The sequence below is a fragment of the Oscillospiraceae bacterium genome (assembly GCA_015065085.1).
In the GTDB taxonomy this organism is placed as follows: domain Bacteria; phylum Bacillota; class Clostridia; order Oscillospirales; family SIG627; genus SIG627.
The window spans coordinates 1-57,671 of record SVQW01000003.1 but is presented as its reverse complement, the minus strand read 5'-3'; the positions used below and the strand labels follow the sequence as shown (position 1 = coordinate 57,671).

Below are 57,671 nucleotides of genomic sequence, written 5' to 3'. Positions count from 1 at the left end.
CGGCTAAGATTCCGGTAATGAATAAGGAAACCTCAACAGCTTCCGTAATGGCATATGGTTTCAACCCCTATGTGTGCGAGAAGAGCCCCTTCCACGGCGGTATCTGTTCCATTGTTGAATCTGTATCCAAGCTTGTTGCGGCGGGTATTTCCTATAAGGATACCTGGCTTACACTCCAGGAATATTTTGAAAGAACCTCGGGCGATCCTCTGCGTTGGGGCAAGCCTATGGCGGCATTGCTGGGTGCTTTCAAGGCTCAGTGCGAGCTTGAAATAGCGGCTATCGGCGGTAAGGACAGTATGTCGGGCACATTTGAAAAGATTGATGTTCCGCCTACTATCGTTTCTTTCGCTATCGCTCCGTTTGATGCACGCCGTATAGTTACGGGTGAATTCAAAAAAGCAGGCAGCAAGATTTATATGCTGACTCCAAAGTATGACGAAAACGGTGTAGTGGTATTTGATGACCTTAAGAAACTGTTTGAGTACGTTCATGCATTGGCGGCAGATTCCAAGCTTCTCACCGCGCGTTCCATTGGCTTCGGCGGCGCATTTGATGAAGTATTCAAGGCGGCTGTTGGTAATAAAATCGGTGTTGATTTTGTCGCAGGTGACACCAAGGCACTATTTAAAAACTGCTACGGCGGATTTATCGTTGAAACTGACGATGATATCAACGGCGAGCTTATTGCTTACACCACGGATAAGAATTGCATAACTCTCGGCGGTGTAGCCATGAATCTCGACAAGCTTATTGAGGAATGGGAAAAGCCTCTTGAAAAAGTGTTCCCCATCCACAGTGTGGAACAGCTTGAAAGAAAGAACGAAAAGGTCGAGGCGTATAAATTTACCGAGAGAAGCTCTCTCAAGCCCAAAACCTCTTTTGTGAAGCCAAAAATTATAATCCCCGTATTCCCGGGTACCAACTGCGAATATGACACTAAAAAGGCATTTGACCGTGCGGGCGGAAACGGCGAAATATTTGTATTCAGAAATCTTACTCCCGCTTTTGTAGAGCAGTCCATCGACGAGCTTGCAAAGCAGATTTCCGACTCACAGATACTCATGATCCCCGGCGGATTCTCCGGCGGTGATGAACCGGACGGTTCAGGTAAGTTTATTACCTCTGTGCTTCGCAACCCCAAGATAGCTGAGGCGATAAACGACCTTCTGTATAACCGCGATGGTCTTGCACTGGGTATTTGTAACGGCTTCCAGGCTCTTATTAAGCTGGGACTTTTGCCTTACGGCGAAATCAAGGCTCAGATGTCGCCCGATGATCCTACTCTTACCTTCAACAGCATCGGACGCCACCAGTCCATGATGGTAAATACACGTATTGCTTCCGTTAAGTCTCCCTGGCTTGCGGGTGTCAATGTGGGCGATGTTTACACTGTGGCTATTTCTCACGGCGAGGGACGCTTCTGTGTAAATAAGGAAATGGCTGAAAAGCTTATTGCAAACGGTCAGATAGCAACACAGTATGTTGACGAGAAGGGCGAGCCTACACTCAATATCCGCTTTAACCCCAACGCATCCGATTATGCAATTGAGGGTATTACCAGCCCCGACGGACGTGTGCTTGGTAAAATGGGTCACAGCGAGCGCCGTGGCGATTATGTGGCACTTAATGTTCCCGGTGATAAGGACCAAAAGATATTTGAATCCGGCGTTAAGTATTTCGGATAATATGTAACAGATAAAAAAGTCTTTCGCATATGCGAAAGACTTTTTTGTTTGTTATTATTTATTAAGCTTCGATTTTTTCGCCGCTTGCAAGCTTAGAAAGATTGCTGATAACGGTACGCAGGTGGTCGCGGTGAACGTAAAATTCTCCTTTTCCGTTCAACGTGAAGAAGGCTTTCAGACTTCCCACCTCATAGAAATCAAAATTCATAACCTGATTGTTGTGCGTTGTGAGCTGTAATGTCATTGAGGGAGGAATGCTTTCGGGCATGGCTTCATATCCGTCGATTACAATGGAAAGGAGTGATTTGTAAAAATACCTGAAGTTCTGTGTGTCCACCTTGCTGCCGTTGAGTGTGACAGAAAGAGCTTCTTTTTCACCTGTCAGTGCAAATGTTGCGGAGCCGTTGGGGTAGGTGATATCAATACTTGCAATGTTATCAATGTTTATCATAAAAATATTGCGGTCGACAAACTTTATAAGGTCCCATTCGAGAAAAGGAAGCTTACTCTCGGATATTTCTCCGATAAGGTCAAACAGAGGCGAGTATACATAGTATGTGCCATTGTGTGTTTTTCCGCTGAAATATAGCACATAGTTGACGCCGTTGTAGCTGTAATTGATTTCATACTTCATGCCTGTTTTAAAGCCGTAGTATGCCAGCTTCTCTTCGTCAATGTCGTAATCCAGCACTTTGTCTGCGGTAAATTCAATAAAGCTTTGAAGTATGATGGTCATATTCTCCGCGGAGGGCGTGTAATTTGTGGGATAGGTCATTTTGTACTGACCGTAAATCACACTCTGACTTTCTTCTTCGGCGGTCATTTTTTCGATATCCACAAACTGCTCGCCATTCTTTTTAAGGGAAAAGGAGCTTATGGAGTAATAGTCATTCTGGCTGATGGCAGGCACCATAAGCGGGAAAATATAATCTTTTGCACTGCAAAATACAGACTGCTCCAACATTGTATCCACTACATACACTGCATCTCTGCCGTCCAGCATAACGTAATATCCGCCGCCGGTTGCCAGCTTGTCGCCAATGATAAGACGGTAATAATTACCGCTTTCGTCGGTTATTTCGACAACTGCGGAGAGGTTTTCTGCCGAAAGTCCGTAGGTCGAAAGCTCGTCGTGCTGCTCCAGCTTTTCCATTGCCAGGAGATATGTGGCGGTGTTGGTATAAAGCTGTTTTTGCAGCTCGGTGTTGTAAAGATGCTGTTCTGCACCGCGCAGATATATCTCGCCGTCAGCTGCACGGAAAAATTCAAATCCGCCTGAAGCATTTGTAACCTTGATGGTATTGAGCTGGGATTCGTCCATGGGATTGATGATGAAAGGGCGCCCCTGGTTGCTGAGCATTTCTCCGTGAGAACCCACACTTGGAGTATCGTCGGTTGCATCGTCCAAAGCAGGCTGAATTATGAAAAGGTAAATTGGTATAAGGATTGCAATTGCAATAAGGGTTACTATAATCGGAATGAACTTCTTCAACATTATCTGTGCCTCCGTCTCAGCCAAACAATAAGTCCGGATGCGGCAATGGCAAGAGGAATTGCACCGATGAGAAACCATGACCATCTTGTTACTGCCTCTTGATCTATCTTTTCAAGCATACTGTTGTCGAAAAGCTTGTAACCAATGTCGGTAGGAACTTTTTCCTGACCCATTACGGTCATGGCATTATAAAGAATATCCTCATTTCCAAAGCTGTTTGAGCCGATATAGTTTGAAAACGAATCGGTAGATGCCACAAGCAGATGCGAGTAGGTTTTTTCGTTGTTCACATAATCGTACTTTGAGGAAAGCACCATGGTGTTGAATGGACCTTTTGATTCTGTTTCATCATGGTTTGAAGCCACTGCTTCTGCGGTCGTGGAAAGCACCGGATCCACATAAATTGTATCGTAGGTGTACACATATGCACCATCCTCCGAAACACTTTTGTCGGTGAACAGTATGTCTATGGGGGCGGAGTTTGCCACAATTGTTCTGCCGGTAACGCCCTTTGTGAGCATGCTTCCGTACATTTCGCCGGTCGGTTGTGCAATTGAAATGTAGCCGTCCGGGGTTATGGCGGCACCCATATCCTTGATTTTGCTTCCTCGGTTTACCTTGATTCCGCGTGAGGCAAGAAGCTCCTCAAGTTCGGGAAGCTGAGCGGTATTGTCTGCCGAAAGAAATACCATAACGTGTTTAAAGCTGTTCATGTAGTCGTTGAGTATTTCTATTTCGGATACACCGCCCTCTTTCGCGGTGTTGAGACCGAAGAAGTCGGTGGTTGGGTTGTTGATTACGATTATTTCGGTGTCGGGATTTATTGCTTCAACCGAAATATCCTTTCGCTCGACCAGATAACCTGCATTGTTGAATACTTCCAGCATTGAGGCAGGTACTGTTTCGCCGTGATTTTGTGTGAAGGTAACAACCGGCTGACGGGGATTTGTTACCTGAAGAATGGCGGAAGTCAGCTTTTTTTCGCCATTGAAGCCCACATAATACTGCCCGTCGTTAACAAAGAAGCTGTCGCGCGAAAGCACCCTGTAACGCAGTGAACTTTCTACTATCACCGAGGTGGTTTTTATCTCTCCGCTTTCACGGTACTTGTTTATCTGCGCGGGATAACGCACCATGTCTACATATTCAAGCTTGACGTTGGTGAATTTCTGAGCATAACTTTCGGCACATTCCTTGATGTATTTTCCAAGGTCATTTTCAGCCACCTTGTCGATAGGCTCAAGAAATTTTATGGTGACATCTGTGTCAATGTCTCCGAGTGCTTTTTCAGTCGCTTCTGTGATGGTAAATATGCCCGAGGAGGTCATGTCATATTTGAGATTGTATTTGTCGTCAAGTGCGGTAAAAATAAGGTTTACAACAATAACCATCACTATGAACACGACAGAAAAAATCATAGCAACCGAGCCGTATTTGAATTTGCGGGAGTTAAAAACATTTTTGATTTTCATTCCGCATCACTCCCATCTTCTCTTTTCGTAAATTCTTATGGTTAAAAACAGAAAAACAACAATTATGGAAATATAATAGAATATTGCACTCAGGCTGAACAGACCGTAGGAAAAATCGTTGTAGCGGTCAAATACCGACAGCCATTTGACAAGTATTCTCAATGGCTCGAAATCGATTCCCGAGGAAACCAGACCCAGTGCCAGCATGCAGAAAATAGCAAAAATTGAAAGTATTGCGGAAATAAGCTGGTTTTCCGTAAGCGAAGAAACGAAAAGCCCGATGGCGATAAATGCACCGCCGATAAACAGTACTCCCACAGAGCCGGAAATTATAACAGCGGTGTTTATCTGGTCGCTGTACAGATACAAAACGCCGAATTCCAGACATGAAATCAGAAATGTTCCCGCAAAGAGAACATATGCTGCAAGAAATTTTGCAAAAATCACTTCAAAAAGGCTTACGGGAGCGGTAAGAAGTATTTGCTCGGTTTTAAGCTTTTTTTCCTCGCTTAACAGCTTCATTGTCAGGAGCGGAATGAGTATGATGTAGAAAAATATCATTATCATAAAATACATTCCCACCGTACTGTTTGCCATGGCAAGAGTGGTAAAGCAGAATACCGCGCCTGAAATGGCAAGATATACCGCCATGAATATATAACCGATGGGGGAGGTGAAATAGGAAATAAGCTCACGCTTGAAAATAGCACCCATTATTCGGCACCCTCCTTTTTCTGACGGTTGGTGTTGTCAACAAGATTTATGAATATATCTTCAAGACTTGCGCCTGCGCTTTCAAGTCCCACAAGCGGCCAGCCCTTTTCACACAGCATGTAGAAAAGCGGTTTGCGTATGTCGACAGAAGCTGAGGACTGGATAAGGTACGAAACGCTGTCGTCCGACGAGGCATTGCTGAGGATTTCAGCATAGGTGACCTCCGGCATGGAGCGCAGAGCACGAAGCACAGCTTCCGCGGGACCGCATATCTTAGCCAACACTTTGAAGCGGTTGGAGACTATCTGAGATATATTTTCCGCCTTTTCATTGGCAACTATAACACCTTTGTTTATAATAATTATTCTGTCGCACACTGCCTGTACCTCGGGGAGTATGTGTGAGGAAAGAATTATGGTGTGGCTTTTGCCCAATCCGCGTATGAGGTTTCTGATATCGATTATCTGTTTGGGGTCCAGACCTACCGTAGGCTCGTCGAATATGAGTACGGGCGGATTTCCCACAAGTGCCTGTGCAATACCAACACGCTGTTTATAGCCCTTGGAAAGATTTTTGATAACGCGGTTATACACATCCTTTATGCCAACAACATTGCAAATGTCATCAAGATGTTTTTTCTTGGGCAGCTTGCACTCCTTCAGGGAGTATACAAAGGACAGGTATTCACCTACCGTCATATCCAGATAAAGCGGGGGAGTTTCGGGCAAAAATCCTATTCTCTTTTTTGCTTCTATGGGGTTGTCAAGTATATCTATACCGTCTATTTTTGCGCTTCCGCTCGTGGCGGAAAGGTAACCGGTAAGAATATTCATTGTGGTTGTTTTGCCTGCACCGTTGGGACCGAGAAATCCCACGATTTCGCCTTTTTCAACGCTGAAAGTGACATTGTTGGCGGCGGCTTTTTTGCCGTACAGCTTGGTTACATTCTTAAGTTCTACCAATTCAGACAGCCTCCTTTCAATTTTCCAACTTACAGTATACTACTAAAATAGTAACGCAACTTTAACAATAAGTAAACAAAAAATTTTGTACTCTTGACAATCGGCGTGAGGTGTTGTAAAATATAGACAATCTGATATTTTTTAATATTCTGCTAAAAGGGGTACATCAAATGAAGCTTACATATCTTGGCACAGCGGCGTCGGAGGGAATGCCTGCTGTTTTTTGTAACTGTAAATATTGTGTTGAGGCAAGAAGGCTGGGCGGAAAAAATATTCGTACCCGTTCACAGACGCTGATTAATAATGATATGCTCATTGATTTTCCTGCCGATACATACCACCATTTTCTTACTAACGGTATTGAAGGAGATCTGATAAAATATCTTGTAATAACTCATGCACATGAGGATCATTTTTATAAGGATGACCTTCTCATAAGAGGCGGTGCCTATGCAAAGGAAATGAGAGTTCCCACTCTTAAGGTGTTTTGTTCCGGCTACACTGCAAAAATGTTTTCGTCTGCCCCCAAGAATGTGGAAATAAATGTTATAAAGGCATTTGACACTGTACAGGTCGACGGCTACCGAATAACCGCACTGCCTGCAAGACACATGCCGGAGGGCGAGGCATTGATATACATAATCGAAGGGGATAAAACACTGCTTTACGCCCATGATACGGGATATTTTTATGAAGAAGTATTTTCGTATATTGAAGAGAACAAAAAGGTGTTCGATATGGTGAGCCTGGATTGCACAAATGTGGATATTCCCGCCGGAAAGGGCTCTCACATGGACTTTGCCAACATTAAAGAGGTGCTTGAAAGACTTTCGGGAATGGGAGCGGTTAACGATAAGACGATTAAATATGTAAACCATTTTTCTCATAACGGAAACCCTATCCACCACATTATAGAAGAAAATGCAAAACAATACGGATGTCTTGTGGCATACGACGGATGTCAGGTGAATATATAAAAATACCGCGCTCAACCAATTGGTTGAGCGCGGAGGTTTTTTCGCCTTAATATCAGACAGTGATTATATTTCTGCGAAATACTTGATGGTTCTTACCATCTGGCTGGTGTAGGAGTTTTCGTTGTCGTACCAAGAAACAACCTGTACTTCGTAAAGGTCGTCAGCAATCTTTGCAACCATGGTCTGAGTTGCATCGAAGAGAGAACCGTACTTCATACCGATAACGTCGGAAGAAACGATGGGATCGGTGTTGTAGCCGAAGGATTCGGAAGCAGCAGCCTTCATTGCGGCATTGATACCGTCAACGGTAACATCAGTGCCCTTAACAACAGCGGTGAGAATGGTGGTGGAGCCGGTTACCACAGGAACTCTCTGTGCGGAGCCGATGAGCTTGCCGTTGAGTTCGGGAATAACAAGACCGATAGCCTTAGCAGCGCCGGTGGAGTTGGGAACGATGTTAGCAGCGCCTGCTCTTGCACGTCTCATATCGCCTTTTCTGTGGGGACCGTCGAGAATCATCTGGTCGCCGGTGTAAGCGTGGATGGTAGACATGATACCGGACTGGATGGGAGCATACTTGTTAAGAGCAGCAGCCATGGGAGCCAGGCAGTTGGTGGTGCAGGAAGCTGCAGAGATGATCTTGTCATCTGCAGTAAGGGTCTTTTCGTTTACGGAGAAAACGATGGTCTTGAGGTCGTTGCCTGCGGGAGCAGAGATAACAACCTTCTTAGCACCTGCATCGATGTGAGCCTGAGACTTGTCCTTGGAGCAGTAGAAACCTGTGCACTCCAGAACAACGTCTACGCCGATCTGACCCCAGGGAAGATCCTTAGCGTCCTTTTCAGCATAAATCTTGAGAACCTTACCGTCTACGGTGAGGGTGTTGGCTTCGTCGTCTGCTTCAACAGTGTGAAGATTTTCACCGATTTTGCCGCAGTAGCCGCCCTGAGCGGTGTCGTACTTGAGAAGACCTGCGAGCATGGAAGGCTTGGTAAGGTCATTGATTGCAACAACCTCATAGCCTTCAGCACCGAACATCTGACGGAATGCGAGACGTCCGATACGGCCGAAACCATTAATAGCAACTTTTACTGACATGATATAATACCTCCAAAAATGTTAAAATATTAATACACCCTATATTCTAGCAAAGTTTTCAAAAATATACAAGTACTTTTGTGAAAAATTTTAAAAAAATTCACTTATTTTGTGCACAAGCAAAAAAACGGACAGGAGCCGTAAAGCTTCTGCCCGTTCGTATTGTTATTTTACTGCATTTTGTGCAAAGCTGTTGTCTACCACTGCTTCAAAAGGGACTTTCCTGTCAAGCTCTCCGGCAGTTGATATTATCTCCTGCAAACGCATAAAGCTTGGCTCATTCATAACAGGTGTAGCACACCATGCATCAATGGAAATGTAACGCTCCACAACAGTAGTAAGTATGTCAAGCTCTGTGTCGGGGAAAGAGGGCTGAATTGCCTTTGCAACCTCCTCGGCGGGAGCTTCGCGTATCCATTGCTGTGCACGGTAAATGGCGTTAGTGAATTTTTGAATCACATCGGGATTCTCTTCGATAAAGCTCTTGTTGGCATAATAAGCTGTGTATGGAATATCACCGCCCGCTTCGCCGATGGATGCTACGATGTGTCCTCTGCCTTCTTTTTCAAGCGTAGAGGCTACGGGTTCAAACAAAGCTACATAATCGCCGGTTCCACCTGTAAATGCTCCTGCCAGCATGGCAAACTGTATGCTGTCATCAAATTTGAGGTCGTTGGTTGTGTCCAGACCATTCTCTTTGAGCACGTATTCAAAGGTCATAAAGGGTACTCCGCCGCGTCTGCCGGGAAGAACGTGCTTGCCCTTCAAGTCGGTGAACTTGAAATCCTCTTGCGGCTCGCGCCCCACAAGGAATGCGCCGTCGCGCTGAGTAAGCTGTGCAAACACCATGGGCTGATCCTCTCTGCCCTCGTTGTAAACGTATATTGCTGCCTCGGGCCCCGAAAAACCTATGTCCACCGACCCGGAAAGTACCGCTGCCATAACCTTGTCCGCACCCTCGCCGGTGGCAAATTCAATCTCCAGTCCCTCGTCCTCAAAAAATCCCTTGTTGATTGCAACATACTGCGGTGCATAGAATACCGAATGTGTTACCTCGTTTACACTTACTTTTACAAGCTCATCGTCGGTGTTACAGCTTACAAGTGCAAACAGTGTGAATAAAAGAATAAAAAAAGGTAAAATGACTTTTTTCATGTTTTGCTCCTCTCAGTGTTTTCCCGGACTTATGGCGCCGAGAATTATTTTTTCAAGCCATATAACGCATTTGTACATCACCAGCGCCATCAACGCCAGTATAAAAACACTTGCCATGACAAGATCCATCTTGAATACCTGACCGCCGTAAACGATAAGGTATCCAAGCCCGCCCTTTGAAACAAGAAATTCGCCCGCAATAACTCCCACAAGCGAAAGCCCTATGCTTATTTTGAGCGAATTGAATATGGTGGCAACATTTGACGGAAATACAATTTTTTGGAATACTATCCGTTTTGTTGCCCCGAAGGAAAGTGCCATGCGTATTTTCTGTTTATCGGTTGCCGCATATCCGTTGAGCACCTCCAGCACAGTTACAATGAGTGAAATGGCAAGCGCCATCACGATTATTGCTTTTTGACCTGCACCTACCCATATTATTATAACGGGTCCCAGTGCGATTTTCGGCAAACTGTTAAGCACTACCAGATACGGTTCGCTGACGCGATAAACAGTTTCGTTCCACCACAGAACGATTGCAATAAGAATACCCATGGCACTACCGAGCAGAAAACCCGTCAGCGTTTCGAAAAAGGTTATACCTATATGAATCAGAATGTTGTTTTCACTTACCGAGATAAGGGTTTTTACTATCCTCGACGGACTGCTCATTATAAAAGAATCCACCATGTTCAGACAAGAGGAAATCTCCCACAGAATTATAAAACCTATAAGTATGCCCAGTCTCAGCATGGTTATCCTGCTCTTTGTCCTGCGTTTATTTTTCAGATATACAGCCCTTTCGGGGGAAATACCATCCATCTTTTCACCCCCTCTGATTTATTTCATTCCAGAGGAGATTAAAAAATCCCGAAAAACGGCTGTCGTTGCGTCGTTTCATGGGAGTGAGAGGTATGTCCACCGTGTGTATTGCATGAACCGAGGCAGGGCGGGGAGTGAGTACTATTATTCTGTCTGAAAAGCTGATGGCTTCGGGAATATCGTGAGTTACCATAAGTGTGGTCATTTTTTCACGCCGCAGAATGTGCCACACATCTTCACTCACCTTGAGACGGGTCTGATAATCCAATGCGGAAAATGCTTCGTCCAACAGCAGTATACGCGGACGTGTGGCAAGCGTTCGTATGAGTGCCGCGCGCTGACGCATTCCGCCCGAAAGCTGAGACGGATATTTACGGCTGAACTCGCCCAGACCGTATTCCTCCATGAGACTGTCGGCATATTCAATGTTTTCACGTGTGCATATTCCGCGTATCTCAAGCCCCAAAAGCACATTTCTGCGTATTGTGCGCCAATCCAGCAGGTTGTCTGACTGCATCATGTAGCCGATATCCTCACGCACTCCGTCAACAGGCTTGCCGTCAGCAAGAAGAGTTCCGCTTGTTGCCTTTTCAAGTCCGGCAATTATTGAAAGAAGCGTGGATTTTCCGCATCCCGACGGACCGATTATGCTTACGGTCTCTCCCTCATTTATGGAAAAGCAAATATCCCTGAGAGCTTCCACCTCTCCGTTGTCCGCTTGATATTTGCAACACAGGTTTTCTGATTTCAAAATTTCTCCTATAAAAATCACCTCTTGATATAGTATATTTCATAAAGGCTGTTGTTGACACCTGTTGCAGAGGAGATTTATTACAGCGTTTTTTTTAAAATAGTTGACAATACAAATAATACGTGATATACTGTACTCAATACCGAGAAACGTTTCTCTGAAATGAAAGGGGAAGACTATGAAAAGAGTTAAAGACAAAGAAATACTTGTAGGTGCCGATTTTGCGGGATTTCCGCTCAAAGAAGCTGTTGTTGAGCATCTGGTGAATAAGGGATGGAAGGTTACCGATATTGGCGTAAAAGCGGATTCTGACCCTGATGACACTGACCTTATGTTCCACCGAGTGGGACTGCGTGCGGGCGCCATGATTTCCGAGGGCGAATTTGAGCGGGCGCTCCTTTTCTGCGGTACGGGTATGGGAATACATATAGCCGCATCGAAATGTCCTCACGTACATGCGGGTGTTGTTGAAAGCGTTCCCGCGGCACTGCGTGCAATCACAGGTAACGGAGTGAATGTACTTGCCATGGGCGCGTTCTATGTTGCACCCAAAATGGGCTGCGATATTGCCGATGCATATCTCAACGCCGAATTGGGAAGCGGTTACGAATGGTGGTATAATTTCTATGAATTCCATAAGCTCGCCATTGATGAGCTTGAGGCTTTCGATTACGAAGAATACAAGAAAAACGGTTTTAAGGTCAATAAACTGGGCGATTTTCCGTTAAAGCTTGAAACCAAGCCGGAAGAATAAAATATAAAGTAAAAACCGCAGAATGTGCAAAACATTCTGCGGTTTTTGGTTATATGTACTATTTTGAGAACTTGGTAAATACGAAAACAACCGCGGCAATAATTGCCATTACCACAAAAATTCCCAGCATACCCTGTCCCATGAGCTGAAATGCTATTTTAAGTAACTCTATATTCATGTCAGACCTCCCGATTATCCTATGCTCTGCAGAATCTGCGGAACAAGATTTAGTATCATACCGCCGGCAACAACAGATGCTATTTGACCCGAAACATTGGCGCCGACCGCGTGCATAAGCAGATGGTTGGAAGGATCTGCTTCAAGTCCCAGCTTTTGAATAACACGTGCTGACATGGGGAACGCGGAAATGCCCGCCGCACCGACCATGGGGTTGACCTTGTTTTTTGAAAACAGGTTCATGAGCTTTGCAAATACTACACCTGCGATGGTGTCAAATATGAATGCCACAAGACCGATACACATTATGAGCAGCGTTTCAAGGGTTACGAATTTTTCGGCAATCATGCTGAACGAAATTGTGATACCGAGAAGCAATGTTATCAGTGTTGCGAGCATACTCTGCGCCGCTTCCGAAAGGTTGTTGAGAACTCCGCACTCGCGAAGCAGGTTTCCAAACATCAGAAAGCCGACCAGCGAGACTGAAGTGGGGGCTATAAGGCCTGCAATAACCGTTACCACGATAGGAAAGCTTATGCGTAAAAAGCGTGAAACATTTTTTGGATTGTAGGGCATACGTATCATACGTTCTTTTTTTGTGGTAACCGCTTTGATTGTAATAGGCTGAATGATCGGGACAAGCGCCATGTAGGAATAAGCAGCTACGGCGATAGGTCCGATATAACCGGATTTAAGAACGTTTGCAACCAGAATGGATGTAGGTCCGTCCGCTGCACCGATGATACCGATAGATGCCGCATCACGAAGGTCAAATCCCAAAGCTATGGCAACAACAACAGCAAAGAAAATTCCGAACTGCGCCGCAGCTCCGAAAAGGAACATTTTGGGGTTGGAGAGCAAAGGACCGAAGTCTATCATTGCACCGATACCGATGAACAAAAGAAGCGGCATTGCCTCAGAGGCCTCAATACCCATATCATACAGCCATTGTATGATGCCGTGTGCGGTATTGCCGCCAACCATTTGGTCGATGGCACCCGAAAATGGCAGGTTGACAAGAATTGCGCCGAATCCCATGGGCAAAAGCAGGGTCGGTTCGTACTCTTTGGCGATCGCAAGGTAAATAAGCAGTATACCTACCGCATACATTACGCATTGTTGCCATGTGATGCTTAAAACACCGTCTAACAGAAAACTCATAGTGTTCTCCTCCTTGGAGTATAAGATTGATTTTGTTAACTTGACAATTATATCACATTTTTTACAATTTTGCAAGGGGGAAAATACAAAAAAATCACTGTTTGAATAATTTGTTAATAAAACGATATAATACTTGATTTTACAGTAATTTTGTGCTATCATATACGGGCGCTGAGGTATATGATATATATTATGATGCGTTCGAATGCTTGATACGGGGGCGTAGCTCAGTTGGTTAGAGCGCTTGCTTGACATGCAAGAGGTCACAGATTCGACTTCTGTCGTCCCCAGCGGCAGTGCCGCACCCGATTTGCGCACTTGGTTACAGCTCTTTTATTATTCATCACAGGCGTCGGTTGTGCGGTTTGTCATACCAAAAAGCCTTGAAACTGTACGGTTTCAGGGCTTTTGTTTTAAATATGTAAAACTGCCGTCATGCGAAAAGCTTTAGTGTTGACATTTTATGAAAACAGTGCTATAATATAGGTGCTACACGAATCAAATATCACCTTTCTGCAAGGATGTGTTTTTACTTTTGGTAAAAGCGCATACTCTTTTCTGCATTCTTGTGGTGTGGTGATGATTTGTGTAGCAACTAATCGGAGTCGTGCGTTTTTCGGTGCATAACTCTGAAATAAGGGTTGTGCACTTTTTATTCGCGAAGGAGTTTAAAATGAAAAACAAAATTTTATTAACACTCATACTAATCATTTTTGGCGTTCTTGTTTCGGGAATATTTAATGCATCGGCACAGGACGTTGCTTCCGGTGCTGTCGGACGCCTTAATACAGCATCAACGGCCTTGTCGGAATACCAATATGCATTTATAATTGGAGAGGGCGAATCTGAAATTATTGTAAATCCCGATGATGGTTTTGTAGAAGTTCATAGTAAGTTGATTGCTTTTTATGATGGAAAGGTAGAAATACTCTCAACGTATGAAGATTATACCGATAGAAATGATTGGAACAGCTTTTTGTATAATGTCGTAACTTTGACAGACATAATTGATGGGGAATATGTATTATCACCCGGTGTAAAATGTTATGCTCCTTATGACCCTGCTACCGGTGAAGGATATGAAATAGATGTATCCGGCGGAGAATTATGGTACGATTCAGACGAGAAAACGTATAAAGTGACAAAAAACAACCAAACCTACAAAGTGGGTCTTGATGCAGATACGGAGTTTTTCGCGGTGTTCTATGATGACTTGGAATTCTATGAAAAGGTTTTACGTTATACCGAGGATACTTTGCCGTTGATCGAAAGCACTGCAATTGATGCCGGTATTATCCGCGCATCCAAAGACAATGACGGAAATATTGTTTCATATACTTTGCAGGTGATGTCCACTGGAAATGATAATGTAATCATAAGCTCGCAAAATACAAAAGCTTTAGTTTACTTTGATTCAAACGGCGGAACTGTTGATTCAAAGTACAAAACGGTCATATACGGCTCTGAATACGGAACGCTTCCTACACCCGTAAGACCATGGTACCGCTTTGACGGATGGTATGATTCCGACGGAGAGCTTGTACAAAGCACCACTGTTGTCGAAGAAAGAACAAATCACACTTTATCTGCAAAATGGACAAGAATTCAAAAAAGATATGATTATGCATTTATGGTCATGGCAACCGATCCCGAAGTCAGTGTAAATCCCGAGGACGGCTCTGTGGCAGTTCAAAATAAGGTGTTGGCATTCTATAAAGGAAAAGCGGGATTTCTCCAAACGTATGAAAATTATGGAGAGGGAGATGCTTGGGACAGTTTTTCGTATAGTGTTGCAACCTTAACGGACAGTGTTGACGGAAAATACATATTATTACCCGGCATAAAGTGCTACGACCCTTATGACCCTGTTACCGGCGAAGGATATGAAATAGATGTATCCGGCGGAGAATTGTGGTACGATGGGACTGAAAAAACATACAAGGTGACAAAGGATGCCAAAACATACAAAGTGATTTTTGATTCAAATTCTGAACTTTTCGGAATATCTTACAATGATATGGGATATTATGAATCGGTTCGGCGTTATACCGGGGATACTTTGCCGTCAATAAGATGTGCTGCGATTGATTCCGGAGTTATACAAGCCACAAAAGACGATGACGGAAATATCATTTCATATACTTTACTTGCCGCGTCCGGCGACAATGACCAGGTCAGTGTGTTTAAATACGGTGATGTAAATGAAGACGGAAATGTGAATGTTTCCGATGCAATTTTCGTTGCGCAGGCATTGGCAAGCAGTGCAATCACCCTTACCGAGTCGCAGAAATTCGTTGCGGATGTTAATTGTGATGGTTCGCTCAATGTTTCGGACCTTATCAAAATTCTTCAGCATCTTGCAAATCCTGCCATAACACTTGGACCAAGTAAATAACAAAATTTTGAATGTGAGTTTTATTCAGATAAATTGTTTTTGGAAAAAGGGAACTCAACAGTACAATAACAAAAAACGGAAATACTTTATGTTAAAGTATTTCCGTTTTTATTGTTCTTTACTTTTCCTCTACCACACGTGTATCTGAAAGCTTTGTGTGCTTGTAGTATATAAACATCAGTATACTGCAAACTGTCCAGCCTGCCGGATATCCCATGGCAATGGGGACAAAGGTGTTTGAAATAAAATTTGACATGGTATAAAGATATATCTGGCGGAACAGAACAAAGGATAACAGCATTACTATCATTGGCGCACGGCTGTTGCCTGCACCTCTGAGCGCACCGCTGTAAATCTGGTTTATACAGCTTACCGCGTGGATGGGCGTAATAAAATGGATAAGCGTTGTTCCGTATGCCACTACCTCCGGCTTGCTGTTAAAAAAGGCAACCAGATAAGGCGCAAAAATGACTATGGGTACGGAAATTGTTATAGATATGAAAAGTGCAATACCCAACGCGGTATTGGCTCCTTTGCGTGCCCTTTTATCCTGACCGACACCCAAATTCTGTCCCACAAATGTAGTTACGGCAAGCGCTAACGATTGCATTGGCAAAAGCAGAAAATGGTCGATTTTGGTGTACGCCGTCCATCCCGACATGGCATCAGCACCGAAATAGTTCATGTACGATTGGACAAATACGTTTGAAAAAGATGTTATCGCCATCTGAAGTGCCGCCGGTATTCCTATCTTTACTATTTTAAGAAGCATGTCGCCGTGAATTTTGAGACGGCGCAAATCCAGCTTTATGCAGGTATCGGAACGCATCATCACGATCAGAACCAATATGGCAGATAGTGTCTGCGAAATGATCGTTGCGTATGCGACACCCTCTACCCCCATTCCGAACACAAGAACAAATACAAGGTCAAGCACGATGTTGGTAAGCGCGGATACCACCAGAAAATAGAACGGTCGTGTGGAGTCGCCGATGGCACGCAGTATTCCCGAGCCGATATTGTATACCATAAGCCCCATAATGCCTGCAAAATAAATAACAAGATATGTTGCAGCTTCCGGTACAACCTCCGGCGGGGTTTTCATCAGTCTCAGCATAAACGGCACCATGCCGATACCTACTGCCGTGAAAACAACTCCCAGTATTAATGTCACGGTAATTGCGGTATGAACCGTGTCCTGCACCTTGTCAAGCTTTTTGGCACCGTAGTATTGTGAAATAACAACACTTGCACCCGTTGAAAGACCCATGAAAAAGCCGATGAGCAGATTGATAATGGGTGTTACCGATCCGACTGCCGAAAATGCTTCGTTGCTGACATAGTTGCCCACAACCCAGGTGTCCACCGTGTTGTAAAGCTGTTGAAAAAGGTTGCCTATGAGAAGCGGAAACGCGAAGGAAACAAGATGCTTTACAATACTGCCCTCGGTCATGTCCACATCTTTTTTTGCACCGAATTTTTTCACAAGCTCCACAAAATCACCGCCCTGGTTTAACATTATAGAGATATGATACTACATATTGTTACCAAAGTCAACATTTTCACAAAATACTAACAAAATACGCCATAAAAAATAACACATGCCGTAGTTGTTTTACGGCATGTGTAGAAAATTACTTATTATTTTCTGCAAGCTTGCGGTAGATTTCGCCGACGGCGTGATATGCCAGCTTGGGCTTGCGGTATTCGCTCATAATACCCTTGTTGTTGTATCCTCTTGCACGGTTGATGTTCAGACGGTAATATGTTCTGCTGTCGCAGAATTCCCACACATAGGAGCCTATGATGCCGGGAGTGCTGTACAGTGTGTTGAGTACGTGAGTGAGCATTTTTGCCTGGAATTCTTCGCTCCACCATACGTCAGAATTGTCATGACAGCCGTACAGTGCCGCGCCACCGAATTCGCTGAATATTATAGGCTTGTGGTCGTATCCCAAATCGTGTCTGCGTTGGAGAAATTTTTCCAGGAAAGGTGCCCAGTCATCTAATGAGTTGGTGTACCAGCCGTAATAAACATTGGGGCACATAATGTCGCAGAACTCAAAGCAAATGTCTTCCATAGGCATGTTGCAGGCATAAACAATAGCACGGTTTCCGCCGTTTGCTTTGAGAAAATCATAGTATACCTTAGAGATAGCATGACCTTCTTTAGTGTTGAGAAGTATCTCGTTATGCAGACCCCACATGGTGATGCAGGGGTGGTTGTAGTAGTATTTTACTGCCTCACGGTGCATATTCAGACCGCGTTCAATTATAATGGGATCGGCAAGTGTTTCTGCCGAGAATCCGCATCCCCAGATGGGGATTTCGCTCCAGAACATTACGCCGTTTTCGTCGAGCAAATCGATGAATTCCTGAGCGTTGGGGTAGTGGGAGCCGCGTATTGCATTACAGCCCATATCGGTTATAAGGTCTATATCTCTCTGCATGAGACCAATCGGGAAAGCAAAGCCGAATTCGGGATGGTCCTCATGGCGGTTTACACCGCGGAACTGAGCCTCTTTGCCGTTGATAAACACTTTTGCATCTGCAACAACAAGCTTGCGGAAGCCTACTCTGTCCATAAGGTCGTCGGTGTCGGTGGAAAGAGAAATATTGTAAAGCTCGGGAGCCAAAATGTTCCACAGACGTACGTTTTCGAGGGTAAACTCAGGTGTTGTGACGGTAACGGTATCTCCCGCTTTTACAGTGACATCCAGTTCGCATACGGTTACATCATCCAACATAGCCTTGACAGTGGTGTTTTCTTTTCCGCCTGCGTTGTAAAGCTCCAGTACGAATTTTCCTGTTACGTTTTTGAGAGCATCGTCAATTTCGTACTCAAGGCGGTTATTGAGAATACAAACTCCCTTGAGAGTTTCCACTGTCACACTGCGCGTAATACCGCCGTGATGGAACCAGTCTACTCGGTTCTGGGGGATAGAATATTGGTCAAAGGAGTTGTCGACGCGCACAACGAGCACATGCCTACCTGCGGCAACTTCTGGTACAATAAAATCAAATTGAGTAAATCCGCAGTAATGGTTTCCGAGATAAACACCGTCCAGCCACACATCCGCCTCGGTCATTACGGCGCCAAAGCAAAACCTTAAGCATCCGCCATCTGTATAAAAATCCTTCTGATACCATGCCGCGCCCTCGTAAAATGGAGTGTCTTTATACATAGCCCATACGGACGGAACAGTTACGTTGATAGCGCCGGGAATACCGTTAAACCATTTTTCCTGCTCACCGATCTTTTCGGGATCTGTGCGGAATTTCCATGTGCCGTCAAGGCTTGCGACGTATCGCTTTATATGCTCATCAAAAAGTCTGCCCATGAGTGTTACCTCCAAAATAGTGTATATTTAATTACGATGTAATTCTATCACAGCTATTTAGAAAAGTAAATAGTTTAGATGAAAATACATAAAAAAATTAAGATTTTGTCATAATTTTTGAAATACAGCGTGAAATATAACTGTATATTAACAGATATATTGCATAAACTACTGTTTTTTTGCCATTTATCCGGACGCAGTAATCGCAATGCAACTTTATTCTTGCGTTTACTATTGCTAAAACAGGAAAATGGTGATATAATTAATGCAAGCTGATACTTACAATAAAAAGGATGTGTTAGTATGCTTTTAGGTCTTGCATGTAACAGCTTTGGTGATTCCGGTTTTGCGAAATACTGGGGTGAAAACAGTTTTAAGAAAATGAGGGAATTCGGTTTCTCCGCTGTGGACTTCGGCATTCCCGGCAAATTTTACACCTCGTTTTACAAGTCTGATGCAGAAACAAGAAAAAAGTTTCTCCTGCATGAAAAGGCACTGGTGGAAGAAGCGGAACTTTATATACATCAGGCACATGCTCCTTGCCTTTCGTTGAGCCGACCGCTCAGTGAAGAGGAAAGAGTAGGTATTATAAATGATATAAAAGTTTCAATTGAGTCCTGCCCTATACTCGGGTGTGAATTCTTGGTAGTCCATCCGTTTATGCCGAACGGCTGGGAGGGCAGAGGTAAGCCTATGGCGGAGGATAACTTTAACAAAAACGTGGAATACCTGAGAAGCTTAAGTGATTATGCAAAAGAGCACGGTGTTACACTTTGCCTTGAAAATATGCCCTGTCTCGGATTTTCAATCAGTACTCCGGAGGAGATTCTGGAAGTGGTAAAGGCGGTTGACAGAGAAAACGTCAAAATGTGCTTTGATACGGGACATGTCACGGCATTTTCACGCTTTATGAAGGTTGGCGATGAAATAAGAAAATGCGGTGACGCAATAAAGGTGCTTCATATACATGATAACTATGGTGGTGCCGATCAGCATATTTTCCCGGGACTTGGTATGACTGATTGGACGGATGTTATGGCCGCTTTGAAAGAAATAAACTTTGACGGCGTTTTTTCGCTGGAATTGAATTTTCCCGATAAATTTTCGGAAAGCATTTTTGAAAACTTCTGCCGCCTTGTCAGCAAAATGACACATGACATTGTAAACGGATTACTGCAGTGAAAATATAAAAAATTCTTGGTTAACCCCGATGATGATACTTTCGGGGGGATGAGCAAAACAGATGCCGAAAATATCAAAAAGTAACCCTGCGGAGTTTCTTCCGCAGGGTTACTTTTTAATAAGACGTTTCAAATAGTTATGATTTTTCAGTTGTTCCCCAAAAGCGGATGGTCCCCGAACAATTCATTGTTGCACTCGGAACAATAAATAATCCAGTTTTCTTCCATGTTGGAGCTTTCTTTGACTTTGACATCCTTATTGCAGTAGTCGCAATGCAACGTTTTTGTTTTTGCACATCCCGTGATGGTAAGTAAAATGCACATAGTTACAAATAAGTATATCAGTTTTTTCATTTTGATTCCCCGTAACAGTTTTTATTGTGAGCAAAGTATAGCATAATCGCGAGTATATGTCAATAGGTAACGGATAATTCCAAAAAAAGACCTTGCAGAATTGCTTCTGCAAGGTCGATTTCGTTTTTGTAAATCCGATTATTTCGCGGACTTGATTGCAGCCTGAGCTGCAGAAAGTCTTGCAATCGGTACACGGAAAGGAGAGCAGGAAACATAGGTCAGACCGATGTTGTGGCAGAACTCTACGCTGGAGGGGTCGCCACCGTGCTCGCCGCAGATACCAAGCTTGATATCGGGGCGGGTTTCGCGTCCGAGGGTTGCAGCCATCTTAACCAGCTTACCAACACCGTTCTGGTCGAGTTTTGCAAAGGGATCGTTCTCATAAATCTTGGTGTCGTAGTAAGCATTGAGGAACTTACCTGCGTCGTCACGGGAGAAGCCGAAGGTCATCTGGGTAAGGTCGTTTGTACCGAAGCTGAAGAATTCTGCTTCTTTTGCAATTTCGTCAGCGGTAACTGCTGCACGAGGAATTTCGATCATGGTACCAACCTTGTACTTCATGGAAGAACCTGCTGCTGCGATTTCTTCATCAGCAGTCTTAACAACAACGGACTTAACATAAGCAAGCTCTTTGATTTCGCCTACCAGAGGAATCATGATTTCGGGAACGATGTTCCAGTCAGCATGAGCCTTCTGAACATTGATAGCCGCACGGATTACTGCGCGGGTCTGCATAACAGCGATTTCGGGGTAGGTAACAGCCAGACGGCATCCGCGGTGACCCATCATGGGGTTGAACTCGTGGAGACCTGCGATGATAGCCTTAACCTGAGCAACGGTCTTTCCGGTTGTCTTAGCAAGAGCTTCGATATCCTTTTCATCGGTAGGAACGAATTCGTGAAGCGGGGGATCGAGGTAACGGATGGTAACGGGGCATCCTTCAAGAGCTTCGTAAAGCTTTTCAAAGTCGCCCTGCTGCATGGGAAGAATCTTAGCCAGAGCTGCTTCGCGGCCTTCAACGGTGTCGGAGCAGATCATTTCACGGATAGCTGCAATTCTTTCAGCCTCGAAGAACATGTGCTCGGTACGGCACAGACCGATACCTTCAGCGCCCAGCTCACGAGCCTTCTTAGCGTCGGTAGGAGTATCAGCATTGGTGCGAACCTGCAGTACGCGGTATTTATCAGCCCAAGCCATGATTCTGCCGAAGTCGCCACCGATGGTAGCGTCAACGGTAGGAATAGCTTCGCCGTAAATCTTACCGGTAGAACCGTCGATGGAGATGATGTCACCTTCAACATAGGTCTTACCGCCAAGAGTGAACTTCTTGTTTTCTTCGTCCATTACGATTTCGCCGCAACCGGATACACAGCAGGTACCCATACCACGTGCAACAACTGCTGCGTGAGAGGTCATACCGCCACGAACGGTGAGGATACCCTGAGAAGCCTTCATACCGGTGATATCTTCGGGAGAGGTCTCAAGACGAACGAGAACTACCTTCTTGCCTGCTGCCTTCCAAGCTTCAGCATCTTCAGCAGTGAATACTACCTGACCGCATGCAGCTCCGGGAGAAGCGCCAAGACCCTGTCCGATTGGAGTAGCAGCCTTAAGAGCCTTTGCATCAAACTGGGGATGGAGAAGGGTGTCGAGGTTTCTGGGATCTATCATGAGAACTGCCTGCTTCTCATCGATCATGCCCTCGTCAACGAGGTCACAAGCAATTTTGAGAGCTGCCTGAGCGGTTCTCTTACCGTTACGGGTCTGGAGCATATAGAGCTTTTCGTTTTCGATGGTGAACTCCATATCCTGCATGTCACGGTAGTGGTTTTCAAGGTTCTTGCAAACTTCCTGGAACTGCTTGAATGCAGCAGGGAATTTGTTAGCCATTTCAGCAATGGGCATAGGTGTACGAACACCTGCAACAACGTCTTCACCCTGTGCGTTGGTGAGGAACTCACCCATAAGCTTCTTTTCACCGGTAGCGGGGTCACGGGTAAATGCAACACCGGTACCGCAGTTTTCGCCCATGTTACCGAATGCCATCATCTGTACGTTAACGGCAGTACCCCAGCTGTAGGGAATGTCGTTATCGCGGCGGTAAACGTTTGCACGGGGGTTGTCCCAAGAACGGAATACGGCTTTAACTGCGCCGATGAGCTGTTCCTTGGGGTCGGTGGGGAAGTCGGAACCAATCTTTGCCTTGTATTCAGCCTTGAACTGATTTGCAAGTTCCTTGAGGTCTTCGGCGGAAAGCTCAACGTCAAGCTTAACACCCTTTTCTTCCTTCATCTTGTCGATGAGCTCTTCGAAGTACTTTTTGCCGACTTCCATAACAACGTCGGAGTACATCTGGATAAATCTTCTGTAGCAGTCATAAGCCCATCTGGGGTTGCCGGACTTAGCGGACATAACCTCAACAACTTCTTCGTTAAGACCCAGGTTAAGAATGGTATCCATCATACCGGGCATGGAAGCGCGCGCACCGGAACGAACGGAAACGAGAAGAGGATTTTCCTTGTCACCGAACTTTTTGCCGGTAACTTCTTCCATTTTTTCAATGTAGGTGTAGATTTCAGCCATGATCTCATCGTTGATCTTGCGGCCGTCCTCGTAGTACTGGGTGCAGGCTTCGGTAGAAATGGTGAAGCCCTGAGGTACAGGCAGACCGAGAGAGGTCATTTCGGCAAGGTTAGCACCCTTACCGCCGAGGAGTTCGCGCATCTTTGCGTTGCCCTCGGAGAAGAGGTAACAATACTTTTTGCTCATTTTGAGTCCTCCTAGTATATGATATAAATTTTATAATAGACAAAATATACGAACCGTGTGTTTTTCACGGCTCGCACATGGGAAATTATAACACAAATTGATAAAAAAAACCAGTCTTTTGTTAAAATAAGGTTATAATTTACAAAAATTACGTCATTTATTAATCTATTGTCAAAAAATATATGTTCATTTTTCAATATGATAACAAAACTCACAACGATTATAGTGTCGTTTTGCGACTGTACAGCATAAAATGTAAATAACATTTTGCATTCATATGAACTATTGTTTACATATTAAATACAAATTGTTAATAACAGGTTGTTTCATTATTCTGTCGTATGTGGTAGAATAAAATGAAACCATGCATAAAACTCTCGAAAGGAACGAAATCATGGATACAGAATTGCTTGAAAAGAGTCTGGACGCGGTGCTTGGCAAATTTATGGTTAACGGAAAAAGGGTTGTAACCGAGCAACTGAAAAACGGTCACATAAACTGTACCTTCCGTATAACGGTCGAGGACGATGATAACAGTTTCAAGGTTTATGTGGTTCAGGCGATAAATACTTATGTTTTTAAAAATCCCACGCAGGTTATGGAAAATATAGGTGCTGTCACAAAGCACATTAAAAAGAAATATGACGATTACGGAATCAGCAGCTACCGCAAGGTGTTGGATTTTCTCACTACCGCCGACGGTAAGAACTATTATTCCGATGACAGCGGAAATTTCTGGCGCGCATATACTTTTGTGCATGATTCCGCGAGCTATGACATTTCCGATGACCCCAAAATAATATATAATGCAGGCTTGGCGTTCGGAAAATTCCAACAGCTTCTTTCGGATTTCCCTGCACATGAGCTGAGAATTACAATTCCGGATTTTCACAATACTCCCAAGCGTATGGACGATTTCTTCGATGCTGTCGAAAAAGACCCGCTTGGCAGATGCAAGGATATACAGGAGGAAATTGAGTTCTTCCGTCAGCACAGAGCTACGGCGTGCCGCCTTCAGAAGCTTCTGGATGAAGGAAAGCTTCCGTTGAGAGTAACCCATAATGACACCAAGTGCAATAACGTGCTCGTGGACGATACTACCGGCGAGCCTTTGTGCGTGATTGACCTCGACACCATAATGCCCGGGCTTTCGGTGCTGGATTTCGGCGATGCGGTTCGTTTCGCCTGCAATACTGCCGCGGAGGATGAAAAAGACCTTTCCAAAGTTTCTCTTAATATGGAGCTGTATGAAAACTTTACAAAGGGCTTTATCGGTGAGCTGAAGGGCTTCTTTGGCGAGGTGGAGCTTGAAAATATGGCTTGGGGAGCGCTTATTATTTCCATTGAGCTGGCTTCCAGATTCCTTAAGGACCATATTGAGGGCGATAAGTATTTCAGAATACATCATGAAAATCATAATCTTGAACGTGCCCGCAACCAGATAGCTCTTGCGAAGGACATGGAAAAGAAGTTTGACCAAATGTGCAGCATAGTTAAAAAGTATTCATAAGGAGAAAACGTATGAAATGTCCCGTGTGTCAGTGCCTTGAAAGCAAGGTGCTGGATTCCAGACCTGCGGATGAAGGCTCTACTATACGCCGCCGCCGCGAATGTCTTGAATGCAAAAAGAGATTTACTACATATGAACGCATAGAAACCATTCCGATGATGGTTGTAAAAAAGGATAATTCGCGTCAGCCCTTCGACCGTAACAAGCTGGTTGGCGGAATACGCCGTGCCTGTGAGAAGCGTCCGGTTTCAGCAGATGTTATCGAAAGGGCAGTGGATGAAATAGAAAGTGCTCTTACCGCGACCCTCAATTCCGAGGTCAGCAGTGAGTATATCGGCGAATTGGTAATGGATAAGCTCAAAGGTATCGATCAGGTGGCATATGTGCGCTTTGCGTCAGTGTACCGCCAGTTCAAGGATATAGATACATTTATGGAAGAAGTAAAGCTTCTTATGAAGGATAAAAAATAATTTACGGTCGGCTGTGTCCACATAGGGTACAGCCGATTTTCTGAAAAAGGAGCATTTGTATGAGGCTTGCAGAGATATTCACCTCTGATATGGTCATTCAGCGGGATATGCCCATACGTATTTTCGGTTACGGAAAAGGGCATATTAAAATTGAGCTTTGCGGTGTGACTAAAGAGCTTGACAATACAAAGGATGAAAAATGGGAACTGGAATTTGAATCCTTGAGTGCAGGCGGCCCATTTGAGATAAAGGTTGATGCAAACAGCGAAAAAAACGGTTCTTACTAACATTATGTCCGGTGATGTGTGGCTTTGCGGCGGTCAGTCAAACATGGAGCAACCGTTGTGCCGTACCGATAACGGTACGGAATATGCAGAGAATTGCCGCAATGAGAATATCAGATTTTTTACTGTTCCCAGGAGAACGCAGCGTGACAAAGCATATCCCAACTGGCATTTTTATTATTCAGATAACGAGGACACCCCGTGGCAGATATGCGACACCGAAAGCGCACAGTATTTTTCAGCCATAGGCTTTCACTTTGCAAGAAAAATAAAAAAAGAAACGGGCGTTGCAGTCGGCATTATAAGCTGTAACTGGGGCGGAACTCAGATAGAACCGTACATTGAAGAAAGCCTTTGCCGTAAAACACCATCTATACAGCCCGTAGTAAAGATTCATGATAATTCACTGGCCGGCGTGAACGATGAAGAGTATGTGAAAACATATGAAAAGCACATGGAGCGGAGAACATATTATAACAAAAATATCAGAGGAGACAGCATCTGCGATGTGAAAAAACTGGGACTGCGTGCAGCAGAGCTGTACCCCTGGGGCGACAGTGAGAACTGTGCCGAGCCGTACGGACGTTTTAACAGTACTGTCCCCGGAATACTTTATGAGGCGATGGTTTCGCGTATTATGCCTTTTTCGCTTAAGGGAGTTTTGTGGTATCAGGGCGAAAGTAATGCCAACCGCATGAATCTTAAGCATAACTGCCACCGCGACGGCTACGATGAAAAATATGCCGTTCTTATGCAGTGCTGGCGCGAAGGCTTCAAATGTCCTGAACTGCCGTTTTATGCTGTTGAATTAGCTCCTTATAAAACTGCATGGGACGATTCAAGGGATGAAGAAAACTATACATGGGCGTACATGAGAGAGCTTCAGATGAACGCCGCAAGGCTTGAAAACAGCTATATTGTTTCCGCCCAGAGCAACGACGACGGCTTCAGCATACATCCCACCAACAAAAAGGTCGTTGCCGACAGACTTGCATCCAGTGTACTTAAAAATACCTATAAAAGGAACAATTTCTCCGAAAGTCCGTCTTATAAGTCGGTAGAATTTGCTGACGGCAGGGCGTATGTGACCTTTGAAAATGGTGAGGGCCTGTTTTGCTCCTATGCCAATCCGTATATTTTTGTTTGCGGACAGGACAGAATTTTCCATCGTGCGCACTGTTATGCCGAAAATGACCGTCTTGTTGTTTGGAGCAAAGAGGTGAAAGAACCGTGTGCTGTGCGTTATTGTTACAGCGATTACTTTGTGGGTACTGTTTTTAACGGCGACGGTATGCCGCTGCACCCGTTCAGAACCGATGATTTTGAATTATTTGAATACTGATAAAAGAAAGGCAATTTAATTTATGTTATTTTCCTCTAATCCGTTTTTGTTCTTCTTTTTGCCAATAGTACTGTTATTGTATTATGGTATTTTCCGTCACATCAAAAATATTACACCGAGAAACATACTTCTGCTTGTTGTCAGCCTGTTTTTCTATGGCTGGGGAGAGAGGTATTTCGTGTTTGTTCTCATGGGCTCAATAATCATGAACTGGGCGTTTGGTCTTCTTGTGGATAAATACCGTGAGAATAAAAAAGCAGCGTATTTTATAATAACTCTGTCCTGTATTTTCAATCTTGCCATAATTTTTGTGGGCAAGTATCTTGTATTTACATTGACAAATGTAAATGCACTGTTCAAAAGTGCAATACCGGTGCCGGATATAGCATTGCCCATAGGTATTTCCTTCTTCACCTTCCAGGCACTTTCTTATGTTATTGATGTGTACCGTCAAAACGGCGAAGCACAGAAAAATCCGCTCAATGTAGGTCTTTACATCACATTTTTCCCTCAGCTCATTGCCGGTCCCATTGTAAGATACGAAACGGTTGCATATCAGATAAATCACCGTGTAGAAACGATTGACGATTTCTCAAAGGGTGTGTGCCGTTTTATTGTGGGTCTGGGCAAAAAGGTGCTTATTGCCAATAATATGGCAATAATTGCAGATGCAGTGTTCGGCACAACCGAAATGGCGCTTGCAACTGCATGGATGGGTGCTTTTGCATATGCTTTCCAGATTTATTTTGACTTTTCGGGATATTCCGATATGGCCATCGGTCTGGGACAGATGTTCGGCTTCAAATTTGAAGAGAACTTTGATTATCCGTACATTTCAACCAGTGCCACCGAATTCTGGCGCAGATGGCATATATCTCTGGGAACATGGTTCCGCGACTATGTTTACTTTCCGCTGGGCGGCTCGCGTGTTGAGAGCAAAATGAGACATGTTTTCAATCTGTTTGTTGTATGGTTTCTTACAGGTGTATGGCATGGCGCAAACTGGACATTTATAGTATGGGGACTTTATTACTTTGTTGTACTTGTAATCGAAAAAATGTGCTTTGGCGATTATATTAAAAATATTAAGAAAAAGCCCGTTTACATGCGTGCGTTCAGCCATGTGCTCACCCTTTTTATAGTTCTTATCGGTTGGGTTGTGTTCCGTGTGAACAGTCTTGGCGAATTCGGTAATTATCTGCAGTCAATGTTCTGTAATCCCGTAATTACGGATGATATGTTTAACGGATATTTCCGCGATAAAATAGTGATATTTTTACTTGCGGTTGTGTTCTCCATGCCGGTTGCACCGGTAATTAACCGGCTTTGCAGTAAGAATAAGGCGCTGTCGGTAATCAAGAGCGCGGTGTACCCCGTTGCTGTGACCGTACTGTTCCTGACTGCTGCAGCATATATCGTCAAAGGCAGTTACAATCCGTTTATTTACTTCAACTTTTAGGAGGCACAGATGAAAAAGATTAAAATAACCCCCGAACTCATCTGCGCTGTGATTTTTCTGATAATTATATTCCTTTTCGGAGCAACGACATTTGCAAACCGTGCGGGGCATATTTACAAGAGCATTGTAACACCGTTCAAATATGCCGATGGTTTTACAAAAACCTATGATAAGCTTCACGAGTCCTTCACCAAGCAGACCGAAGTGGATTCCTTTACGGAAAACCTCTGGAACAGACTTTTCTTTATAGATATTTACTCTGTTGCTCAGAGGGTTACACTGTCGGTAGTCAATGAGGATGTTTCGGAAACGGTTGTAAAGGACAATCACGGGCTTTTACATTTTGTAGAACCCCGCGTGGATACCGGAAAGTATGCCGACAGAATTATCGGTCTGCAGAATTCCATAGACGCTCCCATACTTTACGTTCAGGCACCGAATAAGAAACTTAAGGACTATACAAAGCTTCCGGGACATTTTGATAACTATTCCAACGATAACGCGGACGAATTCCTTTCCCTTATCGATGGCAAGGTGGATTATCTCGACCTGCGCAGTGAGCTGGAGAATGATGCTCTTGACAAAACACAGCTGTTTTATGTTACCGACCATCACTGGACTACTGAAACCGCATTCTGGGGCTTTAAGGAAACAGTGGAAAAAATAAAGCAGAACTACAATATAGACCTTGACCCGCAGGGAATATATACCGATATTTCCAACTACACCGCCGAGGAATACCCGCAGTCATTTTTGGGTGCACAGGGCAGACGTGTCGGACGCTTTTATGTGGGTGTTGATGATTACACCTTACTTTTGCCCAAGTTCAACACATCGTTTATCACTCTTGATACAATAACCTCTCCCGATAAGCCTGTAAGTCAGGGCGACTTTCGTGAGGCGTTTATCGATGAGGAAATACTTTCTTCCGATGATGTTTCGGCGAATAAGCACGCTGCCTATCTGACGGTGGACAGGGGAGAACTGATAATAAAAAATGAGCTTAATCCCGACGGCAAAAAGGTGCTTATGATCAAAGACTCATTCGCCATGCCGTATGCTTGCTTTATGGCACCTTGCACTTCTGAAACCGTAATGATCGACCTGCGTTATTTCCCCATGAGCAGAAGTCTTTCAGACTATATAAATGAATATCAGCCCGATGTGGTGCTGTTCCTTTACAATCCCGAGGTTTATATCGATATGATGTTTCGTTTTTAATCAGAGGAGATAAAAATGAGTAAGAAATGTAAAAAAGTTAAATCAACAGGCGTTTTGCTGGTGCTTATCTGTGTTGCACTGCTTATCGGAATAATTTTTGCCGTTAGCAGTATTTTCAGTACTGTCGAACCGATTGACAAAGAAAATGACGCACAGATAAACGGCTCAAATGCTGATGGAAATGACACTGACGTTCAAATTCCCGAGCAACCGAAGGATAATGAAGCGGACGAAAATGCGCCGGACAATGCTCCTCAGCTCCCCTCTCATTCCGAGGAGCCGTCGCCGTCTGTTCCGGAAATAAGTGCACCGCAGAAAGAGCCTGAAAAGGTTCCGGAGCAAAAACCTCCGCGACTTACATATCCGGCAGGCGGAGACCCCGCGGATAATATTCCGGTAACATCCATGGAGCCGTGGAATCTTGTGCTGGTGAACCCTTGGAATAAGCTTCCGTCGGATTTTGAGGTAAAACGTACACAGCTCAGTAACGGTCATTCGGTGGACGAAAGAGCATACCCTGATCTTCAGCAAATGATGGATGATGCCCGTGCAGAGGGACTTTCTCCCATCATATGCTCATCCTTCCGTACACAACAAAAGCAGGTGAGTCTGTTTACCAATCAGGTTAACCGTTATCTCGACAGAGGCTATGAGTACGACGATGCGGTTGCCGAGGCGGGAACGGCGGTTGCAATACCCGGAACAAGCGAGCATCAGCTTGGTCTTGCAGTGGATATAGTTTCGATAAACTATCAGGTGCTGGACGAAAAACAGGAGAATACCGCAGAACAAAAGTGGCTGATGGAAAATTCGTATAAATACGGTTGGATACTGCGTTATCCCTCGGACAAGAGTGATATAACGGGTATTATTTACGAACCGTGGCATTATCGCTATGTAGGCAAGGAAGCGGCAAAGGAAATCTTTGAAAAGGGAGTTTGCCTTGAGGAATATCTAGAAATGATACAAGAATAACTTTTGGAACTGCAAAAAATCATGTCTGATTTTTTGCAGTTCTTTTATGAAAAAATGTGAGAACGTTCTCACATTATATTGCATGTTTTTTTTATTTGTGGTATACTTACGTCAGTATATCGAAATGGAGATGACGTTATGACAACACTTAAGGATATAGCGCAGGCGCTTAATGTTTCTGTTTCCACTGTTTCCCGCGCTATTACCGGAAAGGGATATGTCAGCGAAGAACTGCGTGTCGAAATAGCCCAGACTGCCAAGCGAATGGGCTACAATCCGAATGCGGCGCAAAGGTATTCCAGACGCCGTGATGTGCGTGCGGTTGCTCTTGTTCTGCCGGATATTTCCGAGCTGTTTTTTGCAAATATCACTTCAGCGGTTGACAGGGTGCTCACCGATAACGGATATTCTCTCATGCTTTGCATAACCGGTGAAGACCCCGGGCGTGAAGATGAATATATTGATTTTTTGTGCAACGGAAATGTGGACGGCATTATCATGGCTACCGTAAGCGAAAAGTCTTCACGTCTGAAAAAGCTTATAAGCAGCGATTTTCCCATAGTTTTTATAGATAACTACCCTCAGTCCGAAATCAGCTATGACTGTGTTATCTGTGATAATTCCAAGGCAGGTTACATGGCGACCGAACGGCTTATTTCCCAGGGACACAAGCATATAGCGATAATTACGGGAAAAATGGGGGAAACTACGGGATTTGAACGTCTGGTCGGCTATAAAAGAGCGCTTTTAAAGCACAATATAGAAATCGATCAATCGCTTATTGAAATCAGCGATTTCACCGAAGAGGGCGGATATAGATGTATGAAACATCTTCTTGATACCCGCATTAACAAAATGACCGCTATTATCAGTGCATCCGGAAAGCTGACCTACGGAGCTATAAAGGCAATAGGCGATGCCGGACTCAAAATTCCGGATAATATAGCTGTGATGGGGTTTGATATACATGACCCGACCGGACTTATAAATCCCGGCATTACATCCATAATTCAGCCCGAAAGGGAAATAGGCAGACTTGCCGCCAATCTTGTAATGATGCGAATTGATGAGAATAAAACTCTTCCCAAGCAGAGAATAGTGCTTGAGCCTTCGCTTGTGCTTCGCGCAACCTGTTAAAACAAATAAATATATTCAGGAGGATAAACACATGAACAACGAAAACGGAAAGCTTAACTGGGTATTCGCAGACGGCGAACTTCCCCCGAAGGGTGACAATCCGGATTTTCCCGGTCATGAGTCGCTTATGATAACCAATGTCAACAAAGAGGATGCCAAGATAACTATCGATATTCTTTTTGACGATCGCGATCCCATCAAGGGTCTCACATGTACTGTGGGTGCCGAAAGAGTAAAATGTCTCAGACTTGACAAAAAAATCTGTGATCAGGAGTTCCAGATTCCTTACGGTCAGTATGCACTTGTAGTACACAGCAATATTCCCGTTGTTGCTGTATTCGGCAGACTTGATGTACGTCAGACCAACATGTCATTCTACTCTGTTCAGGGTTACGGATATTAATCGTTGGTAATAAAATCACTCCTTACGGATATACTAATACCGTAAGGAGTGATTTTTATATGCTTACCAATACAGAAATGCTTAATTGTATATTTCGCAATGTTCAGATGGGCACGGACAGTGTAAATGCCATTCTTCCGGATGTTAAGGATGAAAATATGCGTGGCGATTTATTTGTGCAGCTCAGAGAATACGGTGCTTTGGCTCGGCGCGCAGAGGAGCTTCTGGCAAATGAGGGCGAGAGTGCGAAGGATAACAATATCTTCAAAAAGGCAATGACAGAAACCATGGCAAAGCTCAATTCCATGAAAGACCCATCTTCGTCACATATAGCCGAAATGATGATAAACGGTGCAACTATGGGGGTCATTGATATGACACGCCGTTTGCGTGAGTACGGAGCACAGAGCGAAGCCATAGATACTCTGGGGCGTGACGTTGTGAAATTTGAAGAAAACACCGTCACAAAAATGAAAAACTATCTGTAAAAAACAGCAGCCGATTATTATATCGGCTGCTGTTTGCGTTGAATATCATATCATATTTCTGTAAGGGAATTTACGCTTTTTGTGGTTACCTCCAGGTCATAGCATGTAAACATGGCATCGACAGTTTCCTTGTTTTGCTTGGGCGTAAACATGCTGACTATGGGGACTATTATCAGTCCTCCTACCATGGCGAGAGCACCGCAGTTTATCGGAGACTGCAGGAAAGGCGGGAAGCTTGCTCTGAAGAACATATTGAGTACCATTATTCCGGAGCCGAAAATGAAGCTTGCCCAAACGGAAGCGCGGGACACCCATTTTCCGTACAGACCATACAGGAATGGTGCAAGGAAAGCACCTGCCAGTGCACCCCAGGAAATTCCCATCATGTCGGCGATATATCCCAATTTATCCTTGTTGATGGCGATGAAAGCGGAAATTGCGATAAACACTGTAATGAGTATTCTCATTATAAGAACCTGTTTCTTTTCACTCATCTTCTTTATCATATGGCCCTTTATCATGTCGAGGGTCAGAGTGGAGCTGGAAGCCAGAACCAGTGAAGAAAGCGTTGACATGGATGCAGAAAGTACCAGTATTATTACTACCCCGATGAGCAGATCGGGCAAATTTTCAAGCATTTTTGGGATTATGGCATCAAAGCCGCCTTGTGGTGTTGCGGCGGTGTAGTCAAGCCCCGAAATTCTGCCGAAGCCGCCCAGAAAATAACATCCGCCTGCCACAATAACTGCAAATATTGTAGAAATGACAGTACCCTTGGCGATAGCTTTTTCATTTTTGATGGCGTAGAATTTCTGTACCATCTGAGGAAGTCCCCATGTACCCAGTGAAGTAAGAACAACAACGCATAAAAGGTTTACAGGGTCCGGTCCGAAGAATGAAGCAAATCCGCCGGGTAACGCTTCGCCTGCAGGAGTTGCGGAGGGTACATTGGCAAGCGCAGCAAGTGATGCGGAAAATCCGCCGTGACCGTTCAGCACTGTGGCAATTACAGCAATAATACCCCCTATCATGATTATTCCCTGAATAAAATCGTTAATGGCGGTAGCCATATATCCGCCGGCAGTTACGTACACACCGGTCAGTACAGCCATAACGATAACGCAGGTGCTGTATGAAATTCCGGGGAACGCCATTTCAAAAAGTCTCGAAAGACCGTTGTAAAGCGAAGCGGTGTAGGGGATAAGAAAAATGAATACAATTATCGAAGCGACTATTTTCAAGGCATCGCTCTGATATCTTTTCCCGAAATATTCGGGCATGGTTGCGGTGGAAAGGTGCTGTGTCTGGAGCCTTGTTCTGCGTCCCAGAACTACCCATGCCAATAACGAACCGAGAAATGCATTTCCCAGCCCTATCCAGGTGGAAGCTATGCCGAATTTCCAGCCGAACTGACCTGCGTATCCGACAAAGATGACGGCGGAAAAATAGCTTGTGCCGTATGCAAATGCGGTAAGCCAAGGACCGACTGAGCGCCCGCCCAGCACAAATCCGTTGACATCTGTGGATTTTTTATGGCAGTACAGTCCAACTGCAATCATTGCTGCAAAAAACACTACCAAAAGAACAATTTTTATTACCATTTCAATCATCCTTTCTTTAACGCCGAGGAATAACGGTAATAAAAAAGTCCTCTGCGCTTTTTGCACAGAGGACGGATATACCGTGTTACCACCTCAATTTATCGGCATTTCACAATGACCGACCTCATCAAGTACCCCAAGATACTCTATCACTGTAACGGGAGAACCCGCCGTTGCCTACTCGGTATGTCCGAACCTTTCAAAACGGAGCTTTTGGGATGTATCCGACAAGTACTTTATCCGCGCCTCTCACCAACCGGCGACTCTCTGTGGATTGTTAAATGTCGATAGAACTCCGGGCCGAACGTCGGCAAAGGACATAATGCCGCGACTTAAAGAACTATTCCCAATCAACGCTTTTTGTTATTGCTTAGTATTATAACTTAAAAAAATGAAAAAATCAATGGTGTATTATCACAAAAATAAGGTACTTCATATGTGAGTTTTGCACCAAAAACGAAGATGAAAGAGAATCACTCAATGTCTTCGTTTACGATTTCCGGCGCTTGATCCAGAACCGACGGATTTTTCAGTATTTCACGCATGTACTTAAAGGCAGTGGCATAATAGTGACCGTCGCATATGCGCTCGTCCAGCACATAACTGAAATCAACAAACTTCTTTTCGATCGGAAGACCAAGCGGCCCCGTTGCATAATCGGTTCTTTTGGCACCGAAGGAACAGAATATCGGAACGTTTCCGAAGTTATACAGGTGATGGAATATGGCCGGAATACCAAGAGAGCCCATGGAGGTTATGAAGAATGAACCGTGGAACGGACTGACCTCCATAAGAAACTTCGGAAGCATGCCGAAATAATCCAGAAATTTGAGAAATCCCACCACAAAGCGCAGAATCAGACGAGGAAGCTTCATAAGTATTGCGGCGGTTTTGTCAAAATCACTTTCTTCCGACATGTCTTTGTTTTTTGCTATTTCTTGCGTGAAAGCGTTATAAACCGTGTTGATGTCGGCATTGGGCTGGAAGGTGAGCTTTATAACAGTGTCGGGAGCGTTGACATCAAGCACTTTTTTTATGGTCAGCATTGTTTGCACATTGTTGCGTGCATATATGCGCTGACCTGAAATGAAGCGGTTTATACCGGGATATTTTGCTACTGTGCGTATGTACGCCGCTATTACAACATGAAGTATGCCCAGACCCTTCATGCCGTCTTTGCGCTTTTGCATTATGTATTTTTCCATTTCCTTGATTTCAAGCGCTTCGGTGTACATGTTGGAGGCATCGTTGCGTTCTTTCATGATATACAGCGCTACCAGAGACATGGGGGAAACGGTACGTAAAAGTCTTCCGTCAGCACGGTCTCCGCGTCGACGCTTTCTCTTTTGATTGGCGGATGTTATTGACATATGTTACCTCTCAAAAAAATTCTTTACGTTATTATATAATGAATGTCGAAAAAAGTCAATATTTATTTAACAATAAATTTTTAAACACGAAAAACATTATTCAATATGTCCAAAATCGGCTGTTTACATATGTGCACACATCACAATATCGACGCAAAATGTGCATCTGTATTGATTTGACATCTGTTTTGTGATATAATTATAATGATATATGCACGTGAATTTCGATAGAAGCAAATCATGAGGTCTGTTATGAAAAAAATCAAACTGCTTTTAATGTTCGCATTTTTTGCGGCTGTATTCTCACTATTTGTATCGGCATCTCCACAGTGGGTTTTTGACAGTGCCGATAAAACTGCCGGCTGGGCTTTTGAAGGTTGCAGTAGTGAGATGTATGAAAATGTTCTTCTGCTTACTGCCGGTACCAATGATTTCTGGATGACAAAAAAGCTTACGGCAGAGGAAAAGGTTGACTGCTCGGAGTATAAGTATGTGGCATTCAACATCAGAACCGTGACTGAAATGAAAGCCGGCGGCATATTCTTCGGAACATCGGTGAATCCGGGACCTAAGGGGCCGGAGTATTCCGAATTCGGTATAACGGGTGACGGCAAATGGCATGACTATATTATTGATATGTCGGAATACTCTCACGGCTTGTGGGAGGGAACGCTGACAGCCTTACGTCTTGACCCTGTAAACGGCACACTGCCTGTCGGAACGCAGGCATACGTGGGACGAATAGGCGTCTTTAACTCAAAAGCCGAAGCGCAAAGCTTTCTCGATGAGCAGGTGTGTCCATGCTTTGAACCGCAGTGGGTATTCAACAAGCCGGGCGAAGTGGAAAAATGGACTGCCAACGGTTGTGAAGTTTCATGTGAAGACGGTGTTCTCAGCATGAATGCCACAAGCACGGATCCTAATATAAAAAGAGTCCTTTCTTCAGGTGAGAGAGTGAATTGCTCGGAATACAAGTATGTGGCATTCAGGTTCAAGACCGATACAACTCATCAGAACGGTGCGCTGTTTTTTACCACCGATACCAATTCCACACTTACTAATGACAATCATGTTTCGTACAGATTGATTGCTGACGGACAGTGGAATAACTACATAATCGACATGTCGTCCAATGCGAATTGGAAGGGCGAGCTGAATATGCTTCGCCATGACCTGCAAAACGATCATACTCTTGTCGATGCACAGCTGATGCTGGAACGCCTGGGTGTTTTTAAGACCGTTGAGGCGGCAGAGGCTTTTCTGGGCGGTGAGGCTGACGAGGCAATAGACGGACTATACTGGACATTTGACGACGAAAAGAATTTCAGTAAATGGGATTATATCAATGCTTCGGCAAAACCGTTCGAGAATGTAATGCTGTTCAGGAATTACGGCAACGACCCGATAATGGTCAATGAGAATATCCCCGGGGGATATTCCTGCTCGGAATATAAATATGTGGCTTTCAACATGTGCACGGATACCTCTTTAAACCATGGCCTGGTATTCTTTGCCACAAGCAAGGATGTTAAGCTTTCGGACACGAAATTTGTAAAGTTCGATATCAAAAGCGGCGGTGAATGGAACGACTACATTGTCGATATGACGGTAAACGCAAACTGGAACGGGCTGCTTACCATTCTTCGCCTTGACCCTCAGAACGGCGGAACGGATGTTCCCGATAACTTTTACATAGGACGTATAGGACTGTTTAAAACACGTGAAGAAGCGCAGAAGTTTCTGGATAAGCAGAAGCTCCCGGAGATCAGCTCAAAGCCGGCTCCGCAGTGGATATTCGGCGAGGACGGCGATGGCTCACATTATTGGTATACTAAAAATGCAGAGGCGGACGAAACGTTCGGAGTTTCCAATTACCATGCATCGACGAGCGATGCACAGCTTATAATAGATTTCAAGTCGAAATATGATAACAAAATGCAGAAATTCGATGCATCCTTCCAATATGCGGCAGTGAGATATAATGCATCGTCGGTAAATAACAATTCCAGGTATTCCGCATATCTTTATTTTAAAACCGAGGGTGACACGAATTTCAGCCAGGACAGGGCAGTATCCGCGTATATATATCCTGACGGCACTTATCGTGATCTTATTTTTGATATGTCATCCTGTGACAATTGGAGCGGTACAATAACCTCGGCAAGGCTTGATCTTCTGAATTGGAACGATGTGGGTGACAGCTTTATAATCGCCAGAATCGGATTTTTTGAAACGGAAAAAGAGGCGCAGGATTTTTTGAATGCCGACGAATCCCTGGCGGACTTTAACAGGCTGTACGAGCGTCGCACGGATGAATATAAAACGACAATTTTGCCGGGAAAGCTGAATTACGGTTACAGCATTTATGATTATGATGCTGATGTTACCCTTCCCGAAGGTGAATGTGACAGCTATGTTGTGGTTTACTCGGATGAGGACGGAAATGAAAACGTTGTCGCGCTTTCCGATGTCAATGTGGCGGGATATGTGCGTTATGTGGCAGAATTTCCCGGTGAATACAGCATCAGAGGTGTGAATGTTTCCATTGATGATATTGCAGGACACTGGGGCGAGGAGAATATAAACTATACTGCATCGCGCGGTGTGCTGTGCGGTACCGATGAGGGCGAATTTTCACCCGATATGCCCGTCACCCGCGGTATGTTTGCGACAGCGATGGGACGTATGCACGGAATTGACACCGATTTGTATACCCAAAATGCTTTTTCGGATGTTTCGGAAAACGAGTATTATGCTCCTTATATTCAGTGGGCAGCAAATAACGGTATAATTGAAGGTGTTACACAAAACGAATTTATGCCCGAAGCCCCAATGACACGTTTGGACATGGCGACAGCGGTTTATAACTATATAGACTGCTACCGCTTTGATGTGAAATCTCCCGGATTTTATGATACTTTTGCAGATATATCCGATTGTGCCGTTGAGGAACGTGAGGCGATAGAATATATTTCCCGTGCGGGACTGGTCAATGGCGTGGATAAAGGAATGTTTGACCCGTACGGACTTCTTACCCGCGCCGAAACCGCGACGGTACTTTCGCGCGTTATAAAGGGCGTGGTGGGAGCGAACTATTCCCATCGCTTTGACCGGGAAAAATTCCTTATCGGTGCTTTCGGATACAATGACTATCTCTATACTCCGCAGAATATACGTAACCTTGCAGATATGGATGTTGATGTACTGATGTCAGGCTCCGCCGACGAAGAGCTTCTCAGGCTTCTGGAAGAGTACAATATGGCTTTCATACCCGGCTCGCGTTTACATTCCTGGTGGGGTGATAACGGTGAAAATGCAGGAACGTATGACGATTTGCATTCCCCCGAAGATGTTGCACAGGAGCTTGCCGGGGCAAACAAGAGCGAGATTATTGTTTCGGATTATATCGTCGACGAGCCCAGTGCACTGGACTACGAGGGCATCAATGCTGTATATCAGGAGTATATAAGACTTACCGAGGGCAAAACATTTCCTCTGGTAAATCTTTACCCGAATTACGGTAAGCTGTATAATCCCGATGACCCTACCGCACTGTCTCAGCTTGGCACTCTTACATATAAGCAATATGTGGATGAGTTCGTGGAAAAGGTGGATGTGGACTATATCTGCTTTGATAACTACCCTCTGGGAAGCGAAGGAAGCTTCGTGAAGTATCTGCAGAATCTCGACGAGGTTGCGGCAGCATGCCGTGATAATGACAGAGATATGTGGGTGATAATACAAACGGGTGCATGGACAGAAAATAAGGCGATAACGGCGCGGCAATTGGAGTGGCAGATGTACACTTGCATGGCATATGGTACCAATTTTATAATTCATGCCTGCTACATTCCCGGCTGGTGGGATGATTCCACAAGCTGTATTACTACCGAAGGCGAAAAGAACCCGACCTATTACTATGCTCAGAGTGCCAACAAAGAAATACACCGCATGGGCGATGTATTCATGGAATATGACTATCTGGGTACTTACGGTGTAGGACAAAACGCAAATACCGCATCAAATATCACGACTCAGTTTGCAGCCCAGAATGAACGCAATGCGTTACGTGACGGCTTTGACGGTATCGACGGAATTGAAGTTACAAGTGACGCGGGATGCCTTGTGGGGTGTTTTACCGCCAAGGATGGTGATTCAAAAGCCCTTATGCTGGTTAATTGCCGGGATCCGTTTGACAAAAATGACAACGGCACCGTGAATGTAACGTTGAATGTGGAGAAAAATGAGTGCGTTACGGCATATGAAAACGGTTATTCTGACATATACACAGCCGATGCAAACGGAAACGTGACAATTTCCATCCCCGATGGCGAGGGCGTATTTGTTACCGTAGGACGGTAATTCTTAAAGTTATTAATTAAAATGAGAGGTAATACAGATGAAAGAGTTTTTACTTGACGCAAAACACTTCAACAAGGATGATTGGCATTATTGCATAACTCACAGGCGCGGATGGGATATTCCGCTGGATTTCATTCATAAGGAGGACTGCCTTATGAATAAGCTGCTTCCCAAGGAACAGGCAATTGTCGATGCATGGGAGTACATCAGCGTTATCAGTAAGGAAGGCTTCAAGCCCGATAACCTGTGGGTTGAATTGGATTGCAAGTTCGAAGTATTCGGCGCGCCCTGCCTGGTTTTCACCAATGAATGGGATACAACAGCCGAAGGGCTCAACGTATACAGACATCACTATGAATTTTGCGGCTATAAAAACGGACTTAACGTATGGGATATCCGGGGCGCTGACGGAAAAATGGTATCAAAAGCAATGGCTAAAACATATTTTAAAGTGCCCGAGAATGAAAAAATCACTATCCGCGCCGAATTTGACAAGGGAATGATAAAAGGCGGAATAGGTGAATTCAGCGTAGCGCTTCCGTTTGAAATGCCCGAAAAGCTTCATATCGGATTTACAGCCTGCGAGGGAATAAACAGCTTTTACGCGATTCGCTTCGGAAAGCTGAGAGAAGAATAATAAAAAAATCGGCTTTGAATATGCGGAGTGTTCTTAGGGACAGTTATTTCATATTATAAAAGAAGGAACAAGAATTCAAATTTTGATTCTTGTTCCTTTTTTGTTTAAACAAATTGAACCGCTTCTCAAAGTATCTTACATTTTGAATTTAATTCTTTCCAGACTGTATCAAATATGGCGATATCAATATCATTTATTGATGCGAGTGTATATAGTGATTTTCTGTTGAATTTTTCGCTGTCACATAAAAAAACACTTTGTTTAGTATTTTCCAGCATAAGAGAACGAAGATAGTTTTCTTCTTCTGTAGGGTCAGAAATAATTCCGTTTTTATCCAGCGCATAAGACGAGAAAAACAAAATGTCCGGATGAATTTCTGAAATCACTCTGTAGCTCTGAGGTCCTGATAATACGGCGGAGTTATTTACACTGCCACCACCGACACAATGTGTTTTAATACCATAGTTTATGGCATTGAGAGCCGTAATCATGTTGTTTGTAAAAAGAGTTATATCTTTATGCTTTGCAATGTATGGAATTAAGAAACCGGCAGTGCTTGAACCATCTAACATGATAATCTGCCCATCACAAATGAGATGTTCGGCTTTTTTTGCGATTTTACGTTTTGCAGCGGTATTCTGTGACAGGCGATTTTGAAGCGGAGCTACCTGATTAGCATTTAATATATTAGCTCCTCCGTGTGTGCGCTTGATAAAATACATATTTTGCAGTTTGGTTAAATCACGGCGAATACTTGATTCGGAAGTATATGTTAATTGGGAAAGTTTCTTTACCGTCATAAATCCATTTTTGTTCAGTAATTCAAGAATTTGTTCTTGTCTTTTTGAAGTGCTCATTTTAACACCTTTTTTGCTCATTTTATAATTTTATATGATTGTTTTTCTAGTTTATCGCCAAATATTGAAAACAAACAATCATATTATATAATTATACCATAAAAAAATAATAAGTCAATATGAGGTGATATAATGTTGGAAAGTATAAAAGAGAGAGTGCTTAAAGCAAATCTTACTTTGAAGAATAAAAAGCTAATTACGCTAACCTGGGGAAATGTTTCGGAACTTGACAGAGAAACCGGCTATGTTGTAATAAAGCCGTCAGGCGTGGATTATGAAAACATGAATGTCGATGATATGGTTGTAGTTGACCTTTCCGGGAAAGTGGTTGAAGGTAAATGGAATCCTTCTTCTGATACCCCCACTCATTTAGAATTATACAGAAGTTTCCCCGAAATTGGTGGAATCACCCATACCCACTCAAGATGGGCAACAATTTTTTCGCAATGCGGAATGGATATTCCGGTGCTTGGTACAACGCATGCCGATGCTTTTTACGGGGCTGTTCCTTGCACCCGAAAGATGACTGCCGCCGAGATAACAGGGGAATATGAACTTGAAACCGGTAAAGTTATTGCAGAGCTTTTCACCAAAGAAACTATTTGCAGCATTCCTGGGGCTCTCGTATATTCTCACGGCCCTTTTACCTGGGGAAAGGATGCGAAAGATTCTGTGAAAAACGCAATTATTTTGGAAGAGGTAGCAATGATGGCATGGCATACTATTATGATGAAACCTGATATGAAATTCCAGAAAGAACTTCTTGATAAACACTATCTCAGAAAACACGGAGAAAATGCTTATTATGGACAGAAGGAGTGTAAATAATGATAATAGACAGTCAAAAATATAACGGTAAATGTTCTTGTGGGAATGAACATAAAATGGAAACAGAGTTTTGTGTGATTGAATCCGGTTGTCTGGTGAATGCTGATGAGTATATTGAAAAATGCGGACTAAAAGGGTTTTCGGTTGCTATATATGATATAAATACATACAACGCTACAAAAGGAGTACGTCCGGCAGCGGATAAGGAAATTATCCTACTCCCCGAAAATCTTCACGCGGACAATCATGGAGTGGCTATGGCATTGGAACAGATTCCGGAAAATTGCGATTATATGCTTGCTGTTGGTTCGGGGACAATCCATGACATAACTCGTTATTGTGCTTATAAAAAAGGGGTTCCTTTTGTGTCTTGTCCAACTGCCGCAAGCGTTGACGGATTTTGTTCATCTGTTGCCGCAATGACATGGGACGGTTTTAAAAAGACATTTGAAGCAGTTGCCCCCAAAATTGTTATAGCAGACCTCGGTATTATATCAAAAGCGCCGATGTTTCTCACAAAATCCGGTTTTGGAGATATGATTGGAAAATTTATAGCTTTGGCAGATTGGAAAATAGCACATACATTGACAAATGAATATTTTTGCGCGACCATACACGATATAACTATGGATGCAACAAAAGCTGTTACAGAAAGTGCAAGAGCAATAAAAGTCGGTGATATAACTGCTTATGAAAAGCTTACATATGGGCTTTTAATGTCAGGACTTGCAATGCAGATGCTTGGCAATTCACGCTGTGCTTCGGGTGCAGAACATCACATTTCCCACTTAATAGAAATGCAACCAGAGGGCTTGGCTGTAAAATCTGATGCATTACACGGAGAAAAAGTTGGTGTAGGTACATTAATTGCTTGCAAGGAATATCATCAAATTAAAAACAGCAATTTAAAATGGAAAGATTATCGTAAGGCAGGCACCGATTATGTTAAAGATATGTTTGGAGAAAAATTAAGTGATGCTATAATTGCAGAAAATTCAAATGACTGCGCTTTGGGTATAACTGCAAAGCTTATAGAGGAAAAATGGGATAAAATCCGTAGTATAATAGATACTGTTCCCACATACAAAGAGTTAATTGAAAAATACGAAGTGCTTGGAGTAAAATCTGATCTTGGCGATATTGATGTACAGGAAGAAAAATGCAATTTGCTTTTGGAATATTCACCACTTGTACGCAATAGGCTGACACTTATGAGATTACGCAGAACAGTAATTAGGGAGGAAAACAAATGAATGGTTCAAGAATTATTTTAGCAGCACATCGAGGGGACAGATTTAATTATCCCGAAAATACAATGCCGGCTTTTGAATCAGCAGTCAGACTTGGGGTAGATATGATTGAAACAGACGTCAGGATGAGTAAAGATGGAGAACTTGTGTTGATGCACGACAGAAGCGCACTTCGCACAACAGGAATAGATAAAAATGTTGATGAAATGTCGCTTTTAGAAATCAGGAGCCTTGATGCAGGGTGTACTTTTAAAAATCCTGTTATAGCTAAAATACCTACTGTAAGAGAATTTCTTGAGTATATTAAAAATGCCAATATAATGGTAAACTGGGAATTTAAGGTTTATCCGACTGATTTTGATACCGATACTGCATTTGAAGTTGTGGATAAGCTTGTTAAGCTGATTGATGAATACGATATGGTTGATAGATCTATGATGAATTCATTCAGTGCAAAAGTTCTAGAATATATCTATAAGAAGTACAGAAACAAGTTCCCAATTCACGGACAAGGCATATACAAATGCAAACGTTCATGCGACTTGTCCGAAATTGACGAAACCGAGCTTTTTGACTGGTGTTGTCTCTATCCCAATGAAGTTGGACGCAATCCTATTGAGTTTAAGGAGAATTTTGATTACTGTGTAAAAAACGATATTATTCCTTGCATTTGTATTCCGGACAATATTGAGAACTATAAAACAGCAATTGATTACGGGTGCAAAATGTTTACCTCAAATAACATCGCTGAGGCAGCTCGAATTTTATCAGAACTCAAAGTGAGATAAGTATCTTTTTATGTCCGGTACTTTAACAAGCAGGGAAAATGTATACCATTTTCCAAAACATTTAGGATATCCTAAGACCTTAAACGGTACGATGTAGCATCGTACCTACAAAAAAGGCAGAAACAAAATCAATTGTTTCTGCCTTTTTTAATTACTGTCCTTAAGGACACTTCGCATATTCAAAGCCGATTTTTTTAATGCAATTTGTTGTTGTGCGATAGATTGTGACGTGAGCTTTACGACATGGATGCGTATTGTTTTTGTTTTACTTCTGAAAAAATGATACCCCGTCAGCACTGACGGGGTATCAACTGCTTTTTGTTTTGCGTTACATTCTTTTTCCCAATGCTTCGTCGCCTGTGGCTTCGTCACCGTAGTAAAGGTTTATGAATTCTTCCAGAGTGTTGCAGATATAAAGACGTTCGTCGGTGTCATGATTCCACATGAAAATGCGGTTTTCTTCGACTTCTCCGCCTATAATTGGGTAGCCGAAGTAATCTCCGCAGCCGTTGTCACCGAAGAACAGCAGGCAGTCAAGAGGCATGTAAACACCTTCGGCCAGCTTTCGGATGTCACGGTTTTCAGAAATGAGGCGAGTTACCGGGAATATTGCACATCCGTCTCCGTCGGATTCCAGGTAGAAGTTATATAAGTCTTCCGGCAGGTATACACCCAGCTGAGCTTTCACGGAGGCAATGTCATCCTTGGTGGCGGGGTCGGAAAGGTCGACCCATTCTATATTGGGGAGTGTGTCGTAAAGTTCTTTGTAGTTCATCAGAATATGTTATCCTCTCTGTCAAGTCTGTTTTCAATGGCGTTTATCAGTGTTTTTATTGCTTTTATTCGGGCAAACTTCTTGTCATTTGATTCTATTACCGTCCAGGGGGCAAAATCCGTGGAAGTGTATTTGAGCATATCGTTACAGCACGTTTCGTACATATCCCATTTTTCACGGTTTCTCCAGTCCTCGTCGGTTATTTTCCAGTTCTTTTCGGGGACGTTCTGACGCTCGGTGAAGCGCCTGAGCTGTTCTTCCTTGTCGATGTGAATCCAGAACTTTACAATAATGGCACCCCAGTCGTGAAGATATTTTTCAAATTCACAGATTTCGTTGTAGGCTATGCGCCACAGTGAAGGGGGAGTGATTTTCTCAATTCTTTCTACCATTACCCTGCCGTACCAGGAACGGTCGAATATCTGGATATGACCCGTTTTGGGCAGATTGTTCCAGAAACGCCACATATAGTGATGGGCAAGCTCCGCGGAATTCGGTGCGGCTACGGGCACCACCTCAAAGCCTCTGGGATCAAGTGCTTGAGTTATGCGCTTGATGTTTCCGCCTTTTCCTGCGGCATCCCAGCCCTCATATACAATTATGATGGGTATTTTACGTTGATATATGATGTTATGAAGCGTTCTCAGCTTTTTTTGCTCTTTTTTCAGAATTTCCTTGTAATCATCGGGGTCGATGCTTTTGTCCAAAGAATATTCTTCAAGCTTTGGAGCATGCACAAGGCTGTACACCGGTGCCGGAATTTCCTCCGAGGCATCGAGGGGAAGCTTCTTGCGCTCTATTGCGGCTTCTACTTCGGAAATTATGGTGTTAAATATTTTAACTCTGGCAAATTTTCTGTCATTTGCTTCCACTACCGTCCAGTGAGCATAAGATGTGTCGGTGCGTGTAAGCATATTGTCAAATGCTTCAAAATGAGTTTCGTATTTTTTGTGGCGTTTTATATCTCGTTCTGTTACGCGCCAGGCGGTGGCGGGGTCTTTTTTCAGCTTGGTGAAACGTTTGGCTTGCTCCTCTTTGCCGATGTGTAAAAAGAGCTTTATTATCAGGTAACCGTTATCGGCGAGCTGACGCTCGAAAAGGCGAATGTTGTTGAGGTATTCATGCGTTGTCTCGTCATCGCCGTTGGTTTCGACCTTTCCGACGGAAACGTCATAATACCAGCTTCGGTCGAAAAGCGCAATCTGACCATCCGAGGGAATTCGTTGCCAGAAACGCCAGAGCGGAGGCATACGCTTTTCTGTGTCTGTCGGTGCATCAATGGAGTGGACTTTGAAATTTCTGGGGTCAAGATTTTCGATTATATCAGAAATAAAGCTTCCTTTTCCTGAGGCTCCCCAGCCCTCAAAAATAATGATTACGGGTATTTTCGCATTTTTTACCATTTGCCCCAGCATAGAGATTTTTTCGCGCAAGGGTTTTATGAGAGCGGAATATTCTTCTTTAATCAGCATGCTGTGAAGATTTACGTCATAGAGCATACAGTGTTCCTCTTTCCTTTGTACTGTACATCAATTATAATTGTTTTGCCCCGGTTTGTCAATATCTTTTACAAGCATTGCCAATATATACAAAATTAATTCGCGTTTTTGGTGCAGATATACAAAAATATAATTGTCGGCTTGATTCAAGCTTAAAAGTTAAAAAAATCACTTGACATTTTGAATGCTATATGTTATTATGTATACAGTGCAACAACACTATCAAAAACAAAATATTGAAGGAGACACAGAAATGAAAAGATTTTTAGCAGTTGTTCTCGCAGTTATGATGCTGTCCACACTGGTAGTTTTCGTAAATGCGGAAAGAGACTATGAAGTAGTTGAACTGCTTCAGTTCACCACCGCTCCCAAGATCGACGGTGTTATCACCGAAGCTGAATGGGGCAAGCCCACCGTAAGAGTTCAGCCCGACCAGAAGACAACAGACTATGTTGACCAGGACGGCGTTGAAGAAGCTGAGGAAAACATCTGGTTTGACCTGTGGCTGCGTTGGGACGCTAACTACTACTACATCGGTATGTATCTGCCCGATACCACCCACTACCTCCCCGCAAGTGAAACTAATCTCTGGAACGGCGACGTTGTACAGATGGGCTTTGACCCCGAAGGTCCTTTTGCTAATGAAGACGTTATGGAGCCCTGGAGTGATAACTACACCAACATGGCTTTCGGCCTTGTAAGCGGTGAGGGTAACACACTTTCTTCCTGGGCTTGGTACGGTCCTTCCGCAGGTGGCCAGGTTGAAGGCGCTAAGTACAACATCAAGCGCAACGGCATTTACACCACCTACGAGCTTGCTATTCCGTGGACCGCTATCGGCGTGGAAAACGGCGTTAAGGTCGGCGACGTTTACGGCGCTACCATCGCACGTGTTATGTCCGACGGTGATGAGGATGACCCCTGCAACGGTTGGATTACCTGGGGTACAGGTATTCTTGGTAAGAATATCGTAGACGAAGAGATTGCTTCCGGTTCCAACGGTTTGCTTCTCAGCGCTACTCCCGCAGTTGGTGCAACTGCTCCCGCTACATCTACAACTACCGCTCCCGCAGGTACTGCTTCCGCACCCCAGACTGCTGACGCCGGCATCATCGGCATCATCGCAACCATGGCAGCATCCGCAGGCGCAGTTCTTACCTTTAAGAAAAGAAAATAATTGAATTGACTTATTAAAAAGCAGGCTGAACCCTCAGCCTGCTTTTTGTATCGGATGCGCTTTTTGATATAATGCACAAAAAAGCAAAACTGTTTTGGCGAAAAACACGAAAAAAACGATTTTGACTTTTTTCGCCTTCAAAAATTACAAAATTCACTTGACAATAATTCATTTTTGTAGTATCATATTCACAATGATAGGTTGCTATCAAAATATTTTTTAAGGAGAAAACGAAATGAAAAAACTCTTAGCTGTACTTCTCGCAGTTATGATGCTTTGCTCCATGGCTATGGTTGTAAATGCTGAAATACCTAACGAAGAAGTTGAAGTACTCCAGTTCACTACCGCTCCCAAGATCGACGGTGTTATCACCGAAGCTGAATGGGGCAAGCCCACCGTTAAGGTTACTCCCGAGCAGGCTACCACAGAGTACCGCGATGCTCACGGCGTTGAAGAAGATGAGGAAAACATCTGGTTTGACCTGTGGCTCCGTTGGGATGCTAACTACTACTACGTAGGTATGTATCTGCCCGATACTTATCATGCACTTGCCGCAAGTGAAGGTTCACTTTGGAACGGTGACGTTGTACAGATGGGCTTTGACCCTCAGGGCGTTGACGTTAACGACGATCTCCAGAATCCCTGGAGTGAAGATTACACCAATATGTCTTTCGGTCTCGTAAGCGGCGAAGGTAACACCCTTTCTTCCTGGGCATTCTTCAGCCCTGTATGCGAAGGCGAGCCTGTTTCCGGCGCTAAGTACAATGTTAAGCGCGACAAGGGCTTCACCACCTACGAAATCGCTATTCCTTGGGAATCCCTCGGTGTAGAAGGCGGCGTTAAGGTTGGCGACCTCTTCGGTGCTACCATCGCACGTGTTATGGCTGATAACGAAGAAGACGGCTACAACGGCTGGCTCAGCTGGGGCGTAGCTATTCTTGGTAAGGGCTCTGTTGCAGATGAAGATCTCTGCGGTAACAACGGTCTGCGCATCAGCGCTACTTCTGCTACCGGTGCAGCTGCTGCAGGCTCTGCAACCACCAGCACCACTACCACTCCCGCAACCTCCAACACTCCTGCAACTTCCACCGGTGCTACCGGAGCTACCGCTCCTGTTACCGCTGATGCAGGCATGATTGCTGCTCTTATCACTATGGCAGCTTCTGCAGGTGCAGCTCTCTCCATCAAGAAGAGAAGATAATTTACATCAGATAAGAATAAAAGCAGTCCGACGGACTGCTTTTATTTTTTTGTTAATTTAATCAAAAATGTTGAAAAATTTATATATTTGATGTATAATTATATAAATGGTTTTGTATGTAAGCGGAAATTTGGTTTTCATATTTTCGCAATACGAAAGCACGGTGCACCGTTATATAAATAAAGCTGCAATACGGGCATCTGCTTTTCACATATATAGTGAGGTGATCGTATGGAAAATGAACAATACTTTGTGACACTGGAGCAAATAATTAAAGAATTCGCACTGGAAGAGGTATATCTTCCCGAAAACGGTAAGTCAGTCAAGATACTCAAGAACGACGTCAACCGTCCGGGACTTCCGCTATCGGGCTTTTTCGATCGATTCGATAATGAACGTACCCAAATAATCGGTCTGACTGAGTACGAGTATGTACTTGACCAGCCTGAAGAAAAACGCCGGCAAATGTTTGAAGCTTTTTTTGCCGCAAAACCTGTTTGCTTGATTTTTACCAGCGCTCTTGAGGTTTTTCCGTATGTTGTGGAAGCGGCAAAAAAATACGGCTGTCCCATATTGAAAACACAGGAACGTTCCACGGCTTTTATGGCGGCGTATATTGCATATCTTAATATTCAGCTTGCTCCCCGCATCACACGACATGGTGTACTTGTGGAGGTGTACGGTGAGGGTATTCTGATACTTGGCGACAGCGGAGTCGGTAAGAGTGAAACTGCTATTGAACTTGTGAAACGCGGTCATCGACTTATAGCGGACGATGCAGTGGAAATAAAAAAGGTTTCGGCAAAAACCCTGGTAGGATCCGCACCGGAAATAATTCGTCACTACGTTGAACTTCGCGGTATAGGAATAGTGGATGTAAGACGTATATTCGGTATGGGTGCCGTAAAAATGACTGAAAAAATTGACCTTGTTATAAATCTCGAAAACTGGGTTGATGGTAAATTCTATGATCGCTTGGGAATGGATACGGAATATACTGAGATAATGGGAATTCAGGTTCCCAGCATTACCATCCCTGTGAAGCCCGGCCGAAATCTGGCGATTATATTTGAAATAGCCGCTATGAACAACCGTCAGAAAAAGATGGGATATAATACCGCAGTGGAATTCAATAAAAAGCTTATGGGCATAAGCGATAGTGACATTAATCGTTGATAATAAATATTATTTGAGGAGAATATAATTATGTATACACTTGGAATTGATTTAGGCGGAACCAACATCGCAGTTGGTGTTGTGAGCGATAACAAAATTATCAAAAAGGCATCTACTCCCACGCTGGCTAAGCGTGCCCCCGAGGAAATAGTTAAGGATATGGCTATGCTGTGCCACAAGGTTATAGATGAAGCCGGTCTTAAGGTATCGGATATTGCATTCTGCGGAATATCCACTCCCGGTATTGCCAACAATGAGGCGGGCAGAGTAGAGTACGCCAACAATCTTCCGTTCAGCTTTTTCCCGATTGTGGAAATTTTGAAAAAGTACATTAACATTGAAAAGGTATATATTGCCAATGATGCCAATGCGGCGGCAAAGGGCGAGGCAGAGGTTGGTGCGGCGGCAGGCAGTAAGTGCTCCGTTATGATAACGCTCGGTACGGGTGTCGGAGGCGGTATAATTATTGACAAAAAGGTTTATACCGGCTTTAACTGCGCCGGAGGTGAGCTGGGACATATTGTTATTGTTCAGGGCGGACGTCAGTGCACCTGCGGAAGACGCGGATGCTGGGAAACTTACAGCAGTGCTACGGGACTTATACTTACCACAAAAGAAAAAATGCTGGAAACCAAGAATACCGTTATGTGGGATATGTGCGAAGGAAATATTGAAAAGATAAGCGGAAAAACCGCGTTCAAGGCGGCCCGCGCAGGCGACAAGGCGGGAAAAGAAGTAGTTGATGAGTATATAAAAATGCTGGGCTGCGGTCTTACAAACATCGTAAACATATTCCAGCCCGAGGTGCTCAGTATAGGCGGCGGTGTATGCAATGAAGGCGATTATCTTTTGGACCCTGTAAAGGAAATAGTTTACCGCGAACAGTATTCCGCCGAAAACGTTCCCGATACAAAAATTGTTATTGCACAGCTTGGCAACGATGCGGGAATCATAGGCGCGGCAATGCTGGGAATATAGTTTTAACCGGAGGTACCTTTTGAATAATTTGACTGAAATTTTGCAAAAGGAATTTCAATACAGCGGAATTATAAAAGAAAATATTCTTATGAGTGATTATACCTCGTTCAAAACGGGCGGCCCTTGCCGGATTGGTGTGTTTCCGAAAACTGTGGAGGACATGGCAAAGGTTATTCAGATTCTTGGCGACTCGAAGTACTGCGTTCTGGGCAACGGCTCGAATGTGCTCTTCCCTCAAAACGGGTATGACGGCAGTGTTGTTTTTACAACAGCTATGAAAAATGTTGAGGTCCGTGATGATGTCATAACCGCATTGTGCGGAGCGGGTATAACCGGTATTGCGGGAACGGCGTATAAAAACTCGCTCAGCGGTCTTGAGTTTGCCTACGGTATTCCGGGGACTCTGGGCGGCGCGGTGTATATGAATGCCGGCGCATATGACGGAGAAATGGCGCAGGTCGTGGAAACCAGCACATATGTTGCAAAAGACGGAACCGTGCACACCATCGCTAAGGAAGAACATGATTTTTCTTATCGCCATAGTGCTTATGTTGACAGTGACAGAATAATAGTTGAGTGTTCCATGCGCTTGAAGCAGGGAGATGCCCGCGAAATAAAAGCTAAAATGGATGAGAATATGTTCAAACGCCGCGATAAACAGCCTCTTGAGTACCCCAGTGCGGGAAGTATATTCAAGCGTCCGCCAAATAATTTTGCGGGTAAGCTGATAAGCGATTGCGGACTTAAGGGATATGCCATAGGTGGTGCACAGGTTTCTGAAAAGCATGCGGGATTTATTATAAATACAGGCAATGCCACCACCGATGATATTCTCAAGCTGATTGAGTATGTAAAAAATGAAGTGTATAAGAATTTTTCTGTTGAGCTGGAATGTGAGGTCAGATATATATGCTGATGACTTATTCTCAACAGGTGAAGAATTTTTTGTGCGAAAAGTCCTGGGAGGAATTCAAGGCTGAGTCCAACTACGAAAAGGCAAAATTCTTTTTGTATGGCATATTGCTTTTTTCGGGGGAATTCGGCTTTGAAAGAATAATACTCAAATGTGAGAACAGTAATATTCTGGAAGTGTGTGCCTATGTCCTGATAAATTGCTTTGACGCTGACATAAAAATCACGGAGCGCAAAAAGGGTGATGGGCTTTGTTATACTATTTCTGTCGACAAGGCTGAAGACATAAAAAAAATAACCGATAATTTCGGTTATACATCTGAGGATGTTTCGGTTTACCGCATTAAAAAAAGGCCGGATGCTGATTGTCGTCAGTATTTTTTACGGGGTGTTTTTGTAGCGTGCGGAAACATTCATTCGCCTCAGAAAAGTTATCATCTTGAATTTTCAACCAGCCGTATGACTTTAAGCGGTGAGCTGTTTTCTCTTCTGGAAGAGGCGGGGATTGACATAAAGAAAACAACGAGGCGCTCGTACTATGTTCTTTACTGCAAGGGCAGTGAGAGTATTGAGGATTTTCTTATGCTTTTGGGAGCAGAGAATTTCGCATACGATGTTATAGAAACGCGGATTGAAAAAGGAATTATCAATAACATTAACCGCGTGAGCAATTTTGAATCCGCAAATCTCAATAAGACTATTGATGCGGCGGCGATATCACTTTCGGCAATAGCTTATCTTCGCGAGCAGGGTGTTTTTGAATCCTTGCCCGAAAGCCTTAAGGAGACCGCAAAGCTTCGTGAGGAAAACCCCGAGCTTACATTATCCGAGCTTTGCAAGCTTTTTAAAAAACCCATTTCAAAATCGGGACTTTGCCACAGAATTAATAAAATCATTACAACGGCACGTGAATACAGCGACTACACATTGTTTTAAAAAATCGGTGGTGTTCTTCTGAACACCACCGATTTTTAATCAAAACCAACTTGTTATAAAAATTTCCAGTCCGATTATTATAAGAATTGCACCGCCGAATATTCCTGCTTTGTCAGAAAGCGCCGTACCCACTTTTCTTCCTATGAATATACCTGCGGTACAAATGGCAAATGTTACGGCAGATATTATTCCTGCGGCAACCAATGCGGAAAACAAATCATAATCCGCTATTGTAAATCCGACGGATAAGGCGTCAATGGATGTTGCAACACCTTGAATTAAAAGCGCGCCTAATCCCAGACTCTTGCAACAGCATTCACAGCAACCGTCGTTGCACTTGATTCCCTCATACAGCATTTTACCGCCGATAAAGCACAGCAGTATCAATGCTATCCATGGGATTAGCTTTTCAAATGCCTTGAAGTGCTGTGCGATGGTATGTATGCAGCACCAGCCGATAAGGGGCATCAATGCCTGAAAAAAAGCAAAAACTGCGGCTATTCCCAATGCCTTGCGGTGCTTCATACAGGGCTCGTTAAGCCCGTTTGCGAGAGATACGGAGAACGCATCCATAGCAAGACCGATTCCCAAAAGAGCACTGTTGAAGAAGAAGATAAAATTCAGTTCCATTTTTCCTCCAAAAAAGGGCACGTTTTACCGTGCCCGCAGAAAGCTGACAGACTACACGCACAGTCGCCCATTAATGAGTCTCGCATATTAAAGTAAGCCAGACCGAAAGGTCAGTGTGTTGACTTACTGCGACTTGCGCTTGCTACTCCCTCACAATTTTACAATTTTAGCATAAATTCATTTTTTTGTCAATATGTTATAGCCGAAAAAAGTCGAACTAATGCCGCCGAGAAAATTTCTTTTCGGCTATTGCATTATTGCCCGGGCGAAAACTTCAGCTGCGTGTATTGCGGCACTTTCTGCCTCGCTTAATGAGTTTGCACAGGAGCCCACTTCCAAAATGACCGCACCCGGACAAAGCTCCTGATTGAAGCTCCACGTACGCAGGTAAACCGGACGTGAAAAGCCGGGGTACATAATATCGGCAGTGGTTTTGAACTTTAAAGCGAGCGAAAGATTTTTGCGCCAATCCGGATGATTGTCACCGCTTCCCATCACCAGCATTATTTGCGCGGTGCTTTCATCCTCGATTGTGCATACCGGTTTTATTTTTTCACCGCCGCTTCTGATGATGGAATCACGATGTAAATCTACAATATATTCTATGGATGGGTATTTCTCCAGATACCCTTTGATTGTTTCGCGTGCATTAGCGTAGGATTTGTTATAATTGGGGTTGTCGTGTTGCGCTGTACAGTGCAGGGTAGGTATTCCCAGAGTGTTTAGCTTTTCTGAAAAAAGCTTTCCCAGGTGAACCACGTTTTTGGTGTTATCAATGCTTCTTGTGGTGGTGTGTGACGGAGAATAATAACAGCTTTGTGTTCCGTCGGAGTTTATGATGCGGTAGCTTTCTTCGGGCGTTGTGAAGCTTTCGGTTGCGTGAGTGTGAAGCACCAGCACCAAAGGATCGTTTCCGGTTTTCTTGGTTGGGGCGAATGCTGAAATAGAGTTTTCTATATCAACCTTGAAGTCTGTGTCATTTATCAGAGGACTTCCGTTTTGGGATAAGTCGGTTGGAAATATTTCTTTGGCATCCTCGGGCAATAAATCGTTTATAAGTGCGATTTGCGGTAAGGCAGTCAGTTTTTCGCAGTCCGTAGGCATAAGCGCCGTTATGTAATCACCCATGGGATAGCTCCCGTTTGACGGTATCTGCAAAAAAGCGGTGTCGATCAGCTCTTCCGATGAGTTTTCGGGTGTCTCGTGAGGAAGTCGTAACGCTAACGTGTCTATTCTCAGAATGGAAAACGACAACACCGCCAACGGAAATATCATAGAAAATATAACAAGCGGTATTATTGCAAACAATGATACCGCGGACAATATTCGTTTACTCATTTGTATGTCTCCTTTTGTTTGGACTTGTTAAAATATATGCGTTTCCTGAGATTTTATGAACACATCGACAGCATTTCTTCGTAGGTGAGGGCGGTGTGCAAGGCGAGGTTTATCGAATATCCGATAAGCTTTGCCATGTTGTCGGTTATCATGTCGCTCTCTTTGAGCGTTATGAAGCATTCCAAACCATTACCTTTCTGGTTGTCGTATACTATTCCCAGCTTTCGTGCCATATCGGGTGCAGTTTCGGATATATCAACAACTGTCGGCACTCCGATGGAGATAACAGGAACCCCCATTTTTTCCTCGGTCAACGCCAGACGTGCATTATTAACGCCCGAGCCGGGTTCGATGCCGTGATCAGAAAGCTGTATCATGCACGAAAGATGGGAAAGCGAACGTGAAGCAAGAGCGTCAATCACTATCAGACAGGATGGCTTTATATCATCGATTATACTTTTTATAATATCTCCGCTTTCTATTCCTGTCTGCGATAAAACTCCTGGTGCCAGCGCCGCCACCTCGCTGAGTGAAAGGTCGCGGTATATTGTGGGGCAGATAGAACGTATGTGACGCGTCACGATAACGTGCGAAATCGCCTTGGGCCCCACTGAGTCTGCCGTTATAAAGCGATTTCCCAGCCCTGCGATGAGTATGTTTTCTGCATCCGACGGCAAAAGCTCGCGTATACGACGCGCCAGGAATTCTGAATACATTCTGAAATGTTTGGGTGTAAAATCCCGTTCGGTTTTTACCGTTATATATTTTCCTTTCGGCTTGCCGGACGCTTTTTCACCGGATTCATTTGTGATTTGTATTGTTGTTGCCATTATGCCATCGTCGGAAAACTCTTCCATTATTATACCGTCGGGCTTGCCTTTGCCTGATGCAAGTATGTTTTGGTGTACTTCGTATGCCATATCTGTACGTATATTTATCAGAAAAATCACTCCTTCTTGGAAGGATTATTGACATGCGGGAAAGTTTTTAATATTTTTTTTTGTAAATTCTCAAAAAAGTATTGAAATTTTTCAAAATATGTGTTATTATATTACATGATATTCTATCTGTTATATTTAGGAGGTGAATTCCTTGCCGAACATTAAGTCCGCAAAAAAGCGTGTTCTCGTAGCCGCTAAGAAAACATTGCAGAATAAAATGACTATTTCTGAACTCAAAACTACCATTAAAAAGTACGAAAAGGCTCTTGCAGAAGGCAATAAAGAGCTGGCAGTTCAGACCTACAAGCAGGCGGTTAAGTCTATTGACCAGGCAGTTGCTAACGGTCACATGCACAAAAATACTGCCGCAAGAAGAAAGAGCTTGTTCACAAGAAAGCTCAACGCAATGAACTAATCGGCATCAGCCGCAACAATAATGCTCCGCGATTGCGGAGCATTTTTGCGTTTATATGCTAAAATATGTTTCTCCACCACAGTTGTTCTGTATCCAGTAATGCACGAACGACACAAAGCAACCGCTCGCGTGCCGCTTTGTACTCGGCTATGGTATCCGAGTGAAAGTATACATTTATATTATATAACTCGGGTTCTGCGCGCATTATTTCTGCACGGTGTGTGGTTAAAGAGAGGAATGACTTGACTCTTTCCCATTTGTGCAATAAGTGCTCGGGTGTTTGAGTGCGGTCGCCCGGTCTGCTTGGCGGAGTGGCGGGCAAACCGGATATAGCGGTGTAAAAGCTCTCGAGCTCCTTTGCGGTATTGGAAGAGATGACAGTTACTGCTGTTAATAACATCAGAAGTATTGCACAAGCCGTGTAAAATGACTTCATATTTTTTCCCTCATCACGATAAAAGTTTCATCGGCATCGTTTACTGTCATCATGAATACTTTATTTGGCTTGATCTTCTTTTTTTCAAGGTAGGACAGTAACCATTTCTGACTTTTTCGTGCGGCGCTCAGCGCGCTGAAGTTAATTGCACCGTCGGAAATGATGAGATGGTGAATCCCTTTTTCTTCGGTTTTTATTTTAAGATCCTCCGGGGTTGCATTTTGAAATTGAGATTTTAAAGCAATGCTTATTTTTCCGTTTGGTTCCATTATGGCATAATTGACTTGCGAAGGGTCGCTGACATCTTTTAAGCGAAGTTCGGTCATAAGCTCGTTGATAGTGAGCCGTACTTTTTGCATGCCCTTTTGGTCCACTTTGCCGTTGACAATGAGGAATGTGGGGTTTTTCCCCAGCAGGTTTTTGAAATAATTGCTTTTTACTGCCAGGAAAGAAAGAACAATTTCAAGGCACAACAATAACAGGGTAGGAATTATTCCGTGAAGCAGAGGCGTGCCGGCATCGCTGATAGGAGCTGCGGCGAGTTCTGATATAAAAATGGTGGTCACCAGCTCTGATATTTCGAGCTCGCCGATTTGGCGTTTCCCCATTATACGCAGACATATTATTGTTACAAAATATATTATCAGAAGTCTTATGCAGATGGTTGCCATGTTTTGCCCCCTATGTTGTTTGGGTAATAATTGTATAAAACCTTTGTAATATAATATCCATTTCTGTTGGTTTTATCAAATAATCGAAAAATGACAAAAAAATCGAAAAAAGGTATTGACAAAACGAAATCGTTGTGCTATAATAATCAAGCACTCGAGAGAGAGCCCCTCGGAAGAGGGTAAAAAAAGATATTACGCTTAAAGGAAAGTCAAAAATTTTTTTGAAAATTTTTCAAAAAAGTATTGACAAACGAAAAAAAGTGTGATATAATAATCAAGTCGCCGCAAGAAAGCGGAGACGAATTCGGACCTTGAAAATTGAACAACGAAAGAGACAA

At 43.8% G+C, this 57,671-nt stretch carries 50 protein-coding genes and 1 tRNA gene (1 of these 51 running past the window's edge); 28 read left to right on the top strand and 23 right to left on the bottom strand.

The features are described 5' to 3' along the window. A protein-coding gene (locus tag E7588_03970; protein ID MBE6688421.1) for a phosphoribosylformylglycinamidine synthase crosses the window boundary here: on the top strand, nucleotides 1-1,688 show its 3' portion. It extends 2,038 nt beyond the left edge of the window; only the last 1,688 of its 3,726 coding nucleotides appear in the window; the start codon falls outside the window, past its left edge; the stop codon is at nucleotides 1,686-1,688. A 61-nt stretch (nucleotides 1,689-1,749) separates the two neighbouring features. Here the strand turns inward: E7588_03970 and E7588_03965 are convergent, their stop codons facing one another. Genes E7588_03965 through E7588_03950 form a run of 4 tightly spaced genes read right to left on the bottom strand, consistent with a single transcriptional unit; the run spans nucleotide 1,750 to nucleotide 6,331 of the window. After that, a complete protein-coding gene (locus tag E7588_03965) occupies nucleotides 1,750-3,267 on the bottom strand; it encodes a DUF4340 domain-containing protein (protein MBE6688420.1) in 1,518 nt (505 codons plus the stop codon). Further along, on the bottom strand, nucleotides 3,183-4,655 hold the full coding sequence (locus E7588_03960; protein MBE6688419.1) for a hypothetical protein: 1,473 nt from the start codon (nucleotides 4,653-4,655) through the stop codon (nucleotides 3,183-3,185). Before E7588_03960 ends, E7588_03965 begins: the two co-directional genes overlap by 85 nt. Nucleotides 4,656-4,661: 6 nt before the next feature. After that, nucleotides 4,662-5,369 carry an ABC transporter gene (locus E7588_03955; GenBank protein MBE6688418.1) on the bottom strand — a complete coding sequence of 236 codons (708 nt, stop codon included), beginning with the start codon at nucleotides 5,367-5,369 and terminating at the stop codon, nucleotides 4,662-4,664. Continuing rightward, complete coding sequence (locus E7588_03950; GenBank protein MBE6688417.1) at nucleotides 5,369-6,331, bottom strand: ATP-binding cassette domain-containing protein; 963 nt, start codon at nucleotides 6,329-6,331, stop codon at nucleotides 5,369-5,371. Before E7588_03950 ends, E7588_03955 begins: the two co-directional genes overlap by 1 nt. 170 nt (nucleotides 6,332-6,501) lie before the next feature. Between E7588_03950 and E7588_03945 the strand changes: the two genes are divergently transcribed. After that, on the top strand, nucleotides 6,502-7,308 hold the full coding sequence (locus tag E7588_03945; GenBank protein ID MBE6688416.1) for an MBL fold metallo-hydrolase: 807 nt from the start codon (nucleotides 6,502-6,504) through the stop codon (nucleotides 7,306-7,308). 63 nt (nucleotides 7,309-7,371) lie between these two features. Here the strand turns inward: E7588_03945 and gap are convergent, their stop codons facing one another. The 4 genes from gap to E7588_03925 all read right to left on the bottom strand — a co-directional run bounded on the left by gap (nucleotide 7,372) and on the right by E7588_03925 (nucleotide 11,152). Then, nucleotides 7,372-8,406, bottom strand: coding sequence for a type I glyceraldehyde-3-phosphate dehydrogenase (gene gap / locus E7588_03940; GenBank protein MBE6688415.1), 1,035 nt, complete (start codon nucleotides 8,404-8,406; stop codon nucleotides 7,372-7,374). Nucleotides 8,407-8,571: 165 nt separating this feature from the next. Then, complete coding sequence (locus E7588_03935; protein MBE6688414.1) at nucleotides 8,572-9,561, bottom strand: ABC transporter substrate-binding protein; 990 nt, start codon at nucleotides 9,559-9,561, stop codon at nucleotides 8,572-8,574. A 12-nt stretch (nucleotides 9,562-9,573) separates the two neighbouring features. Then, nucleotides 9,574-10,383: an ABC transporter permease gene (locus E7588_03930; protein MBE6688413.1), complete on the bottom strand. Its 810-nt coding sequence runs from the start codon at nucleotides 10,381-10,383 to the stop codon at nucleotides 9,574-9,576. Nucleotides 10,384-10,387: 4 nt separating this feature from the next. After that, nucleotides 10,388-11,152, bottom strand: coding sequence for an ABC transporter ATP-binding protein (locus tag E7588_03925; protein ID MBE6688412.1), 765 nt, complete (start codon nucleotides 11,150-11,152; stop codon nucleotides 10,388-10,390). 160 nt (nucleotides 11,153-11,312) lie between these two features. Between E7588_03925 and E7588_03920 the strand changes: the two genes are divergently transcribed. Further along, a complete protein-coding gene (locus tag E7588_03920) occupies nucleotides 11,313-11,888 on the top strand; it encodes an RpiB/LacA/LacB family sugar-phosphate isomerase (GenBank protein ID MBE6688411.1) in 576 nt (191 codons plus the stop codon). 192 nt (nucleotides 11,889-12,080) lie between these two features. Here the strand turns inward: E7588_03920 and E7588_03915 are convergent, their stop codons facing one another. Continuing rightward, the gene (locus tag E7588_03915; GenBank protein ID MBE6688410.1) at nucleotides 12,081-13,226 is read right to left on the bottom strand and encodes a sodium ion-translocating decarboxylase subunit beta; all 1,146 of its coding nucleotides are present in this window, start codon (nucleotides 13,224-13,226) and stop codon (nucleotides 12,081-12,083) included. 216 nt (nucleotides 13,227-13,442) lie between these two features. Between E7588_03915 and E7588_03910 the strand changes: the two genes are divergently transcribed. Continuing rightward, nucleotides 13,443-13,516: transfer RNA gene (locus E7588_03910), tRNA-Val, on the top strand. Nucleotides 13,517-13,899: 383 nt separating this feature from the next. Beyond that, nucleotides 13,900-15,621 (top strand): hypothetical protein, encoded by a 1,722-nt coding sequence (locus tag E7588_03905; GenBank protein ID MBE6688409.1) that lies wholly within the window; start codon nucleotides 13,900-13,902, stop codon nucleotides 15,619-15,621. A gap of 118 nt (nucleotides 15,622-15,739) precedes the next feature. On the opposite strand, the gene E7588_03900 is transcribed toward E7588_03905, so the two are convergent. Both E7588_03900 and E7588_03895 read right to left on the bottom strand, forming a co-directional pair. Continuing rightward, nucleotides 15,740-17,140: an MATE family efflux transporter gene (locus E7588_03900; protein MBE6688408.1), complete on the bottom strand. Its 1,401-nt coding sequence runs from the start codon at nucleotides 17,138-17,140 to the stop codon at nucleotides 15,740-15,742. A gap of 115 nt (nucleotides 17,141-17,255) precedes the next feature. Beyond that, nucleotides 17,256-18,962: a beta-glucuronidase gene (locus E7588_03895; protein ID MBE6688407.1), complete on the bottom strand. Its 1,707-nt coding sequence runs from the start codon at nucleotides 18,960-18,962 to the stop codon at nucleotides 17,256-17,258. A gap of 303 nt (nucleotides 18,963-19,265) precedes the next feature. Here E7588_03895 and E7588_03890 point away from each other — a divergent pair, with 303 nt between their 5' ends. After that, nucleotides 19,266-20,144, top strand: coding sequence for a sugar phosphate isomerase/epimerase (locus E7588_03890; protein ID MBE6688406.1), 879 nt, complete (start codon nucleotides 19,266-19,268; stop codon nucleotides 20,142-20,144). Nucleotides 20,145-20,290: 146 nt separating this feature from the next. On the opposite strand, the gene E7588_03885 is transcribed toward E7588_03890, so the two are convergent. Beyond that, nucleotides 20,291-20,497, bottom strand: coding sequence for a hypothetical protein (locus tag E7588_03885; GenBank protein ID MBE6688405.1), 207 nt, complete (start codon nucleotides 20,495-20,497; stop codon nucleotides 20,291-20,293). Between the two features lie 138 nt (nucleotides 20,498-20,635). Then, a complete protein-coding gene (locus tag E7588_03880) occupies nucleotides 20,636-23,266 on the bottom strand; it encodes a pyruvate, phosphate dikinase (GenBank protein MBE6688404.1) in 2,631 nt (876 codons plus the stop codon). A gap of 364 nt (nucleotides 23,267-23,630) precedes the next feature. On the opposite strand from E7588_03880, the gene E7588_03875 reads away from it, so the two are divergent. From E7588_03875 to E7588_03830, 10 genes are all read left to right on the top strand, one after another. Beyond that, nucleotides 23,631-24,776 carry an aminoglycoside phosphotransferase family protein gene (locus E7588_03875; GenBank protein MBE6688403.1) on the top strand — a complete coding sequence of 382 codons (1,146 nt, stop codon included), beginning with the start codon at nucleotides 23,631-23,633 and terminating at the stop codon, nucleotides 24,774-24,776. Between the two features lie 11 nt (nucleotides 24,777-24,787). After that, nucleotides 24,788-25,246, top strand: a complete 459-nt coding sequence (nrdR, locus tag E7588_03870) for a transcriptional regulator NrdR (protein ID MBE6688402.1) — start codon at nucleotides 24,788-24,790, stop codon at nucleotides 25,244-25,246. Between the two features lie 59 nt (nucleotides 25,247-25,305). Further along, complete coding sequence (locus tag E7588_03865) at nucleotides 25,306-25,533, top strand: hypothetical protein (GenBank protein ID MBE6688401.1); 228 nt, start codon at nucleotides 25,306-25,308, stop codon at nucleotides 25,531-25,533. Continuing rightward, nucleotides 25,502-26,872, top strand: coding sequence for a sialate O-acetylesterase (locus E7588_03860; protein MBE6688400.1), 1,371 nt, complete (start codon nucleotides 25,502-25,504; stop codon nucleotides 26,870-26,872). The genes E7588_03865 and E7588_03860 overlap by 32 nt, the downstream gene beginning before the upstream one ends. Before the next feature lie 22 nt (nucleotides 26,873-26,894). Then, nucleotides 26,895-28,331, top strand: a complete 1,437-nt coding sequence (locus tag E7588_03855; GenBank protein ID MBE6688399.1) for an MBOAT family protein — start codon at nucleotides 26,895-26,897, stop codon at nucleotides 28,329-28,331. Nucleotides 28,332-28,340: 9 nt separating this feature from the next. Further along, the gene (locus E7588_03850) at nucleotides 28,341-29,552 is read left to right on the top strand and encodes a hypothetical protein (GenBank protein ID MBE6688398.1); all 1,212 of its coding nucleotides are present in this window, start codon (nucleotides 28,341-28,343) and stop codon (nucleotides 29,550-29,552) included. 405 nt (nucleotides 29,553-29,957) lie between these two features. Next, a complete protein-coding gene (locus tag E7588_03845) occupies nucleotides 29,958-30,527 on the top strand; it encodes a D-alanyl-D-alanine carboxypeptidase family protein (protein MBE6688397.1) in 570 nt (189 codons plus the stop codon). Nucleotides 30,528-30,665: 138 nt separating this feature from the next. Beyond that, nucleotides 30,666-31,664 carry a LacI family transcriptional regulator gene (locus E7588_03840; GenBank protein ID MBE6688396.1) on the top strand — a complete coding sequence of 333 codons (999 nt, stop codon included), beginning with the start codon at nucleotides 30,666-30,668 and terminating at the stop codon, nucleotides 31,662-31,664. Between the two features lie 31 nt (nucleotides 31,665-31,695). After that, a complete protein-coding gene (locus E7588_03835; GenBank protein MBE6688395.1) occupies nucleotides 31,696-32,067 on the top strand; it encodes a sensory rhodopsin transducer in 372 nt (123 codons plus the stop codon). A 59-nt stretch (nucleotides 32,068-32,126) separates the two neighbouring features. Then, nucleotides 32,127-32,555 carry a hypothetical protein gene (locus E7588_03830; protein MBE6688394.1) on the top strand — a complete coding sequence of 143 codons (429 nt, stop codon included), beginning with the start codon at nucleotides 32,127-32,129 and terminating at the stop codon, nucleotides 32,553-32,555. 50 nt (nucleotides 32,556-32,605) lie between these two features. Here E7588_03830 and E7588_03825 read toward each other — a convergent pair whose 3' ends face one another. Both E7588_03825 and E7588_03820 read right to left on the bottom strand, forming a co-directional pair. Beyond that, nucleotides 32,606-34,156 (bottom strand): sodium:solute symporter family protein, encoded by a 1,551-nt coding sequence (locus tag E7588_03825; protein MBE6688393.1) that lies wholly within the window; start codon nucleotides 34,154-34,156, stop codon nucleotides 32,606-32,608. Between the two features lie 473 nt (nucleotides 34,157-34,629). Continuing rightward, the gene (locus E7588_03820; protein ID MBE6688392.1) at nucleotides 34,630-35,526 is read right to left on the bottom strand and encodes a hypothetical protein; all 897 of its coding nucleotides are present in this window, start codon (nucleotides 35,524-35,526) and stop codon (nucleotides 34,630-34,632) included. A gap of 240 nt (nucleotides 35,527-35,766) precedes the next feature. Between E7588_03820 and E7588_03815 the strand changes: the two genes are divergently transcribed. Further along, nucleotides 35,767-39,888, top strand: coding sequence for an S-layer homology domain-containing protein (locus E7588_03815; protein ID MBE6688391.1), 4,122 nt, complete (start codon nucleotides 35,767-35,769; stop codon nucleotides 39,886-39,888). Nucleotides 39,889-39,925: 37 nt separating this feature from the next. Further along, the gene (locus E7588_03810; GenBank protein ID MBE6688390.1) at nucleotides 39,926-40,525 is read left to right on the top strand and encodes a hypothetical protein; all 600 of its coding nucleotides are present in this window, start codon (nucleotides 39,926-39,928) and stop codon (nucleotides 40,523-40,525) included. A gap of 125 nt (nucleotides 40,526-40,650) precedes the next feature. Here E7588_03810 and E7588_03805 read toward each other — a convergent pair whose 3' ends face one another. Continuing rightward, nucleotides 40,651-41,403 (bottom strand): DeoR/GlpR transcriptional regulator, encoded by a 753-nt coding sequence (locus E7588_03805; GenBank protein ID MBE6688389.1) that lies wholly within the window; start codon nucleotides 41,401-41,403, stop codon nucleotides 40,651-40,653. 111 nt (nucleotides 41,404-41,514) lie between these two features. Between E7588_03805 and E7588_03800 the strand changes: the two genes are divergently transcribed. The 3 genes from E7588_03800 to E7588_03790 are packed head-to-tail and all read left to right on the top strand — an operon-like array spanning nucleotide 41,515 to nucleotide 44,248. Continuing rightward, nucleotides 41,515-42,210, top strand: a complete 696-nt coding sequence (locus E7588_03800; GenBank protein MBE6688388.1) for an L-ribulose-5-phosphate 4-epimerase — start codon at nucleotides 41,515-41,517, stop codon at nucleotides 42,208-42,210. After that, nucleotides 42,210-43,463, top strand: coding sequence for a sn-glycerol-1-phosphate dehydrogenase (locus tag E7588_03795; protein ID MBE6688387.1), 1,254 nt, complete (start codon nucleotides 42,210-42,212; stop codon nucleotides 43,461-43,463). The genes E7588_03800 and E7588_03795 overlap by 1 nt, the downstream gene beginning before the upstream one ends. Then, on the top strand, nucleotides 43,460-44,248 hold the full coding sequence (locus E7588_03790) for a hypothetical protein (GenBank protein MBE6688386.1): 789 nt from the start codon (nucleotides 43,460-43,462) through the stop codon (nucleotides 44,246-44,248). Before E7588_03795 ends, E7588_03790 begins: the two co-directional genes overlap by 4 nt. 328 nt (nucleotides 44,249-44,576) lie before the next feature. On the opposite strand, the gene E7588_03785 is transcribed toward E7588_03790, so the two are convergent. After that, entirely contained in the window at nucleotides 44,577-45,023 is a 447-nt protein-coding gene (locus E7588_03785) for an SMI1/KNR4 family protein (protein ID MBE6688385.1), read from the bottom strand. Next, nucleotides 45,023-46,522: a polyphosphate:AMP phosphotransferase gene (pap, locus tag E7588_03780; GenBank protein ID MBE6688384.1), complete on the bottom strand. Its 1,500-nt coding sequence runs from the start codon at nucleotides 46,520-46,522 to the stop codon at nucleotides 45,023-45,025. The genes E7588_03785 and pap overlap by 1 nt, the downstream gene beginning before the upstream one ends. A 253-nt stretch (nucleotides 46,523-46,775) precedes the next feature. Between pap and E7588_03775 the strand changes: the two genes are divergently transcribed. The 6 genes from E7588_03775 (at nucleotide 46,776) to whiA (ending at nucleotide 52,902) form a co-directional block, all read left to right on the top strand. After that, a complete protein-coding gene (locus tag E7588_03775) occupies nucleotides 46,776-47,699 on the top strand; it encodes a hypothetical protein (protein MBE6688383.1) in 924 nt (307 codons plus the stop codon). Nucleotides 47,700-47,934: 235 nt separating this feature from the next. Next, on the top strand, nucleotides 47,935-48,900 hold the full coding sequence (locus E7588_03770) for a hypothetical protein (GenBank protein MBE6688382.1): 966 nt from the start codon (nucleotides 47,935-47,937) through the stop codon (nucleotides 48,898-48,900). 231 nt (nucleotides 48,901-49,131) lie between these two features. Further along, entirely contained in the window at nucleotides 49,132-50,076 is a 945-nt protein-coding gene (gene hprK, locus E7588_03765) for an HPr(Ser) kinase/phosphatase (GenBank protein MBE6688381.1), read from the top strand. Between the two features lie 30 nt (nucleotides 50,077-50,106). After that, entirely contained in the window at nucleotides 50,107-51,054 is a 948-nt protein-coding gene (locus E7588_03760; GenBank protein MBE6688380.1) for an ROK family protein, read from the top strand. A gap of 88 nt (nucleotides 51,055-51,142) precedes the next feature. After that, a complete protein-coding gene (gene murB / locus E7588_03755; GenBank protein MBE6688379.1) occupies nucleotides 51,143-51,970 on the top strand; it encodes a UDP-N-acetylmuramate dehydrogenase in 828 nt (275 codons plus the stop codon). Next, a complete protein-coding gene (gene whiA, locus E7588_03750; GenBank protein MBE6688378.1) occupies nucleotides 51,964-52,902 on the top strand; it encodes a DNA-binding protein WhiA in 939 nt (312 codons plus the stop codon). The genes murB and whiA overlap by 7 nt, the downstream gene beginning before the upstream one ends. 39 nt (nucleotides 52,903-52,941) lie before the next feature. On the opposite strand, the gene E7588_03745 is transcribed toward whiA, so the two are convergent. The 3 genes from E7588_03745 to E7588_03735 form a co-directional block, all read right to left on the bottom strand. Then, nucleotides 52,942-53,532, bottom strand: a complete 591-nt coding sequence (locus tag E7588_03745) for a manganese efflux pump (GenBank protein MBE6688377.1) — start codon at nucleotides 53,530-53,532, stop codon at nucleotides 52,942-52,944. A 246-nt stretch (nucleotides 53,533-53,778) separates the two neighbouring features. Then, nucleotides 53,779-54,870, bottom strand: coding sequence for a hypothetical protein (locus E7588_03740; GenBank protein MBE6688376.1), 1,092 nt, complete (start codon nucleotides 54,868-54,870; stop codon nucleotides 53,779-53,781). A gap of 53 nt (nucleotides 54,871-54,923) precedes the next feature. Continuing rightward, nucleotides 54,924-55,790, bottom strand: coding sequence for a GPR endopeptidase (locus E7588_03735; GenBank protein ID MBE6688375.1), 867 nt, complete (start codon nucleotides 55,788-55,790; stop codon nucleotides 54,924-54,926). A 172-nt stretch (nucleotides 55,791-55,962) separates the two neighbouring features. On the opposite strand from E7588_03735, the gene E7588_03730 reads away from it, so the two are divergent. Beyond that, nucleotides 55,963-56,226 carry a 30S ribosomal protein S20 gene (locus E7588_03730; protein ID MBE6688374.1) on the top strand — a complete coding sequence of 88 codons (264 nt, stop codon included), beginning with the start codon at nucleotides 55,963-55,965 and terminating at the stop codon, nucleotides 56,224-56,226. A 58-nt stretch (nucleotides 56,227-56,284) separates the two neighbouring features. Here the strand turns inward: E7588_03730 and E7588_03725 are convergent, their stop codons facing one another. Further along, nucleotides 56,285-56,662: a hypothetical protein gene (locus E7588_03725; GenBank protein ID MBE6688373.1), complete on the bottom strand. Its 378-nt coding sequence runs from the start codon at nucleotides 56,660-56,662 to the stop codon at nucleotides 56,285-56,287. Then, nucleotides 56,659-57,333: a DUF421 domain-containing protein gene (locus E7588_03720; protein MBE6688372.1), complete on the bottom strand. Its 675-nt coding sequence runs from the start codon at nucleotides 57,331-57,333 to the stop codon at nucleotides 56,659-56,661. The genes E7588_03725 and E7588_03720 overlap by 4 nt, the downstream gene beginning before the upstream one ends. Nucleotides 57,334-57,671: the final 338 nt, after the last annotated feature.

Bases quoted from the DNA above. Each gene is read 5' to 3' on its own strand.
- E7588_03800 (MBE6688388.1), top strand. From the start codon at position 41,515: ATGTTGGAAAGTATAAAAGAGAGAGTGCTTAAAGCAAATCTTACTTTG.
- E7588_03825 (MBE6688393.1), bottom strand. From the start codon at position 34,156: ATGGTAATAAAAATTGTTCTTTTGGTAGTGTTTTTTGCAGCAATGATT.
- nrdR (MBE6688402.1), top strand. From the start codon at position 24,788: ATGAAATGTCCCGTGTGTCAGTGCCTTGAAAGCAAGGTGCTGGATTCC.
- E7588_03785 (MBE6688385.1), bottom strand. From the start codon at position 45,023: ATGAACTACAAAGAACTTTACGACACACTCCCCAATATAGAATGGGTC.
- hprK (MBE6688381.1), top strand. From the start codon at position 49,132: ATGGAAAATGAACAATACTTTGTGACACTGGAGCAAATAATTAAAGAA.
- E7588_03805 (MBE6688389.1), bottom strand. From the start codon at position 41,403: ATGAGCAAAAAAGGTGTTAAAATGAGCACTTCAAAAAGACAAGAACAA.
- E7588_03815 (MBE6688391.1), top strand. From the start codon at position 35,767: ATGAGGTCTGTTATGAAAAAAATCAAACTGCTTTTAATGTTCGCATTT.
- E7588_03880 (MBE6688404.1), bottom strand. From the start codon at position 23,266: ATGAGCAAAAAGTATTGTTACCTCTTCTCCGAGGGCAACGCAAAGATG.
- E7588_03850 (MBE6688398.1), top strand. From the start codon at position 28,341: ATGAAAAAGATTAAAATAACCCCCGAACTCATCTGCGCTGTGATTTTT.
- E7588_03930 (MBE6688413.1), bottom strand. From the start codon at position 10,383: ATGGATGGTATTTCCCCCGAAAGGGCTGTATATCTGAAAAATAAACGC.
- E7588_03955 (MBE6688418.1), bottom strand. From the start codon at position 5,369: ATGGGTGCTATTTTCAAGCGTGAGCTTATTTCCTATTTCACCTCCCCC.
- E7588_03810 (MBE6688390.1), top strand. From the start codon at position 39,926: ATGAAAGAGTTTTTACTTGACGCAAAACACTTCAACAAGGATGATTGG.
- E7588_03875 (MBE6688403.1), top strand. From the start codon at position 23,631: ATGCATAAAACTCTCGAAAGGAACGAAATCATGGATACAGAATTGCTT.
- E7588_03735 (MBE6688375.1), bottom strand. From the start codon at position 55,790: ATGGCATACGAAGTACACCAAAACATACTTGCATCAGGCAAAGGCAAG.
- gap (MBE6688415.1), bottom strand. From the start codon at position 8,406: ATGTCAGTAAAAGTTGCTATTAATGGTTTCGGCCGTATCGGACGTCTC.
- E7588_03915 (MBE6688410.1), bottom strand. From the start codon at position 13,226: ATGAGTTTTCTGTTAGACGGTGTTTTAAGCATCACATGGCAACAATGC.
- E7588_03945 (MBE6688416.1), top strand. From the start codon at position 6,502: ATGAAGCTTACATATCTTGGCACAGCGGCGTCGGAGGGAATGCCTGCT.
- E7588_03760 (MBE6688380.1), top strand. From the start codon at position 50,107: ATGTATACACTTGGAATTGATTTAGGCGGAACCAACATCGCAGTTGGT.
- E7588_03835 (MBE6688395.1), top strand. From the start codon at position 31,696: ATGAACAACGAAAACGGAAAGCTTAACTGGGTATTCGCAGACGGCGAA.
- E7588_03830 (MBE6688394.1), top strand. From the start codon at position 32,127: ATGCTTACCAATACAGAAATGCTTAATTGTATATTTCGCAATGTTCAG.
- E7588_03740 (MBE6688376.1), bottom strand. From the start codon at position 54,870: ATGAGTAAACGAATATTGTCCGCGGTATCATTGTTTGCAATAATACCG.
- E7588_03860 (MBE6688400.1), top strand. From the start codon at position 25,502: ATGCAAACAGCGAAAAAAACGGTTCTTACTAACATTATGTCCGGTGAT.
- E7588_03965 (MBE6688420.1), bottom strand. From the start codon at position 3,267: ATGGTCATGGTTTCTCATCGGTGCAATTCCTCTTGCCATTGCCGCATC.
- E7588_03820 (MBE6688392.1), bottom strand. From the start codon at position 35,526: ATGTCAATAACATCCGCCAATCAAAAGAGAAAGCGTCGACGCGGAGAC.
- pap (MBE6688384.1), bottom strand. From the start codon at position 46,522: ATGCTCTATGACGTAAATCTTCACAGCATGCTGATTAAAGAAGAATAT.
- E7588_03745 (MBE6688377.1), bottom strand. From the start codon at position 53,532: ATGGAACTGAATTTTATCTTCTTCTTCAACAGTGCTCTTTTGGGAATC.
- E7588_03770 (MBE6688382.1), top strand. From the start codon at position 47,935: ATGAAAAAACTCTTAGCTGTACTTCTCGCAGTTATGATGCTTTGCTCC.
- whiA (MBE6688378.1), top strand. From the start codon at position 51,964: ATGCTGATGACTTATTCTCAACAGGTGAAGAATTTTTTGTGCGAAAAG.
- E7588_03790 (MBE6688386.1), top strand. From the start codon at position 43,460: ATGAATGGTTCAAGAATTATTTTAGCAGCACATCGAGGGGACAGATTT.
- E7588_03775 (MBE6688383.1), top strand. From the start codon at position 46,776: ATGAAAAGATTTTTAGCAGTTGTTCTCGCAGTTATGATGCTGTCCACA.
- E7588_03900 (MBE6688408.1), bottom strand. From the start codon at position 17,140: ATGTTAAACCAGGGCGGTGATTTTGTGGAGCTTGTGAAAAAATTCGGT.
- E7588_03895 (MBE6688407.1), bottom strand. From the start codon at position 18,962: ATGGGCAGACTTTTTGATGAGCATATAAAGCGATACGTCGCAAGCCTT.
- E7588_03890 (MBE6688406.1), top strand. From the start codon at position 19,266: ATGCTTTTAGGTCTTGCATGTAACAGCTTTGGTGATTCCGGTTTTGCG.
- E7588_03905 (MBE6688409.1), top strand. From the start codon at position 13,900: ATGAAAAACAAAATTTTATTAACACTCATACTAATCATTTTTGGCGTT.
- E7588_03935 (MBE6688414.1), bottom strand. From the start codon at position 9,561: ATGAAAAAAGTCATTTTACCTTTTTTTATTCTTTTATTCACACTGTTT.
- E7588_03960 (MBE6688419.1), bottom strand. From the start codon at position 4,655: ATGAAAATCAAAAATGTTTTTAACTCCCGCAAATTCAAATACGGCTCG.
- E7588_03865 (MBE6688401.1), top strand. From the start codon at position 25,306: ATGAGGCTTGCAGAGATATTCACCTCTGATATGGTCATTCAGCGGGAT.
- E7588_03855 (MBE6688399.1), top strand. From the start codon at position 26,895: ATGTTATTTTCCTCTAATCCGTTTTTGTTCTTCTTTTTGCCAATAGTA.
- E7588_03725 (MBE6688373.1), bottom strand. From the start codon at position 56,662: ATGAAGTCATTTTACACGGCTTGTGCAATACTTCTGATGTTATTAACA.
- E7588_03795 (MBE6688387.1), top strand. From the start codon at position 42,210: ATGATAATAGACAGTCAAAAATATAACGGTAAATGTTCTTGTGGGAAT.
- E7588_03840 (MBE6688396.1), top strand. From the start codon at position 30,666: ATGACAACACTTAAGGATATAGCGCAGGCGCTTAATGTTTCTGTTTCC.
- E7588_03845 (MBE6688397.1), top strand. From the start codon at position 29,958: ATGGAGCCGTGGAATCTTGTGCTGGTGAACCCTTGGAATAAGCTTCCG.
- murB (MBE6688379.1), top strand. From the start codon at position 51,143: ATGAGTGATTATACCTCGTTCAAAACGGGCGGCCCTTGCCGGATTGGT.
- E7588_03920 (MBE6688411.1), top strand. From the start codon at position 11,313: ATGAAAAGAGTTAAAGACAAAGAAATACTTGTAGGTGCCGATTTTGCG.
- E7588_03720 (MBE6688372.1), bottom strand. From the start codon at position 57,333: ATGGCAACCATCTGCATAAGACTTCTGATAATATATTTTGTAACAATA.
- E7588_03885 (MBE6688405.1), bottom strand. From the start codon at position 20,497: ATGAAAAAACTGATATACTTATTTGTAACTATGTGCATTTTACTTACC.